A 57671-nucleotide genomic window follows, 5' to 3' on the forward strand; every position below is an offset into this window, starting at 1 on the left:
GTAATCGAAGCAAATCCCAGGGCATCACGTACGGTTCCTTTCATCGCAAAAGCTTATGATGTTCCATACATCAACATTGCTGCTAAAATAATGCTGGGCGTTGCCAAACTGAAAGACTTTACCATTGTGCGTAAACTTAAAGGTTATGCTATTAAAGAACCGGTTTTCTCTTACGAGAAATTCCCTGAGGTAACGAAAGAATTAGGTCCTGAAATGAAATCTACTGGTGAGGCCATCCGCTTTATCAAAGATCTGGAAGACCCTTACTTCCGCAAGCTTTACAAAGACAAATCGATGTATTTGAGTAAGTAAACCTTCACTAGATTCTAAATAAAAATGGCCAGCGATGATTTCACTGGCCATTTTTATTGCGGTTGCATTTGGCTGCTCGTCATGCTGAATTTATTTCAGCATCTTTCTGTTATTAAGACCCTGAAATAAATCCGATAGCTATCGGATCAGGGTGACGATCGCATTATTATTTATTGCTTCAACTTCGGGATCCTTGTTGGCGTATCTGTACCGTTTACAATGCTGGTTGCACTCTTGGCAATCGCTTTAATGGTAGAAAGGATGTTGTCTACATCTAAAGAACTATATTCGTCTTTCACGCTGTGGTATAATTTATCAATATCAATTTTATCTGTACTAATGGTGTGTGCCGGAACACCTAGAGCCGCTAAAGTTGCGTTATCACTTCTATAGAATAAGTTCTGCTCAGGATAGGGATCAGGATGGAAAGTAAACTCAGTTCCTGCTAAGTTTTTCTGCAAAATCTTTCCAAAATCAGATCTTTCATAACCCGTAATAAAGGCTGTATTTTTACCAAATTTCGAATCTTTGCCAATCATCTCGATATTAAACATGGCTACCACATCATCAGGATTTAGTTTTTCAGAGAAATATCTGGCACCATAACCGCCAATTTCTTCAGCAGTAAAAGCAACAAAGATTAAGGTACGCTCGTTATTTTTTTGTGCTTTATAATATTTCGCTAAAGCAATCATTGCTGTTGTGCCAGAAGCATCATCATCGGCACCGTTGGCTATACTATCGCCATCTACCGCTTTTAAGAAACCAAGGTGATCGTAATGACCAGAGAAGATGACCATTTCTTTCGCTTTCGATTTACCAGGAATTACCCCGGCCACATTAAACAAAGGCATTTTATCTACCTTACTTTTAATTGTTACCGAAAAATCTGTTGCAGCATCTTTACCCAAAACGAAAACCTGTACAGCGCCGTTGGTTGCTTTTACGTCTTTTTCATCAACAGTAGTTGGTTTGCTGAAATGATCTTTATAACGGTTAAAAAGGTCAGCAAACTTATTGTCGACTAAAACGATCTGGCTTTTATCACTATTTAGCATGGCCCTGAACTGCGCTACAAAAGGCTTTTCGGGGTCTAACTTAACAACAGTGGCGCTGGATTTATCAAGCGTAACACTTTCTGTGGTAACACCTGTAACCATTATGTTTGCAGGTGTAATTTCCTGTCCGTCAATTTTAACGCTTGTACTTAATGAGCTAACCTGATACTTATAAAAAGTTTGCCGGAAAGTTTTCTCACCAGCCAGGGGCTGTAAACCAATCTTTTTGAATTCAGATTCAATAAAAGTAGCTGCTTTATCAATACCAGGCGTAAAAGTTGCACGCCCCTGCATGTCATCAGCGCTTAAGGTTTTAATCAGGTGATCAGTATATTCGCGGGTGATGATTTTATCAATGTTTTGCGCTTTAAGCTGCAAACTTGTCATCCCTACAAGGGTAAAAAAGAGTATTTTTTTCATATTATATTTATAGCGGGGTGAATTTAGGATTTTTGACTGATAGTTGATTGGTTAATGGTTTAATAGTCTATGGTTGATGGTTACAACAGATTCCCTTTCCTATAACCCATCTTCCATAATCCGTCCTACACCATCCGTTTTACATCATCCATTTTACATCTTACATCATTAACCCTCATTGTCCCAATCGTATTTTTCGAGATCACGATAGGCTTTGCCTTTTATGATTTCCTTCTTTTTTGACGACTCAGAATCAACCCTCGTTTCATGAATATTATCGGCCACTTCCAAATGGAAATCCTTATCTTTTTTAGAATGGTAAATCGATACTTCATCCCCGTCTGCAATTGCATAGTCATAAGGGCCTCTGGCACTCATCAGCTTTACAAAAACAGGCAAACATTCAAAAAAGATAAACAACAGTCCAATAAAAGTAACCGCAATTGCGGTATTGTTATCCCGCGTACCATCCACATTAAATTTAAGCTGCCCTAATGCCCAGTTGCGATCGGCAAAACCGGCGATATCCGATAAACTATCCAACTGTTTTTTGGTGTACAGCTTTTCAGTAAACAATCCATCGAATTCTTTGCGTTTATCTACAAAACTTTCAGATTTATTGATGTTCGCTTTAAGCGAATCTAACTCTGCTGTACGTTGTGCAATCTCTGCTTCCTTTCGTTTGGCATATGGCCCATAACCCATTACACCCGATGTTTCTGTGGTTTTATTGCCGAAAATCTCGAAGTTAAGCTTTTGCCTGTCGGCTTTGATTCCTTTTTCAAGCGAGTCGCGGGTAGCTTTCTGCTGGTTTAACCGGCCAAATTCTACCTGATATTTTTTCTCAAATGCTTTGTTCAGCGTATCTATTTTAGCACGCTGACCATTTAAATAACTTACTTTTAGGCGTTCCTTAATTTCTTTATCAAAGATTTTAAGCTCTATCGGCCTCGAAATAACCATACCGATCATAATAGCCAACAGAATACGCGGCGTAGCCTGTAATATCTGCTTATTGGTGCTGGCACTTTTATTAATGCTTGCCACGATATACCGATCCATATTAAAGATGGCTGCTCCCCATAAAAAACCGAAAACAATGGCAAAAATTACGGCCAGATCATCACCTTTAAATACAAAATACATGGCATAACCTCCGGAAAGGGCAGCAAAAAGGCCGGTAAAAAAAATGGTGGCACCAATGCCTGTATATTTATTTTGTTCTGAAGGATATTTTTCCAGTGTCGGGATGTGAGCGCCAGAGCAAAACCAAAAGAAACGGTTCAGTTTGTCCATTTGTAACTATTTATAGTTAAACGCCTAAGGGTTCCGGTTGTTACACTTTTAAGCAAAATTTTATGGCATTTTTTTGATAGGGAGCGTAAATTTGATTTTCCTATATTTGCATAAATACATTTATAAAATGAAAGAAATATCGGTACAAGAACTAAAAGAGAAAATCGATAACAAAGAAGATTTTCAATTAATTGATGTTCGTGAAACATTCGAATATGAGGTTTCCAATCTTGAAGGCGAGAACATCCCTTTGGGCGGAATTTTAATTGAGGCCGATAAGGTTGCGAAAGATAAGCCGGTAATTATCCAGTGCCGCAGTGGAAAAAGAAGCGCTGCAGCGGTTATGCAGTTAGAGCAACAATATGGATTTGACAATCTTTATAACTTAAAAGGCGGCATTTTGGCCTGGCAAGCAGCTTTTGATCCGAATATGCCGGTTTATTAGCATAACCATTATTCAATAACCAATTATCAAGAAAACAATGACCAATAACCAACTCCAATGATCAATTGGAGAAGGGTTTTATAGCACAAACAAAGATCAATTTTCAAACTTAAACCTTACAGGAGCAAACCTTTTGAATATTTCAGCTCAGGATGGTGTTTGAAAATTGATTATTGCTAATTGGTACTTTGCAAGTAAATTCTCTTAAAACTAAAATCCTCTATCTATGGGTAAAAAATTTGCTTTAAACATTTTCTATAACCTGGCCATTATTCTTTCTATTTTCGGACTGGTTTGGTGTTATAATAACCACAAATATCTGCCAGCTGGTTTTTTGGTAGGTACAACGGCTTGTCTATTTTACTTTAAGTATCAACTTACCAAAGACATCAGAAAAAGTTTTAAAGAAAAAGACCAGAAGTAGCAATTTAATGACAGCATGAGGGAGTTTCGAATGAGTGAATATCAGGGATAGTGCCCAGCCAAAATTTACCTATCTCGTATCGCTTAGGATCTTCAATCATTCTATAATCCTGTCATTCATCATTTCTACTCTGCTTAAATAAAAAGATCAGGAGTAACACCTTCCAGCCCTAAACCCGGCAAATTATTGAGAATATACTTTCCATTTTCAAAGGCCGGATCTTCAAACGGATTGTTTTTGGTCAGCCAGGGCCCATCCAAATCCGCCCAGTTGCATAACGGAGCCAAAGCGGCGGCGGCCAAAGTAGCGCAACTGGTTTCGCTCATACAACCGATCAGCACTTTCATTCCGAACGAACGGGCTTTCAAAATCATCTGATGCCCTTCGTACATGCCACAACTCTTCATCAGTTTTACGTTGATTCCATGATAAGCCCCTTTTAAACTATCCATATCGGCTAAACGCTGTACAGCTTCATCCGCAAGTAAGGGAATAGGGCTTCGTTCGGTTAACCAGGCGTTCCCGTCCAGGTTGGTCTTATCCATAGGCTGCTCAATTAATACCACCCCCTGGTTATGTAGCCAGTAAATTAAATCAATGGCTTTAATCTTATCTGCCCAGCCCTGGTTAGCATCCACATATAAGGGTACATTGGTCATGCTCCTGATCGTTTCTATAATTTCTTGATCGTTATCTCTTCCCAGCTTAACCTTAATCACTTTAAATGCTTCGGCATCTTTCAGTTTTTCGCGGATGACGTCAGGCGTATCAATCCCAATGGTATAAGAAGTTACCGGCATTTTAGCAGGATCTGCACCATAAATTTCGTAACAAGGTTTATTTAACAGTTTCCCTTGAACATCGTTAAGCGCAATATCAATAGCAGCTTTGATTGCCGGCTGGCCAGGAGCCAGAATATCTAAATAAGGAATAATCTCCTTAAAATCGAATGGAAATTGGATTTTGTCCCAATCTACAAGGTTCAGAAAAGCTGTCGCACTTTCATAACTCTCACCCATATAAGGCACCATAGATGCCTCGCCATAACCGGTTACCCCTTCATATTCAATTTTCAACAACATTAAGGGCGTACTGGTACGGGTAAATTTCGAAATCGAAAAAGGATGTTTTAACGTTAATTCAAAAGGCCTGCAACTAATTTTCATTATCAATCGTCTACTTAATATATAAGGTTATTATTGTGTTAAAATTATCTTTATTTATTAACATAACGCCATCGCCATGAAAAATAGCTCAAAATTAAGGTACTTTATTTATTTATCCCTCATAATTGTTGGAGGATGTACCACAGGAAAAAATGCCCTTCAAAAAGGTGATTACGATTTATCTGTTCAAAAATCAGTAAGCAGGCTGCAAAATTCGCCAAAAAACAGCGAAGCCATGCAGGTATTGAAAATGGCTTACGAATTAGCTTTAAAAGATCATTTACGGAAAATTGAGGAAGCAAAAATATCTAACGATCTATTCAGGTGGGAATCGGTGATGTACGATTATCAGAAAATCAATCAACTGGCAGATGAAATCAATAGCTGTCCGGCATGTTTGGCAATTATTCCGAACCCTTCAAAATATAGTACTGAACTGGCTGATGCTAAATATAATGCTGCCGGCGCAAGGTATAATTCCGGTTTAAGCTATTTAAGAGAAGGTAGCCGCCAGGCCGCCAAAAAAGCATATTACGAATTTGAGAAAACGCTGAATCTTCAGCCAAACTATAAAGATGCCAAAGCAAAAATGGAAGACGCATATTGGTCTGCTGTAACCAGGGTTGTGGTACAACCGATTATCGTTAACAGCAGTCTGTATAAATTAAGCGCTGATTATTTTCAACAGCAGATTGATCAGTATATCGCAAAATATTCCAGAAACAAGTTTGTTATTTTTTACGGGGAAAGACAAGCTACCGAGCAAAAAATTGTTCCAGATCAGGTACTCAGCTTAAATTTTGATGATTTTGTGGTAGGCCAAACCTATGTAAAAGAAAGGGTAGAAAAGCTAAAACGTGATAGCGTAGTAATCGGCGAAACGCGTGATAAAAAGCCGGTTTATGGCACTGTAAAAGCTACGCTGAGTATTTTTGAAAAGAACATTTCTTCATCCGGTTTACTGGACATGAGCATTACTGATTGGAAAACAAGGAAACTGGTTCACCAACAGAAATTTCCCGGAACCTATGTTTGGAGAGATAGCTGGGCCAGTTATAAGGGAGACGACAGGGCCTTAACTAAACCGCAATTAGCCATTACCAAACGCAGGGAGCAGTTACCGCCACCGCCAAACGCGCTGTTTTTAGAATTTACCAAACCCATTTACAACCAGCTGGTGGATGATATCAGTTATTATTACAATAATTACTAGCTTAACCACCCCCGGCCCCTCCTTGAAAAGGAGGGGAGCTAAAAAACCTTAATTTGTTAATGGATGCAGCTTTGTAATATCTTAAGTTGGAATTGTATCATAAGGCGATTTTACCTCAGATGCTGTCATGTTGAGCCTGTTGAAACACCTTAATGTGTATGACGTAGGTCGTTAGGCAAGCTCAGGGGATTAACAAATCTATATTGATAATACAATATCTGCAGCGGTAATCATTAACGCAAACCCTTAAGTAAGGTTGTAATCCCTGCGTTAAAATAAAACATCGTTACTTAGCCCTAAAAATATAATGGCTAATATTGCAGCGATGAATACCGGCTTATACAATCCTTTCAAAAATTTCGATTTTTTATACAAAACCTGCTTTTTAAGCGGAAAAACATTTAATTCTCCTGTAATCCAGGTGCCTCTGCTTCCAAAATGGTTGTTGGAACAGGCAGGTTTAAGTGGCGAAGAGCAGATCCAGTTTTTGGATGAAAGTATCCGTTCATACAATACATTGGTTATTCCGGTGAATGCCGAGATCAATGAGCAGTTTTTAAATCCACTGGAAGATAAAATCGAAGCTGCATTTGCAAAAGGTTATGATGCTGTTTCCGCACTGCCAGAGCTGGATCTTTTTAACTGGATTGGCAAATTCCTTTATGGCTTTGTATATATTGAAATGCATTCGGCCTTACGTAAAGAAATGACTGCCGATGGTTTAAACATGTCGCAATCGCTGATGATGAAATTTGCCAACCTGAATTTCATGATGCAAAACCTGTACACCAGCCTGGAGTTTGAAGATTTCACGCCATGGTCTATCATTGTGGTAAAACTGGAAAACACAAAAACACCATTCAGCTTCCGTGATGAGATTAATACGTTAACCTTCTCGTTAAAAATGAAAGATTTTGGGATCATCGCCTGTTTACAGGATAATGGCACCAATAAACGCTACCATCAGGATATTATCAATGAGATAAAAGGAAAAGCTTTAACCGCCGAGCAATTTGAAGAATTGAGCGCCCGCTTTTATTATTCTGCTTACCTTTTTAACCGTTTACCCGAATATACCTTTATGCCTGTTGAAGGCACTACATACATCGAAGCAATGCCTCTTCGTGGCAACATGACCAAACCCCTTTTTGATGTCTGGCAGCATAAGATATATGCACAGGTGCTGGAAAACTTCTGGAAACCCTGGGGTTATGTCGTGTTTGAGATTATTAAAAATCCTGATGAGCCAATGAGTTTCTTTGAGAAACCTTATCTGCCTACGGCAGGGTAATAAATTCTAGTCGTCACACTGAACCCAGCCTTAGCGAGCTCACTGAAGGTAATTCATTTCAGGGTATATCCTGCATGAAAGATGCTGACCACGAAGTAGCTACAAGGCCATTGAAAAAATATTATTTCTACTTGTAAAGTAACGCAGAATCTATCGGATCAGCATGACGGCTGACTTAATGAATGTGTACTAAAAGGATTAACAGCGATGCATCCACACGATAAGTTTTCAGGAGAATGACGATTCTTTCTAATGAAAATTATCTACCACCCGTTAACATGGCAATAAAGTTCTGTAGAATACCTGGCACGAAAATGATTGTAAATATCAATCCGGTTAAGGCGCCAAAAAAGTGTGCATCATGATTGATGTGATCCCTTGAATTGCGGGAAGCGTAAGCACAATAAATTAAATATATAATTCCAAAAACTACAGCAGGAATCCCGATCGGGATAAACATGATATAGATTTTAGACATTGGGTTATACAATATATAACTAAAAAGCACCGCGCTGATTGCGCCTGAAGCGCCCAGACTATTGTAGTGAAAGTTATCTTTATGTTTGATTACCGTTGGCAGATCGCTCAATACCAGACCCAAAAAGTAAAGCAATCCAAACCGCCAGCTCCCCATCATACTCTCAAGCGCAAAGGCAAAAGCGTAAAAAGTAAACATGTTAAAAAAGAGGTGCATCCAATCTGCGTGCACAAGTCCGCTGGTAATTAATGTATATACATTCTGCCCTTTAGAAACACTAAAAGGATGTAGCATAAATTTTCCATAAATCGAATGATCGTAGAAAGCGTAAAGGCTGGTAATGATGGTAAAAACGAAAATTAAGGAGGCAACTGGTGCTATATTGAAGTATTCCATTTGGGCTTATTTTAAATCCAGTTTTACATCTGTAACCAAACGTGCAACCGGATATCTGTTGTGTGTTTTTTCGTAATAATCAGAATTTTTATACACAAAATCAAGTTGTGCGGCACCATTCTTTGCAAATTCAGGGTCAGCCAACTTTTTGGCGTCCAGTTTACTTTTTAAATCAGGGTTATTTTTTAGCAGTTCTGTAGCCGTATCTTCAAAAACATAGGCCGAATAATGCTCTTTCATATCTAGAATAGAATCGAAAAAATTCCAGTTGAAATAAGAATCTGTGGCCTGAGGTTCTAAGGTTTCTACAATATACCGGTTGCCTGGCTGGTTTACATAAACCACATAATCACCAGCATAGTATTGCAGCTTTTGTGGAACAGTATTTACAGTTACACCTGAGTGCAGGTAATGGCCTTCATATGGCTTGGTTCCGGTTTTAAAATCACCGATGTAATAACTGTCGACAACAATTTTCTGATCACTTTTTAATTCCCTTAATTTAACCTGATTCAGTTTAAGCAGCGTAATTACCCGATCCCATGCTTTTGGGATGATATAGGCGACAGGTTTTTGAACAGATAATGCGGGTTCATACTTGTTCCATTCTTTAATGGTTTTGAGGTAAGGCTTGCTACGATCGTAGTATAAACGTTCAGCGCCGCTTACCGTGCTGGGCTTTTCCCCTGCTTCAAATCCCTTAAATGGGATATCGTTAACATCGTTTTTGTTTAGTTTCCACGCTAAAGGATATTCTCTTTGTGCAGCAACAGCCTCATCGGCCTTTTTCTTATTTGCCCCAATGATTTTGGCATCCCGTTCGATCACCTGGATATAGGTTTTCAAAAGCTTGTAAGTAGCATCTACACGTAAATCGTACGATTTTAACATATGTGTTTCGGGCATAAACCCAATGGTATTGTGCAGCGTGGTATAACCAGTAGAGTAACGGGGCGATTCAATAAAACCGGTTATCCCGGTTTCCGGAGTTTCGCCTATCGAGTTTACATAAGGAATCATCGGATAACCCAGTTTTTCCATACCGGAATATAAATCAGGCACTAACGTTTTGGTTAAGTAATCAGAAAGTATAGGGTTTAGCTTATCTTTTTGTGTAGGGATAAGCGTCATCACATATTGATAATCGGCGCCATTACTGGTATGGGTATCTACAAATATCTCGGGCTGCCAGATATTAAAAATGAGTTGAAATGCTGCCGAATTTTTGGAATCTGTTTTAATAAAATCACGGTTCAGATCAAGGTTTTTGCTATTTCCTCTAAAACCGTAGGCAACCGGACCATTTTGGTTTGCCCTTGATGTTCCACTACGGTTAAAACTGCCGTCTATATTGTAAAGCGGAATGATGCAGATTACCACATCCTTTGGCAATTTACCTGCTTTGAGCAGATCACGAGCCAGCATCATCGATGCATCTATCCCTTCTGGTTCGCCTGGATGAATACCATTATTGATCAATAAAATTCTTTTATTTTGCTTCCTGATCTGCACCGGATCGAACACCAGGTCACGTGATAAAACCAATAAGTGTAAAGGTTTTCCAAAATCAGTAAGCCCATAGGTTAACAGTTTGGCTTGCCGGTACGTTTTAGCCAGGTTTTGATAATAGGATATGGCTTCAGTGTATGTTGTAGTTGCTGTTTTTCCACTTAATTCAAAAGGCGATTGCTGTGCCATTGAAGTTAATGAAAAGGAAAATGTAAAAACCAATAATAATATCCTCATGCTATTCATAAATAGAGTTTATAGCGTTTTATGGTACGAGCGAACGTTACCGAACATATACCTGAAGCCTACAGTAATGGAATTGTACATGTCCGGATAGGTATTATTAGCGCTCAGTCTCGACTCATTATAACCATCTAAGCCTTCGCCAAAAGTAAAGTTAGACTGTGCATTTAAATTAATTACATACCTCATGTAACCATAGGAATCTTTTATGTAATAATTAAAACCCAAATTTATCGGCAACAACAGGTTAGTACTTTTATCTTCTCCGCCATAGGGTTGTCTGTCAGAACCGGATGCCTGAGGTGGATACCTTGCAATGTTGGATATGTTGTTATTTATCGCTCCCAATCCGAAGCCGACATATATCCCCCTCATGTTATACAGTAATCCTCCCTGGCGATAATTAACAAGTTCCCCTAACATCAGTTTCAGGTTAGCTGTAAGTGCAGTATATTTATTGACAAACCAACGGCCAGATGGATCTTTAACAGCAATCCCCCCTTTAATCCTTCCGTATTGCCCTTCCAGTCCTATTGTCAAAAAAGGAGTGATGTGATAATCAAAAACACCGTAAACAATTTTCCCATAGTCTCCCTCATATACATCGGTATATGATTTATTCATGCCACCACCAAAACCATAAGACATTTTGAAATAGTTGGATTGAGCAAAGGAAAAACTTCCAATAAAAACAAACAGAAAGGTTATATAAGTCGCTCTCAATGAATAAAAAATCATATCTTTTTTACAAAAATAAGATGATTATCGGATATCTATAACTTTTACCTTTGAATTATGAGCACATACACCAACTTTAACAAATCGCTTGAACAGCGGTTCATAAAATATGCAAAAATTTATACCCAATCCGATCCAAATTCTCCTACCTGCCCTTCAACTTTAAAGCAAAAAAACTTAGCGGCGGTATTGGTTGAGGAATTGCAGGAAATTGGAATTTCTGATGCCGAAATGGACGATAACGGCTATGTTTATGGAACCATCCCATCAAATACAGATAAACAATTACCCGTAATTTTCTTTTGTTCGCACATGGATACCTCGCCTGATTGTAGCGGAGAAAATGTTAAACCGATTATTCATGAAAAATATCAGGGACAAGACCTGGTTCTGCCAGACGATAACCACATTGTAATCAAACTTGCTGAACACCAAGACCTGAAACAACAGATTGGCAATGATATTATTACCGCCAGCGGAACAACCTTATTGGGTGCAGATAATAAAGCAGGATTAGCAGAAATTATGGAAGCAGCGGCCTTTTTAATGAAAAACAAAGAGGTAAAACACGGAACCATAAAGCTTCTTTTTACCCCTGATGAAGAAATTGGCAGAGGCGTAGACAAAGTTGATTTGAAGAAGTTAGGTGCCGATTTTGGTTATACCATTGACGGGGAAACACTCGGATCAATCGAAGATGAGACTTTTTCTGCCGACGGAGCTACCCTTAAAATTTATGGTGTAAGTACACATCCGGGGTTTGCAAAAGGAAAGATGGAAAGTGCAATTAAGATTCTTGCCGAAATTTTAGATTCACTGCCAAAAGATGCCCTTACACCAGAGGCCACGCACCAGAAAGAAGGGTTTATTCATCCGGTAAGTATCAACGGACAGGTAGAAGAGGCAGAGGCACATTTCATCATCAGGGATTTTACCGATGAGAACTTAGTTTCACATGGCCGGTTTTTGGAAGAAACTGTAAAAAAAGTAATGACTAACTATCCAAAATCCAGCTACAAGCTTAATATTAAACCACAATACCGCAACATGAAACAGGTTTTGGATCAGCATCCTAAAATTGTACAATATGGTATTGAGGCGATTGAACGAGCTGGTGTAGTACCTAAACAACAAAGTATTCGTGGTGGGACTGATGGCTCACGACTTTCTTATATGGGTTTACCATGTCCCAATATTTTTGCCGGAGAACATGCTTTTCACAGCAAACAAGAATGGGTAAGCGTACAGGATATGGAAAAGGCTGTACAAACCATTGTTAACATTGCGTGTATCTGGGAAGAGAAAGGCTAGTCTGGAGTTGGGCGTTTGATGTTATAATTGCACCAAACGCCTAACGCTAAAATCCAATCTGATGGGATTGATTTTTAATAAAATGTATTTTCAAAGCACAAATTTTGCTAATTTTAACCTGTAATGATAACTCTCGAAAACGATTATATAAAAGTTAGCCTGGCGGCTAAAGGCGCAGAACTTCAAGGTTTATTTAGTAAAGAAACCAAACTTGAATATTTATGGAATGCCAACCCAAAATATTGGGCAAAACATAGCCCGGTACTATTTCCTATTGTTGGCTCATTAAAAAACAACAGCTTCGTTTACCAGGGTAAATACTACGAATTACCCCGTCATGGTTTTGCCAGGGACAATGTTTTTAATTTTGAAAAGATAAGTGGAAGCGAGGGCATTTTCACGTTAACCCAAAATGCTGACACCTTAAAAACATATCCGTTTTATTTTGAGCTTAAACTGAAGTATCAACTGATAGACAGAAAGTTAAAATTAACTTACGAGGTAAAGAATACTGGCACGAGCGAACTTTTATTCTCTATTGGCGCACATCCGGCATTTGCGGTACCCAACACGCCAGATACCGTTTACGAAGATTATTACCTCGCTTTTAATGCTGATGAGCAATTAACCTTCTGGAAACTGGAGGATGGACTGGTAACCAACGAAACCAAAAATATAGCGCTTAATGCGCATAAGCTGAAGCTTACACATGAGCTGTTCTATAACGATGCACTGGTTTTTAAAAACCTGCAAAGCAACAGCATTAGTTTACTGAACACCAAAAACGATAACGGCCTGCACTTCAATTTTGAGGAGTTTCCATTCTTTGGGATATGGGCGGCACCCGATGCACCATTTGTGTGTTTAGAACCCTGGTGCGGAGTTGCTGATGGCGTTAACCACAACCAGGAGCTATCCGGCAAAGAGGGGATCATAAAACTTGGGGCAGGCGAAACCTGGTCGCGGTTTTGGGAAGTAGTGTGTTTTTAAACTGGTTTTTCTGATTAGTTGCGCCAGAACTTTGAGTTTGATCTGATCAGCAGAGTCGTGCGATCATCTTCAATATGCTCCCCACTGTTCGTGCCTTTTCTTTGTAACCTTCGTGGTAAAAGCAGAACCAAACAGAACGCTGAAATTTAAAGCGATAATCGGCTTAAAGTTTCTCTGGTTACGCCAAGATAAGATGCAATAAGGGTTTTCGGAATCCTTTTTTGTAGAGAAGGGTATTGGTTACGCCATTGCTTGTAACGTTCGCCGGCATTGTTGCTCAATAAAGCCAATACCCTTTTTTGTAAGGCCATATTGCCTGTGGTATATTTTTTCCTGAAAAAATACTCCATCTTGCGAGAGGAGGCACAGAGTTTTTCCTTATTTTCAAATGAAATAGAAAGCGTTTCCGTATCTTCTATACAGTCTACATTTAAAGTAGCAGGCATACCTGTATTGAAAGCATTTGGATCGGAAAACCACCACTCTTCCATGGCTAACTGTAAAATGTATTCTTTTCCCTCGTGGTCGGTATAAGAAGATTTTACAATGCCCTTCACTACAAAATGTTCCTGACTGGCCACATCACCTGCCTGGATAATATACTGGTGTTTCTTGTATCTCCGCCTGGTAAAAAAAGATGTAGCATGATCAAATTCTTCATCTGTTAAACAAACGATCTGATGGATGTGTGTCCGTAAAAAATCTAATTCCATGTTTCTGATGCAAACAAATGTACTGTTTATTCAAGATTTTTAAACCTGATAAACTTATTTTAACCAAATGCTGGTGTGATAATCATCACGTTAAAATAGTGATGTATGTCCTTTAGCAAAATTTTTTCCTGCATTATGTTTGCATCACACCACATACAAAACACACAAATGAAACTTAAATCACTTGCCACAATTGCGGTACTATTTTCTTTAATGAGCGCCAAAACCTATGCCCAGAGTTTAGCCAAAATGAACTGGTTTAACGAACCCGAAAAATGGGAGATTAAAGATAAAAATACCTTCAGCATGTTCGTGCCCGCAAAAACCGATTATTGGCGCATTTCGCATTATGGTTTTACGGTTGATGATGCACCATTTTACTATGCTACTTATGGGGGCGAGTTTGAGGTGAAGGTAAAAATTACCGGAAATTATGTAACTACTTTTGATCAGATGGGATTGATGCTTCGCATTAATGAAGAAGAGTGGATAAAAGCGGGAGTAGAATTTGTTAACGGGAAACAAAATGTAAGTGCCGTTGTCACGCATAAAACGAGTGACTGGAGCGTGGTAGAACTGGAAAAAGCACCTGCATCAATCTGGATGAAAGCGGTTAGAAAACTGGATGCAGTTGAGATTTTCCACTCGCTGGATGATAAAAAATATACCATGTTGCGAACTTGTTATTTTAAAGATAACGCACCTGTAATGGTCGGGTTGGTAGCCGCCTGTCCGGATGGTAAAGGTTTTAACGCCACCTTCGAAAATTTTAAGGTTACAACTACACCTGATCAGAGAAGATTGGATTGGGCAAAAAAACAGCAGGATTGATATTTTTTATAAAGTAATCGTCGTTTCGACCTTGCGGAGAAATCTTTAACTTGATTATAAGATCTCTCCGTTTCGCTGCGCTCCAGTCGAGATGACGATTTTTCTATCGGAACGCATCAACCAACTCCTGAAAACCAGGCCTGTCTAAAGGCGCCGTAGCCAAACAGGCATCTCTGAGTTCACTGATCATTTTATAAACTTCCTCACTTACCTCTTCGTTTTTTAAAGAAAGTAAATCATCCAGCAGGTATCCATAAGCACTAACTTCTATTCTTTCAAATGCATCTGCAGTTTTAGCTGTTTTATCATAAAAGCTTGCTGCCCCAAAATCACCGAACAGCGTGCTGCCCTCATCATCAATCAAGATATTGTGTGCATATAAATCGCCATGCATAATGCCTGCTTCATGTAGTTGAGCTGCTAACGAAGCAATGGTTTTAGCGATACTGATAATCTGTTTTTCAGAAGGTTTTCGATCAGCAGGAAAAACATCCCTGGTGCAGCTTTCTAAACTTGGTGGATTGCCAAGATTATAAAAATGATGCGGAATCAGGTCCATTACCAGTCCTTTTTTATCTTCCGGATGTAAAGCAACCTGCCCGATCAGATTAACCAGGCCGGGGTGATAACCTGCAGCGATATAAGCTGTCATTTCGTCTTCCGGCAAACCATCGCTTGTTACATCGCCCTTAAATATTTTAACCGCTACTTCTTGCTTTTCATTGCCAACTGCCTGATAGGCCTTTGAAATCATGCCTGATGCCCCTTCGCCCAACAAATGGCTGATTTCCAAATCGTGCCAGTTGATCAATGAAAGTGTTTCAACAGCTGGTGTTTTACTAAAATTATTCCCAGAAAATGCAATCCATGATAGTTTTGGCAGTTGCATAATCCACTGCGGTAATTCGTGGAGTTTATTCGCCGCAATCCGCAATAATGCTAAATTCTGGCAATTGCTCAATTCTTCAGGCAGTGTAGATAAACGGTTGCCAGATAACATCAGCTTTTGCATCCTTTTGCAAAGGCCAATTTCTTTTGGTAGTTCAGCAATGTTGTTATTTGTTAAGATCAACCAGCGTAAATTCGGGTTGATCGACTTTGGCGGTACGACTTCAATCCGGTTGGATTTAAAACCCACAATATCCAGAGCAGGGCAATCGGACAGTACTTCTGGTAAAACCGAAAAAAGATTTTCAGAACAGAAAAAAATTCTCAGTTTTTTTAACCGGCCGAAATCTGTTGGCAACGAATTTAATTGATTAGATGATAAATCCAGTACTTCCAATGTATCAGCCAAATCGAATATTTCTATAGGGAATTCAGTTAAGTTTTCAGAAAGTTTTAACGAAACCGCTCCTTTAAGTTTTCCGTTTTTTAATGCTGACAGGCTTTGCATAGGTGTACTGGGTTAATAATTTCAGACGAAGATAAGGCTATATATTTATTTTAAAGATGTATGGTATATTCTACCTGTACCTGGTCAAGAAAATATTCATCGTGCGATATAACGAGAAGTGTTCCCTGGTAGTCATTAATGGCTGTCGTTAAAATTTCTATATTCTGGATATCAAGGTTATTGGTGGGCTCATCCAATACAATCAGATCGGGCGACTGGTTGCTGATGGTTAACGAACAAAGCATTAACCGCATTTTTTCGCCGCCACTCAAGGCAGAGCAGGGTTTATCCCAATCGGCTTTACCAAATAAAAATCGGTTTAAACGGATTTTGATTTCATGTTCCTGCAATGCGCCCGAGTTGTATTGCTGGGCCTGTTCGTAAACGGTGAGCTGATTGTTGATCAGGGAATAATCCTGATCAATATACATGAAGCTAATACCCGCGCGATTTAAACTGCCTGTTGAGGGCTGCAGCTGCCCCAAAATAAGCTTAATCAATGTGGTTTTTCCCGATCCGTTTCTACCTTTGATGACATAACGCTCACCACTAAAAACCTGAAAGCTAATCGGCTCCTTCCAAAGTAACTGATCTCGAAAAGCAAAATTGAGCTCCTTAGCCTCCACAATACTTTTTCCTTTGTGCAGTGTAGCCTGGTCGAAAACGATTTTCATTTTATCTGCATCAGGCAGTACAGACCTGAGCTGGCTTAATTCAGAAGAAATATGGTCAAGCTTTTCGGCATGTACACCTTTCAACTTTGCCGTGCTTTTTTCTGCGTTGTTTTTTAACGTATTCATCGAAATAGTCGGCAATCCCGCTTTTTCTTGTTTTTTCTTGCCTCTGGCATCAAGCTTCAGTTGCCGCTCAAGTGATTCCTTTTCTACTTCTCTAGCCTTACGGAGTGCTTTTTCCTTCGCTTTTAGATCATGATTCAACGCCTCATTTTCAATTTTCTTTTGGGCAGCATAGAAATCGTAATTTCCACCGTAAAGGGTTATTCCATGCGAACTTAATTCGCAAACTTTCTCAATTTGGTTCAATAAAGTACGGTCATGACTCACTACTACTAAAGTAGTCCGGGTTGATCGGATATAATCGTATAACCTGCTTCTGCCTTCCAGATCCAAATGATTGGTCGGTTCATCCAGTAAAACAATATCCGGGCGGTGGATAGCGATGCCGGCTAAAAATATGCTGGTTTTTTGTCCGCCGCTTAAACTTTCCATCTTCTGGTCTAAGTCTAAATCTTCCAACCGCCAATAGCTTAAAGCTTCTGCACAGCGTTCCTCAATGGCCCAGTCATCATTAAGTATAAACATGTTTTCCTCGGTCACTTCTCCGTTGAGAATTTCGTTCAGTGCTTTTAGTTTATCTTCAATCCGGAGTGCCTGTGCGACGGTGAAATCATTAAACTGACCAAAAAGCTGTGGTACATAATAAGGCATCGATTCTGCCTTAACATGTCCGCCAGTTGGCAAAAGTTTACCTGCTAAAATTTTTAAAAGTGTTGATTTTCCTGCGCCATTATGGCCAATGAGTGCAATTTTTTCGTGTTTGTTGATGGTGAGATTTAAATCTGAAAACAGCAAATTTCCATTAGCATGGATATAGCCAGCCCCTTGTAGATTAAGCATAAATTTCTTTTTATTGGTAAATAATTGCAGCAACGGAACCGCTCTGCCTGTTATCTATTTTTGGAAAAGAAATGAATCTTACATGGATTGGGTGATTTGGTGATGGTGCAAAGGTAAGGAATTTTTGCTTTTTGCGAAAAGCGGTTGGCCAGTCCATAGTCTTTAGTCCGAAGTCGGCAGTCTGGTAAGCCAAAAATTGGGCGCTCACTCGCTCCAATTTGTCATTCTGAGGGATAATTTATGATATAAAAATCAATATGATTGACGTTTTTTCCTTCGCACAATTCTTGCCTCGGCTCACCGCCGCCGAAGGGCTCTTACTTTTTGGCATCAAAAAGTAACAAAAAATGCCGGCTGAAAATTTTTCTTTCAAAGCCAGTGTTATGGCTAGAACAGTGCAGTCCGAAAAATTTATTAGGCCGGTTTTAAGTAGAACGGCGATACGGTGCTATGGCCTAGCTATACGGAAATGCATGATGCCGCATTCTGCTCATTAATAGGTAATTACAAAATAACGTCAATGTAGTATAACGAAGGATTTTTATTTAATGATTTTTGCATTAATCATTTAAAGATTCTTCACTGCGTTCAGAATGACAATGATATTACCAATAGCAATCAATAGATTTTATCTATATCATTTTTTGCTTGCATTAAAAATTTAATCACCTATATTTACAAAAAAACTTTAGGGGTGCCTACGTGCTGAGAAATACCCTTTGAACCTGATGCAGTTAGTACTGCCGAAGGGAAAAGTGAAAGCAATTATAATTGCTGTCTTTTCGACCTCCATTCTGGGGCAATCTCTATAGTTTTTCCAATTTTTTAAAATATGGAAGTAACTATAAACAATCAAAACTACCAACTTAACGAATCGTGTTCTATCGAACAGATGCTTACTGCTGTTATTTCAACGGAGACAAATGGCATTGCTATAGCCGTTAACCAAACCATCATTTCCAAATCGGTTTGGGACACCTATCTGTTAAACCCAGGCGATCAGGTCATAGTCATCAAAGCCACTCAGGGGGGGTGATATAAGGATTGGATGAAAGAATTTTGAATGACAGAACCGGGACACTTACATTCAAGAAATCACTCATTCTTTCATTTTCCTTCACTCATCAGTCATTCAATAATCACTCACTATCTTCTTCTCTCCTTCAAACATTCAACATGAAACAAGAAAAAACACCAGATCAGGAAGTCATCAGCCGCAGTCCATTTCCGGCTTCACGCAAAATATTTGTACCAGGAAAAATCCATAATATCCAGGTGGCCATGCGCGAAATCAGCTTAACGGAAACCAAAATCCACAATGGATTTGGTTTAACCGAACCGAATCCACCGGTAACGGTTTACGATACCAGCGGCCCTTACACTGATCCAAATGCCGTTATTGATGTACGGAAAGGGCTTCCACGCTTAAGGGAACAATGGATTAAGGACAGGAAGGATGTTACGCAGCTCGATCGATTATCTTCTGCTTACGGGCAACAACGCCTTGCAGATGATAAACTTGATGCTTTGCGTTTTAATTATACCACTAAACCTTATAAAGCGCTGCCTGGAGCCAATGTATCGCAGATGCATTATGCCAAAAAAGGCATCATAACAGCCGAAATGGAATACATTGCCATTAGGGAAAATCAACAGATTGAATTATTGAATGCACAATTGGGCAATCAGCACGAGATCATGAACCACCAGCACCAGGGTAACAGTTTTGGTGCCAATACCCCAAAAGGATACATCACGCCGGAATTTGTGCGTGATGAAGTGGCTGCCGGACGTGCCGTAATCCCCTGCAACATTAACCACCCGGAGTTGGAGCCGATGATTATCGGCCGTAATTTCCTCGTAAAAATCAATGCCAATATTGGCAATTCAGCGGTTACTTCTACCATAGAAGAAGAAGTAGAAAAAGCCGTTTGGGCCTGTCGTTGGGGTGCCGATACCATTATGGATCTTTCTACAGGAAAAAATATCCACGAAACCCGTGAGTGGATTATCCGAAATTCGCCGGTACCGATCGGTACTGTCCCCATTTACCAGGCCCTGGAAAAAGTAAACGGAAAAGCGGAAGACCTTACCTGGGAAATTTTCCGCGATACCTTAATCGAGCAGGCCGAGCAGGGGGTTGATTATTTTACCATCCATGCTGGTGTACTGCTCCGCTACGTACCCTTAACGGCTAAAAGGATTACGGGAATTGTTTCGCGTGGCGGATCGATCATGGCCAAATGGTGCCTGGCGCATCACAAGGAAAACTTCCTGTACACGCATTTTGAAGAAATCTGTGAGATCATGAAAGCTTACGATGTAGCTTTCTCTCTAGGTGATGGTTTAAGGCCGGGCTGTATTGCAGATGCAAATGATGCCGCGCAGTTTTCGGAGCTCGAAACCCTTGGCGAACTGACCAAAATTGCCTGGAAACATGACGTACAGACCATTATTGAAGGTCCCGGACATGTACCCATGCACCTGATTAAAGCCAATATGGAAAAACAGCTTGAGCATTGTGCTGAAGCGCCATTTTATACCTTAGGACCACTAACGACCGATATTGCACCAGGTTATGACCATATTACATCTGCTATTGGTGCTGCCATGATTGGCTGGTACGGAACGGCCATGCTTTGTTACGTTACGCCTAAAGAACATTTAGGCCTGCCCAACAAAAAAGATGTTAAAGATGGTGTAATTACCTATAAAATTGCTGCCCATGCTGCCGATCTGGCCAAAGGACATCCCGGAGCGCAATACCGTGATAATGCTTTAAGCAAAGCCAGGTTCGAATTCAGGTGGGAGGATCAGTTTAATTTATCACTCGATCCGGACACGGCAAAAGAATTCCATGATGAAACCTTGCCCGCAGAAGGCGCCAAGATTGCGCATTTCTGCTCAATGTGCGGACCAAACTTCTGTTCGATGAAAATTACACAGGATGTGCGCGAATATGCTGCAAAACAAGGCGTAGCCGCAGATGAAGCTTTGGCCAAAGGCATGGAGGAAAAATCGAAAGAGTTTACCGAAAAAGGAAGCGAAATTTATTACTAGCCTATGATGGAACTTATTGTAATCTCTAAACCGACCCTTTTTAAAGAAGAAAGTAGCCTGATTAACCAGCTTTTCGAAGCCGGTTTACAGGTTTTTCACCTACGTAAAGAAAATGTTGACGAAGCAGCTTACCGGAAGATTATTAAAGGGATTTCACCTGAATATCATTCACGGATTGCTTTGCATCATTTTCATTCACTTGCTGGCGATTACCATATCCAACGGATTCACCACACCGAAAGTTTCAGGAAGGAAAGGCATAGTGGAGAATTGCCGGAAAATAAAATCTTCAGCACTTCTATCCATCACCTGGCTGATAGGAATCAGATCGGGCAATATAATTATAGTTTCTTTGGTCCGGTGTTTAACAGCCTTTCCAAGCCGGGTTATAAAAGTATGATTCCGTCTCACTTCCGATTGGAAAAACATCAGGCCGCACCTAAAATCATTGCCCTTGGCGGCATCGGTTTAACTGAAATTGATCAGGTTAAAGAAATGAATTTCGATGGCATTGCACTTTTGGGCAGCATCTGGAATGACCCTTCACAAGCCATAACCACCTTTAAAAAAGCCTTGGTGAAATGCGAGGCTTAATCAAAAATTTAACCATACCCATATGATAGCGTCCCTACAGTATATATCGCAAGCCCCTAAAACAGGTACCCATATCGATGCCATTGAGCAGGTGCTCCAGGCAGGAGGCAAGTGGATCCAGCTCCGCATTAAAAATCAAACGGAGGCAGAAATTCTACCTTTTGCAAAAGCCGCGCAGGCTTTATGTGAAAACTATGGCGCCAAACTGATCATCAATGATTATCCTCACCTCGCAAAGGCCGTAAATAGTTATGGCGTGCACTTAGGTTTGCAGGATATGCCTGTTCCCGAAGCCAGAAAAATTATAGGCAAACACCAGATCATCGGAGGTACGGCAAATACTTTCGAACACATCCGGCAAAGGGTAGCGGAGGGAGCAGACTACATTGGCCTGGGCCCCTTCAGGTTTACGAGAACAAAGGAGAACTTAAGCCCTATTGTAGGTTTGGAAGGTTACCAGAAGCTGATGGATAAAGTAAGTAAAGCCGGAATAAGTACGCCTATTATTGCCATTGGTGGCATTGAAGCAGCAGATATTCCGGCTATACTCGAAACCGGAATTTACGGAATTGCCATCTCGGCAGCACTCACCAATCAAGTCCAAACTTCAACTGCTTTAGCAGAAATCATCAGTAAAATTCACCATGCATCCGCTTTAAACCCCTAAATATGTTAACCATAGCAGATCAAACCTTCAGCTCACGCCTCTTCACCGGTACCGGAAAATTTTCTTCGGCCAAAGAAATGGAAAATGCTTTAATCGCCTCTGCCTCCGAACTCGTTACGGTAGCGCTTAAACGCGTTGATTTAAAAGGCAAAGACGACGATATCCTCCAGCACCTTAAATATCCGCACATTAATTTATTACCCAATACTTCTGGTGTGCGCAATGCAAAAGAAGCCATTTTTGCTGCTCAACTGGCACGCGAAGCTTTAGAGACCAACTGGATCAAGCTGGAAATCCACCCAGATCCTAAGTACCTCATGCCCGATCCTATTGAAACGCTCAAAGCGACGGAAGAACTGGTTAAACTCGGTTTTGTGGTGCTGCCATACATCCATGCCGATCCCGTTTTATGCAAACGGTTAGAAGATGTGGGAACCGCAGCGGTGATGCCACTAGGATCGCCAATCGGCAGCAACAAGGGCTTGAGAACAATCGATTTTTTAGAAATGATCATCAGCCAGAGCCGGGTACCGGTAATTGTAGATGCCGGTATTGGTGCACCATCTGATGCCGCAAAAGCGATGGAAATAGGGGCGGATGCCGTTTTGGTGAATACCGCGATTGCCATTGCCAAAAACCCGGCCGATATGGCGACGGCATTTAAACTGGCTGTTGAAGCCGGTAGAATGGCCTTTAAATCTAAACTGGGCAGCCAGCAACATGAAGCTGCAGCAAGCAGTCCATTAACCGCATTTTTAGATGAAGAGTTTTAACGAAGTATTTGAGCACTACAACTGGGACGATACCAAAGCCAGTATTTACGACAAAACGGCGACAGATGTAGAAAACGCCCTAAACAACCAGCAACGGACGCTGGAAGATTTTAAAGCATTGATTTCCCCTGCAGCATTGCCCTATATCGAAGATATGGCGCAGATCAGCCAGCGTTTAACATTAGACCGCTTTGGCCGGGTAATTCAGATGTATATTCCACTTTATCTCTCCAACGAGTGTAATAATATCTGTACCTATTGTGGTTTCAGTTATGATAATAAGGTAAGAAGGAGAACGCTTAACTCCATGGAAATTATGCAGGAAGTGGCCGTGATTAAGGGCATGGGCTACGACCATGTATTGCTGGTAACAGGTGAAGCCAACCAAACCGTGCATACCGATTATTTTAAAAAAGTACTGGATCTGATCAGCCCGCATTTTGCCCATATTTCGATGGAGGTACAGCCTTTGGATGTGGAAGATTATGAAATACTTATTCCCCATGGCTTAAATACAGTGTTGGTTTACCAGGAAACCTACCATCAGGACGATTACCGCAAACACCACCCGAAAGGAAAAAAAGCGAACTTTTTATACCGCCTGGAAACCCCCGACCGTTTGGGGCAGGCGGGCATCCATAAGATGGGGCTCGGCGTGCTCATTGGCCTCGAAGACTGGAGAACAGATTCATTTTTTACGGCCCTACATCTATCTTACCTTGAAAAACAGTATTGGCAGAGTAAATTCAGTATCTCCTTTCCAAGGTTGCGGCCATTTAGTGGCGGTTTGGAGCCTAAAGTGGTGATGAATGATAAGGAACTGGTACAGCTGATCTGTGCCTATCGTTTATTTAACAGTGAAGTGGAACTGTCTATCTCTACGCGCGAAACAGAAAATTTCAGAAACCATATTATTAAACTGGGGATCACGGCCATTAGTGCGGGCTCTAAAACCAATCCGGGTGGTTACGAAGTAGCGCCACAATCATTGGAGCAGTTCGAAATATCTGATGAACGTTCGGCGCAGGAAATTGCCGCCATGATCAGAAAACAAGGTTACGAACCCATCTGGAAAGATTGGGATAGGAGTTTAATCCATAAATCATGTTAGCTAAAACAGAATTAGAGCGTTACAACCGGCAAATGATCTTGCCCGAACTGGGCTTGGAGGGACAAGAACGGCTAAAAGTGGCCAAAGTACTGATTATCGGTGCGGGTGGACTGGGCTGTCCGGTATTACAATACCTCACCGCAGCAGGCGTGGGCAAAATAGGTATTGCAGATGATGATGTAGTGGAGCTAAGCAACCTGCACCGGCAGATTCTGTATAACCATACTGATATTGGCCAGCCAAAAGCAGAGATAGCCAGTGCGAAACTTGCAGTGCTCAATCCCCACGTCAGCTTTACAGCTTATCACGAGCGTTTTACTTCCGATAATGCAATATCAATCTGTCAGGAATATGACCTGGTAATGGATTGTTCTGATAACTTTAATACGCGTTACCTCGTAAACGATACCTGTGTAACCTTGGGCAAAACCCTGATATTCGGCTCCATCCTGGCTTTTGAAGGACAGGTTGCCGTATTTAATCACCAGGGAAGTGCAAATTACAGAGATCTTTACCCAACACCGCCAGCCGAAAGCATGAATTGCGGAGAAGGTGGCGTGATTGGGGTTTTGCCTGGAATAATCGGTTTGTATATGGCCAACGAAGCGATTAAATTAATTTGCGGCATCGGCGAAACGTTAGCCGGTAAATTAATGACCATCAATGCATTGAACAATACGGTACTCGTATTTAAAATCGCACAGGAAAAACAAACCGAAATAGTTAAAGCTGAAACTCCAGTGAGCAGCCCAAAAGAAATCGATAAAGCCACTTTAGATCAATGGCTTTCTGAATCTCCTGATGAAGTTTTCCTGATCGATGTACGCGAAGATTATGAGTATGAGGAAAATAATATGGGTGGGGTAAATATTTCCTTATATGAATTGACATCATCCCTGAAAAGTATCCCAAAGAACAAAAAAGTAGTGTGTTATTGCCAAACCGGGCAAAGGAGTAAAATGGCGGTGCGGTTACTGAAAGAAGATTACAAGGGAGAAGTATATGGATTGAAAGGTGGATTTACTGGTTAATTGGATTGCTGACTGTTTAATTGCAAACCGCTAACTGAACCCGGCCTATGGTAATACAAAACTAAGGCTATAATGTGCGGTTTTATTAGTTTTTTCTATATCAGAAACGGGCCTTTGATCTACCAGAACGGATGCCTGCTGTTTATCTTTCGAATCGACAGTAAACTGAACTTTTTGTCCGGATTTTATTTCAATGCTTTTTTCCCATTCACCAGATATATTTTCTAAAGTTCTTTGGTTTCCACTTTCATCGGTAAACGTTACCGTAGCACTGCTACTGGCCAATACTTTGTAGGTTACTTTGTAACTGGCTTTAGCTGCAATATTAAGTGGGCCTTTGTTCATTTCGTATGTACCATAAGAGCAAGCACTTAAAAATGCTATGCTCAAGATGTAAACAATATATCTATGCATAATATTAAATTTTGGATATGTTTGAATTAATTATTTAGTGTAACTGAAATAGTTAAAAATACTTAATATTTTGATATCTTCTTTAAAGAAATAAAAGAGGATTGAAACTATGATTATTGTTAGCATAATGCCAGAACCAAAACGTATAACACCCTTAGGTTTTTTGTTAAGTATATGCTTAATATCAGCACTCATTTTATCCTGAATTTCCATATTATTTTATTTTTTCGAGTTGATTATTGATTAAATTGAAATAAGGCCCTTTATTGTTCATTAAAGTATCATGGTTTCCTGATTCCAATATCTTGCCGTACTCCATTACAAAAATCTGATCGGCATTTTTGATGGTACTTAACCGGTGCGCCACTATAACAACCGTGCGGTTGTCAAAAAAATCCCTGAGGTTATTCATAATAGTCTGCTCGTTGTTCGAATCAAGTGCATTTGTCGCTTCATCAAAAAGTAACAATTCAGGGTTTTTATAAACTGCCCGTGCAATTAACAAACGCTGCCTTTGGCCTTGCGATATGCCATTTGCACCAATACCAATTTCAGTTTCTATACCTTTTGGCAAATTGTAAACAAAATCACCTATGTTTGCCATTTTGATTGCATCATGCAACCGTTCTTCATTTATCTCTTCAAAACCCAGTGCGATATTTTTTGCAATAGTATCTGAGAAGATAAAACCATCCTGTAAAACAGTGCCACATAGGTTTCGCCACTGTCCAACATCTAAATCATTTAGTTTCTCTTTTCCGATGTGAATGATCCCACCGGTTGGATCATATAGTTTGAGTAAAAGCTTTAATAACGTGGTTTTGCCACTTCCACTTAGTCCAACTATAGCCGTTATTTTTCCTTTAGGTATCACCAGGCTCAAACCATTGAAAACGGCCTTATTTTCAAATCCAGGATAGCTGAACTGTAGATTCTGGATTGAAATATCACCAATCAGCTGATCTATTTTTACCTTTGTAGCCGTTTCAGGTTGTTCATCCTGGATATCGTGGATTTCATTTAACCGTTCTAAACTCATTTTTGTATCCTGATATGATTGCAAAAAGAAAATCAGCGATTCTATTGGTGCAATAAGCTGGCCTACTATAAACTGGATGGCGAAAAGGCTTCCCAAACTAATTTCACCCCTGAGGGTCATAAATGCGGCTACAAAAGTAATCCCGATGTTTCGCATTTCAGTAATGATCAGCGAGCCTGCCTGTTGATATTGGTTATAGGTGAGTCCTTTAACCCTAACCTTAAACTCTTTCACAATGAGCGATTCCCATTCCCATCTTTTCTGATCAGCAGAGTTGCTGATTTTAATATCCTGAAAGCCTTCGATAAGCTGTACAATTTTGCTCTGTACCGAAGAATTTACCTCAAATCTTTTCTGATCGATCTGCCTTCGCTTATTGAAGAATAAAAATACCCAGCCTACATATAAAATGCTGCTTCCTGCAAAAATAAGGAACAGGAGGCTACTAAAGTGAAACAGGATAATACTCAATACACAGATGTTGAAACAAGAGAATACGGTTGTTAAGGTATTGCTTGTCAAAAAGTTTTCTATCCGGGTATGGTCGTTAACGCGCTGCATTACATCACCTTGTTTACGTGTTTCGAAAAAAGACAGAGGCAGGTTTAACAGTTTGATAAAAAAGCTGACCAAAATATTTAGGTTTACCCTCACGCTCACAAACAATAAAATCCATGAGCGTACAAATTCGATAAAAGATTTGGACGCAAACACCACCACCTGACCAATGAGTACCAGGTAAATAACATTTACTTCCTTGAGTTTTATACCCTTATCAATAAGCAATTTGCTTAGAAAGGGCAAACTTAATTCCAATATCGAGCTGGCTACTAAACCGATCAATAACTGTAAAATCAACGATTTGTGCTTTTTCAAATATCCTAAGAGCTTCCAGAAACTTACATTTGTTTGCGCTTCCTGCTCTTCTTGATTCAATTGTTCCAGATCAGCATCAGGTTCTAAAATAAGGGCATATCCTTTTTCCTCTACAGCATTCCAATGCTCCAGAAATTCAGATCTGCTTATTTTAACTTTTCCCTGTGCCGGATCAATAATCACAGCCTCGTCGTTGGTCAGTTTTTTAAGCACCACAAAGTGGTTGGTTTTCCAATGGATAATGGCGGGCCAGATATCGGCATTGAATAGGTCGTTATAATGCAGTTTTACACATATTGCATTCATGCCGAATTTTTCTGCCGCTACCTTAAGCCCTAGAAAGGTACTTCCATCACGGTTAACCCTGCAAGCCTGTCTGATGGTATTTAAAGTATAAGACTTACCGTAGTAGCTTAATACCATGCGCAAACAAGTTGGTCCGCAATCTTTTGTTTCCAACTGGCGGTATATAGGAATCGATGGTCTGTAGTTTAGTTTAAACATGGTTAGATTTTTAAATTAGGCTACTAATTGTTGTCTATTTTTCATACCGAATACTTCGCTCATCCAGGCCATGCTTTCTCTTCGGTAATCTGGGTCGCGGGCAATGTCGAAAAATATAACCTCATCTGCATCATACATCTCCGCATAGGCCGACATTTTATCGAACAGTTCCTGTGGTTCGCAGCAAAGTCTTGTTTTAGGTTCTACAAAGTCAAATTCCGCTTCGGAAAGCGCTATTACTTCCTCCCTTTTGCTTTTATTCGGACTGGTAAAACCTGCAAGGGCAATATTCACTTCAGGTAAACGGCCAAATTGTTTGTAGAAATCTTCCCGATAGGCTTTAAGATTGTCGAGGCCCAATTCGAGGTTTACCCCTTTGTGAAAAAGGGTTCTGGAGCAGTTGAGCTGGTTGCTTAAGCTGGCCTGATAACTGTGAGGCGAACCGCCGAGGTTCCACAGTGAAGGAACTGAGCCTCTATAGGGAGCCAGAATAACACCATTTTTAACATGCTCGTCCTCATCATGCAACAGGCTGCTGATCGCTGCTATCTGACTCTGGATATGCTGCATCCCTTCTTCGTGACTGGCAATTTTAGGCTGACTAAAAAAAGGTAAAAAATTCCCCCCTGGTGTACCTTTGGCAAAACCCAAATCAATACGGTTATTAAACAGGTTATTAAGCATTTTATAGCTCGAAGCGGTTCTGATTGGTGAGGTATATCCTGCCAGTACACCTGCAATGCCTACACGGATCGTATTGGTATTTCCGCAAATAAGGGGCAGTAGCATATCGGGGCTAAACCATGGCGAGTTGGCCGAAGTAATAAAATGTTCTCCATACCACAGGCGGTGAAAACCCAGTTTTTCGGCCAGAGCCGCATCTTCGATAACACTTTCGATGATCGAAAGGCTATCTATCTTTTTGGATCTTGTACCAAAATCCATTAATCCAATTTTGTTGATACTCATAATCTTTAAAATTTAAGATAAAAGAAACATATCGGTCCAGTTTGCTGCAATATCTTCATGTTCGGCAGCTGTCAATACAAACATGGCCCCACTTATACCCTCCAACAGGCCAAATGCACCTTCCCTGTTCATAAACTCAGGTTTGCTAAGGTCGTTTTCCAGGTGATCCAGGGTGCTTTCCATCCAGATCTGTGCAGCTTCCTTATAAACCGGAAGGCCCGAGAAATGGTAAAGACGGTTTAAAAAGAGGGCAATTCCCGAGGTACCATGACAGAAATGTGAGTTGATCTTAATACCTGATTGTGGTACGTTGATCATGCTTTGCGCCATTGCCTTGCCTACCTCATCGGCAAGATCGCGGTAGCCAACCTCGTCAAACGCAATGCTGCTTTGGTACAATAGCCAGGTTACCGCCAAATCTCCATAACACCAACTGTAGTTTTCGGCATAAAACTCGCCATCAAGCAGTTCCTGTGTGTTCATGGCTTCGTTAACTAAGAGCGGGAAGGCCGAAAAGTTAGCCGAGCTACGTGGATGGTGGTAGTGGATAAAGTAATCCAGTCCCTGTTTAATCGCTTTTTCTAGTTTTTCCTTTGCAATGCCTCCATTGAAAATATTCAACAGCACCAATAAAATGCCGGCATTCCCATGTGAAAGGCTCATATTGATATTATCCGTATTCTGAAATTCTTTTACTGTGCTATTTGGAAAACGCATTCCTTTTTCGTCAATGATGGCAAATTTAAGGAGCTCATCCACAAGAATATTGAGATATGTTTCGCGGTTAGGATCGTTTTTGCAGTTTAAAAGATATAGCATCTGTCCGCTTGCACCGTGAAGAAAATCGGTGTTTTCGTCTTTGAGCAAACGCTGGGTATCTTCAAAAATAAGTTCATTGATAGGCAACACATCTTCTAGGAACAGTTCATCAAGATATTCCTGTTCGACCAGTTTTTGGATCAGGAAATAAAAGCCAGATAAGCCACTGCAGAAAGTCATGTATTTACTGGCCATATTTTCCTGCGAGTTGTATGATTCGATCAGCTTTTCGAGCGCCATGTAAGCGTTGGTTTCGCCTTCAGGGAAAACTTTCAACAGACTGAAATAATAATAAACGATCCCTGCGTAGCCATTAAATAAGTTACCGTTGGTAATAAAATCGGCCTGATTTTCCTGATGGTGCAGTAGGTGTTTAATCTGCTCATATACCACTCTTATACGGGTATTGATGGTGGTTTCTACTTCTAAAGTGTTCATATTCCGGTTTTTTGACGATGAAAAGTTGATTTATAATACATTAAAAGAAAATCGTATACCACCAGCTCATGTACACGGTGCTTGGTTTTGAACAGGCGGTTCATATTCATGTGGATGTAGCTGATCAACAAGCTATTTAAATCCTGGTTGATAGATCCATCCGCTATTTTCTCCCTAATGGTCCGTGCCAGTGGAATGATTTCGAAACTGCGGTACTGTAAGAGGTCTGAGCCTGAAAAGTCGTTGCCTGCATCGAGGTGTTTGGCGATCAGTTCTTTGCTGAACCTATATTTTTGCGATAGCTGTTTGATTAGCAAAGCATCCGAATTAAATTCCTGATGAAAAGAAGCGGAAAGTATTTCCATCACTTTTAGCTTATCGGCAAGCGAAAACTCAAAATCGTTAAGCAGGCTGTCGATTGATCGGATGCCCCATAGCCAGCGCAACTGCTCAAAGCTCTCTACCATATCGCGTCGGGATAGAAAGCTTGATACGGCTAAACTATCATAATAGAATAACTGTTCGCTCAAAGCAATTCCACCAGCAGTATAACGTTCTATTTCGCGTTCGTAGGTATCAAACTGCATTTTCCATATCAAACCAGTTTCAGATAGTTTCTCAAAAGCTCTATTGATCTCGCGCATTACGGTTCCTAATCCATCCAGCGTGGTTACATGCACCCTGAACCTTAAATGTGGCTCGGGATCTGCATACCTGATGAAGAACCATTGGTCTATCAATCCGGTATTTACCAATTGCTTTGCCAGATCAAGCAATTCATTGCCAATCAGTTGATCGGCCGTTTTTATGCCGCTGTAAATTTTGACGTAAAGCCACTCCTCTCCCGGAAAATACTGTCTTTTCACTTCTTGATCATTCTGGTGGTTTGCATTAAATACGGGCTTTGGTCTTTTTTTATCATCTTTTCTGGTTAACAGGGCAACAAACTGATTATTAACCGCCTTTGCATCTGCATCTTTTAACAAGGTGTTGCTCACCGGCAGATATTCTTTTAAGACGATTTGGCTTCGCTTTTTGCAGGCTGATAGCCAGGCCAGCACTTCTATACGATTTTCCTGGTGAACCAAAAGCTCATTATCCTCATCAGCAAAGATGAAAACCCGGGGCAGTTCCCATTTCTCAAAGAATTGTTTAACCTTTTTATCATGATCAGGAGCATTTACAGTTAAAATCTCTTTAATATCTTCTGCCTGAAGGTACCAGGAGGCTAACGAGAGGATCACTTCCTTGTATTTGATCCTTGGGATTTTACAAATACCCAATTTTGGCAACACCTCTAAGTTTAATCCCAGCCAGTATTTATGGTCGTCACCTTGTAAATCTCCAAGGAAATGATACACAGGCAAGGCATTCATGCCGTAATTATGGGCATTGCTCAAACGTGGTATCACGGCTTTGTTGAGCCGTTTGCTTCTTAAATAAAGCTGTCCGTTGCGCACTGAAACCATGAGATCGTTAAGACTGATCTCGCTTTCATCCGATCCACTTCCGGCCAGCACAGGGATCTGATAATTCCTGAATTTTGGTCTTGAGGCAATATTACCGTGGCGGTCTTCGGGCAGATGTGCCACTTCGGCCACTACTGCGCCTTCGTAATAAGCATTTTCTACGGTATTGATATCCTGCAGGATCTGTTCAAATTTCTGATCGCCATAGCCAAACCTTCCGATCATACAGGCACCGGTTGGCCAGCCGCAATGCTCCAGATAAATCTGGTCTTCTTCGCCCCCGTTAAGCCTGAAAATGATAGAGAAGCTTGGAGGCAAATCACTAGGGTTGATATTGAGGTTACCCAGATCATGCTGATCAAGACAGATTTCTTTACTTAAAGGGTTGCTGGTTAAATAACCGATCAACCATTTGCTAAATTCGGTGTATTGGGTCTCCCTGATCTCACTGGTGGTGCCTGATGAGAAAACCATGCGGTGTACCAATGGCGCCTCGCCCGCCAGGTGTGTATTGGCTGCGTAGCCCAGGCCCGATTCGGGATCCAGAGCCTGTAAAAGAGGGATTTCCTGTTCATCATAACGGTCGGCAAAACGGTTTTTAAAGGCTTGCAAGTCTTTATTGTTATGTTTTGGCGTAAGCTGGCTCAGAAATTGGACGGCCTCAATCAATTTATCAGCATAGCTATTACTTAACGTTTGTTCCGAACCGTCTTTGTAAAGATCAACCTGAAACATACTTTCGCTATTAAACTCAATGTTCAGCTGATGTAGTATGCCCGATATTTCTTCCTTTTTGTGTATAATACTTCCTGTATCCGCCAAAACTGACTTAATTTTTTTGAAGGCCAAAAGATAGGTTAGGGCATCATCGTGATCTGGATCTGCTGTTAATACATCCGCCAGACTTTCAATAATCTGGTCGAGAAAATCAGGACCGCTAACCCTCGGTTCCAGATCGCTCCATAAAACCTGCCCATCAATCAGTTCATCCAAAAATAAACCGGCTTCTTCAACCTCTACCTCAAAGGCTTCTGCAATAAAGGCAGCAATGGCAGGGTAGGGTTTTGTTTGTTTACAGAAATTAATAATTCCCTCCAGATATTCAGATCCGCTAACAGACGATACAGTATATTTCCGGTAGCCCAGGGTTTTATAATCAACCATCCTATAGTTTCCATCGATATCATAAAGGGTTTTGTTTACGCTGTAACTCAAAGATTTTTTGATGCGCTCATTCTTAAGCAGATAACGGAAAATGGTGCAGAGTACCCCCATATCCAGGCGGGTGTGTTTATTGATGGCCCCCAGTTCCAACTTCGTATCTGTTGCCCAGGTTACGGGTGCGCATCCGGCAAACAGGCCAAAAGGTGTTGCCCGGTTTTTGGTACGGTTGATATATTTGGATAAGGCTACTTCGATCTTTTCGAGTTTTTTCGGATCGGTGATCGTATCAATACGAAGTACTGCCTCATACAGATCCCTAGAGGCGATCCACAAGGCTTCCATAAAGAAATCATCCTTGATAAATTCCCTGATCATTTCTTTGGTTATCTCGCCCTCGCTGTGGTAAGATGGAAACCTAAGCATCAGGTTAGGCAAGAACTGGTATTGTTGGTTAAGCGCGTCCCTTTTCATCGTCTGTTATTTAAAAACCAATAGGATTAGTGCTTCCTTCTTTGGTATCGTTATCTTTAATATTGCTTTTGCTCTTTTTATTTACTTTATCATTACCAAACTGGTAGCTAAAACCGAAAGTTAGCCCCCTGCCATAAACGCTTTGGATATTTTGGTTAGTAAGGCCGCCGTTGATGTTCAGCATATCGTACTCTATTTTATTGTTCAATGGGTTGATTACCCCTACACTCAGGTTGATCTTATCTTTCATAAAAGATTTGTTAAAGCTTACCGCCGAGGTATTGGGTTGTGCTACCCTGCTTTGGAAAAAATAGTTTTTCGAGTAGAGGTAATACTCGGCTTGCAGGTTATAACCACCTTTAAAATTGTAAGTACCGATAAAACTGGCGTTAAAGTTTAATTTCTCATTGTAGGTGGCATTAAAGGCCGCATCGTTGGTTGAGATGAGATTTAAGGTACCGCCAACATTTAAACCAAGTGCCTTGGTAATGCTCAGGTTCAAGTTTGCAGAAGTACCAAACTGCCTGTATGAACCAATGTTTTTATAGGTAATCTGGTTCACATTGTTAACAAACTGATTTACACGCAAAATATAATCCGACCAGAAATCGGCACTTGCATCAACATAGAGATAAACTTTGCCCGCATTATGCGAAAAGGCAAGGTTTAGGCCATTTTTATGTTCTGCCTGTAGATCGGGATTACCCTGCGATACGGTATTGGCATTTACAAAATTCTGGAAGGGGTTAAGGTATGAAATGCCCGGCCTCGAGATCTTATAGCTGTAAGTAAGGCTGATCATGCCGTTTTTTAGGTTTCTCCCGATGACATAAGTAGGCAAAAAGCTATTAAATCCCTGGTTTACGCTACTATGGTTAGATATAAACCTGGCATCGTTCTGCGTCCTTTCGTAACGCATACCACCGATCATGGTCCACTTTTTGGGCAACATCAACTGCAACTGGCCAAATGCGGCATAAACCCCCTGATTGTAAGCATATTCGTCGGAAATGGATGGCTCCGCATTTAGCTGGTTGCTCATCGCATTTTGATACTGCGAATCGAAATGCCTGTTAGTAATCTTGATACCCGCCTGCAGCTTATGTTTACCTAAAGGAAGTTTATAATCAGTCTGTAGGATAAGTGTCCGGATATTGCTGTTATTGATGCTTAACTCTCTTAAAAAAGGTATATCATTACCTGAAACATAATTGTTGGTGCTGTTATTCAGGTTGTCCTGTTTACCTGCAGTGAACAAAGCACCAACGTTAAATTCTTTTCCGGGTTTATTAAATTTTAATTTATAATCAAGATTGGCTGATAAGCTTTTGGCTTTAACCGAATTGTCGGAAAAACGATTAAATATGTTTACTGTTCCCTGATTATTGATATTGGTTTGAAGGCTCTGGTTAAAAGTGTATGGCGAATTTGAAGCTGTAAAACCTGCATTAAGCGATTGGTTTCTGCTGATTTCGTAAAACAGTCCTCCATTTAAGTAAATAGGATTGCCTTCGTAACCTAAATTTCCCTGTTGTGTTTGTAAGAAATTACTTCTCGAATAAAGCTGGCTGCTAAAACCCAGTGTTTTAAAATTGGTATAACTTCCGTTGAGAGAAAAGTTTACCTTGCCCACGCCATACGTAAAATTTAAGGTAGGTTTGGTGGTATAACTTTTACCAATGGTTGATTCTACGCCCACGGTAAGATTTCCGCCTAAAGAAAGGGTATTTTTGGTTATAATGTTGATGATACCGGCCAGACTCTCGCCATCGCTGCTTGCTCCGGGGCTGGTAATCACTTCTACGCTTTCTACATTAGCCGTTGGAATCATTTTAAGGGCCTGGTCAACCGGAATGGCATAGTCGGTAACTGAGCGCCCGTTAACCTGAACCTGCACTTTTTCACTGCCCTTTAAAGAAGGAACGCCTTTAAAATCGACGGTAACCAACGGAACTTTTTTGATCACTTCGCTGAGCGACCTGTTTTTTGCCATCGGATCACGGTCTACATGATAAACAATTTTATCGGCAGTGTTTTCAATTACTTTGCGCCTGGCATATACAGAAACCTCTTTCAACAGTTCGGTGTTTATTTTTACGTTAAAAACCTTACTTAATGCATGCGTTGGATTATCAGCAGCCACGAGGTTAAAAATTTGGTTTTCGCTACCCATATAAAATATTTTAACCCTATAGGTGCCTGGCTTTATCTTTGCTTCGAACCTGCCCAAAGTATCTGTAAGTACCTGTGCTATTATTTTAGGGCCATCATTAATTACTACCTGTGCGTAAATGAGCGGTTCTTTAGAAGCAGAATCGATTACCTTACCGGTAAATTTTAAGTTCACACTGTCTGCAACAATGCTTTCTGCTTTCGCATGGCTGGCAAAGACAGCTGTACTTAAAAAAACGAGTATGAATATGATATATGTTTTCATGGCTTTTAGTATTGTGCAGCATACTCAGATCTGCTGCGGCGTAAAACATTGCCGGCACTTACCGGCAATGTATCTTGATTTAGCAACTACATTTACATGTACTTGTAGCCGGACAGGTTTTTGAAGCAATAATGGATTGCTTACCGCAGCTTCCGCCTTCAGCCTCTGCAGCAGAAAGAATCGGAATATCAATTACAACTGTAGAACCTTCAGCAGCAGCCTGACCGCCGGCTACCAGTTCCATTTGTTCTTCGTTCAATTTTGCAACAGTTTCTTTGTTCAGCGCAAGTTTGGTTTTTAATTGCTTTTTCATTTTTCTGAGGTTTTTATAATTAATGATTAATTATTTACAACTACACCCACAGGTACTGGTTACAGGGCAGGTTTTTGAAGCAATAATGGATTGCTTACCGCAGCTTCCGCCTTCAGCCTCTGCAGCAGAAAGAATCGGGATATCAATTACAACTGTAGAACCTGCAGCAGCAGCCTGACCGCCGGCTACCAGTTCCATTTGTTCTTCGTTCAATTTTGCAACAGTTTCTTTGTTCAGCGCAAGTTTGGTTTTTAATTGCTTTTTCATTTTTTCTGAGGTTTTTATAGTTAATGATTATTTACAGCTACACCCACAGGTACTGGTTACAGGGCAGGTTTTTGAAGCAATAATGGATTGCCTGCCGCAGCTATCACCCTCTACTGCTGCTGCTTCAGCCCTTAGCTCAATACCGATTACCACCGTAGAGCCAGCAGCAGCAGCCTGGCCGCCAGCTACCAGTTCCATCTGCTCTTCATTGAGTTTTGCAACAGTTTCCTTGTTCAGGGAAAGTTTTGTTTTTAATTGTTTTTTCATTTTTTCCAAGGTTTTGTTTATAAATTGATGAATTGTTTTTAGCAGCTACATTTACAGGTACTGGTTGCCGGACATGTCTTTGAGGCAATGATGGATTGCTTACCACAGCTGCCACCGTCATCAGCTACCGAAGCTTCAGCTTCAAAGCCAATAACCACCGTTGATCTCTCAGCAGCGGCCTGGCCGCCACCAATCAGCTCCATTTGTTCCTCATTTAATTTGGCTACAGTTTCTTTGTTTAGAGAAAGTTTGGTTTTTAATTGCTTTTTCATATCATGATGTTTTGATGATTAATTATTTACAGCTACACTCGCAGGTACTGGTTGCAGGACAGGTTTTTGAAGCAATAATTGATTTCTGACCACAGCTGCCGCCGTCGGCAGCTTCGGCTTCCAAACTCAGGCCCACTACGAAAGTGGAGCCATCAGCAGCAGCCTGACCACCGGCAATTAGTTCCATCTGTTCTTCATTGAGTTTGGCAACGGTTTCCTTGTTAAGGGATAGTTTGGTTTTGAGTTGTTTTTTCATAAGATTTGATTTTTTATGGTGATTGATTAAGTTATTTTGCTTTTTATTAGCATCACTGACAGCCGATTCATTTGAAAGCAGTTTTTTGAAAACCGTTACTGTCTGTTTACCACCGACTTTGCTCCTTGAGAATGTTTCTGAAAGAACATCCGGTACAATTTGTTGCATCAGTGTCCAGGCATGTCAACCAGCTATCAGCTTCATTTGCTCTTAATTTAGTTTTGCGAGGTTTCTGTACTCAATAAGCCCTTTTTAGTCTGTCTTTTTTTCTAGTGATTTAGTGCAGGTATTTATTAAATCGCGCAGCAACAAGTACTGGTAGGTGGACAGGTTTTGGAATGAATGGGACATGAAGGACCTGTGCTACCGCCGCATTTACCTGTATCAGTATCAAGCCCAATGTCTATCACTACTGTTGCATTGGCCCCGGCAGCCTGACCTCCTGCTACCAGTTCCATCTGCTCTTCGTTAAGCTTTGCTACTGTTTCTTTATTCAATGTAAGTTTTGTTTTTAGCTGTTTTTTCATGGTGATGTAGGGTTAGATATTTGCATTATTCGCACACGCACAGGCAGGAAGTTGTGGCCGGACATGTTTTGGAAACCTGAACGGTTTGCGGCCCACAGTTGCCAACGTCTCCTAAGGCATCTACTTCTGTTTTTGCAGTAACGGGGCCATTTAATGGCAATCCCTGTCCACCGGCAATGAGTTCCATTTGTTCCTCATTCAGTTTAGCAATGGTTTCTTTTGCTAAGGAAAGTTTGACTTTGGGCTGCTTTTTCATTTTGTATATTTTTTATATCACTAAGTTAATCGCAGGTACAAGCACATGAACCGGTTGCCGGGCAGGTTCTTGATTTCATAAATGTTGGATTGCAACTTCCTCCTTGTTCAGTTGAAGAACTGAGTCCTTCTTCCATAATCACCGTAACTAACTTGCTGCAAACCGAATGTCCTCCGGAAATCAGTTCCATTTGTTCCTCATTCAGTTTAGCAATGGTTTCCTTAGCTAAAGAAAGTTTGATTTTAGGCTGTTTTTTCATGTTCAATAGTTTAAAATTGAGATTAATGATTAAAGCCAGGTGGAGATGGAAATGCCTTGGAGGACAGTAGATGGCTATCCTCCATAAGCACTTTCAACAGAGCCATTCCGAGCGTTTTTCATAGGTAGATTGCTTTTCAGGCATGTAGTATATCCTTGTTCAACACTGTATTTTTTTACTGTCATATTGCTATTGATCAGCATTTACAGTTTTATATCAGGCTGTCTTCCTGGCTTACCCGCTTATGGTACTGGTTACGCTGGGCAACATGCATTAAGGCGTAGCCCGATAACTTTGCTTCGAAAGGAAGGTTGAGGCTTAAGCGAATATCATCTTCTGACTGACCACCGCCGATCATGTCGCTTAATTCATCAGATAACACAGTTGCCGAATTTTCCAGGCCAAGCTTTTTCAGTAGTGTTGCTTTCATAATTAAATACCAGTTAATGTTGTTACCAGTGTTTCTGTTGGAAAATAACTTCCGCGCTGATTTAAAACCATTGTTTTTGCAGACGTACTGCGGTTAAGAATCTGAATTTGTTTAACTTCGATTTGCGGTAGTGAAACTTTAATTTGATTTTTCATAGCTTTATGGTTTGTTATTGATATAAATTTGGAGTTTGTTAGAAAGGCTTCAAAATAATTTGTACCAATGAGCGGTTTTGGATGACGAATGAGTGGCTATAAAAGGACAAGTGAAATTTCATTCCTAAGGCAGACAAACTAAATTAAATGGATAGAAAAAACATCGGCATCCATATCATCGTATGGGCGGCATATATTCTTTACGAAGTTCTGATCAGTTATTTTGCCGGGCTTGATCTCCGTCCGCTATTTACCGTATTATCATTTGCCATTAACATTGCTGTATTTTATGCCACATGGCTGGGCTTTATGTTTATAAAAGAACAGAAGCGTTCACTGATGGCAAAGGTTTTAGGCATCACATTAATTACCCTGTTTACACTTGCGGTATCTGCCGTGATGAAGATTTCGGTAGAGGTTTTTCTATATGATAAAAACCTGGAGATTTACCTCACCCGTTACCAGATTACAGCGCTGGTGATGCGTTGGCTTTATTTTTACATTATCGCCATGGGTTTCAGTTTTGCACAGCTTGCCGCCAAACGTGATAAGGAGGTTTACCGTTATAACCTGGAAAGGATGAATATGTTGCAGGAACAGGAACGTTTGAAAAAAAATGCGCTCCAGGCCGAACTTAACCTCATCAAATCGCAGATCAATCCACATTTTGTATTCAATACTTTGGGCTTTTTACATTCTAAAACCTATAAAGCAATGCCCGATGTAGGTAAATCAATACTGATGCTCTCCAATATCATGCGACATGCCTTAACCGGTAGCGAAGGGGGCTATAGTACACTGGAAAGCGAACTGAATTATATCCACGATTTTATCAGGATCCATGATGAAAGAAATGAATCACTTTCGATGGAGTACAGGCTTGAGCCAAATACGAAAGATAAAAAGGTAATTTCACTTATCCTCATTACATTGGTGGAAAATATCTTTAAACATGGCATAATCAAAGATCCTGCAAAGACAGCCATTTTAAGTATTGAAGTAATTGATAACGAGCTTCTTTTTTATTCTTTTAACTATAAAAACAATAATAAAAAGGTACATTCAAACAAAATAGGTATCGAATATGTGAAACAAAAACTAAATGAATTATACCCTGATAACCATTCGCTTACCATTTCCGAAACCGAACATACCTACGAATGTAAATTAAAATTTCCGCTAAAAAGCTATGAAACAACTTAACTGCATTATTATAGATGATGAACCTTATGCACACAATATTTTAAAAGATTTTGTAAATAAGGTTCCATTCCTCAATTTGGCAGGTGTGTTCACCAATCCAATAGAGGCATTGGTTGAAATAAGGGGAAACCATGTTGATCTGGTCTTTTTGGATATCAATATGCCAGAACTTTCAGGCATTGACCTGATCAAAATGCTGCCGCCTGGTATCGAAGTAATCATTACTTCGGCCTATAGTGAATTTGCTGTTGCCGGTTTCGAAAACAATGTTTTGGATTATCTTTTAAAGCCGTATTCTTTTGATCGTTTTTTAAGTGCCACTCAAAAGGTACTGGATAAAATGATGCTGCATTCTTTAAAAAAAGACCAGGATAATAAGCAGCTTAGCACCAAAACGGAAGCTTTTTATTTAAAAACCGACCGCGGCAAAATTGTGAGGATCAATTTTGAGGACATTGTTTATATCGAAGGCTTAAAAAATTATTGCTCGGTGTTTACTGATACACAACGCCATGTATCGCTGGTGAGCATGAAATCGCTATCGGATGGCTTGCCTGAGGGAGAATTTATCAGAACCCATAAATCATATATCATAGCGATCAAAAAAATCAAATCAATTGACGGGAATATGATCCTGTTTGATAACATTACTGAGAAAGTGCCTATCGGGGTTACCTACCGCGATAGTTTTTTCTACATGCTGAATAAAACACTATACAAATAATCAATGGCTGGCCCTGGCCAAACCAGATTTTAGTTGTTTAACCATTATTCCGTATAAAAGACACTCATGCAGCCTTTGCTGGTTTACAAAGTAGCGGTTTATAAGCATGTGGATCACACCTGCTAAAAAACTATCGTTCCAATCCACATGTTTCCCCTCCAGCAGCACTTCTATTTCTTCGCGCCTGTTGTTCAATAATGCTTCGTACTCCTCTACCAGCTTAGGTAAGATGGCACCATATTTTCTAAATAGCTGATCTATCTGTATTTTAATCAGCTTACTATCCATTTCCTTTAAAAAAAAAGCCAGTTGAGTTTCAGCAAACTTTAATTGTATAGCCGCATCTTCGCTTTTGCGTGATAGGTATTCTTTCATCACCCAAAAAATAACCAGCCAGCCCTGCTCAGTATAGTTGTTATTCTCGAACAGTAAAAAAATATAGGAACAGAACCTGCTGTCCACATCAAAAAGGCTTTCAGCCAACTCAATCTGTTCGGCCCCATAGCGTTCAATTTCACGTTCATATGTATCCAGCTGGATATTGCTGATCTGCTGATGCAGGATGAAGGGATCAAGTACCTTTTTAACCAGAAAATAGGTCTGCTGAAAATCATCGGCACTATGCAGCAATATCCGTAAACGTATATGGTGGCCAAATTCGTAATAGCGGATGAAAAACCATTTTTTATAATCAATTATACCTTTGTTTTTATCGAGAAGCTTATATAGGGCAATTAAAACCTGCTGAGCAGTATTTTCGTTTAAGAATATCTTAACATAAAGCCATTCGCTCCCCGGAAAATAATGTCGGGTTATTGTACTTTGGTTTAACGGATAGCTGGCCTTTTTTGCCTCCGTGATGGCGAAGAGGGGTGCAACAAACTGGTGCGCATAGCGTTGGCCTGACTGGTTCTGCAATACAGGTTCCATCTGGCTGTGCAAACACTCTTTAAGCACCAGATGATCAACAGTTTTTGCAGCTTCCTTCAGCAAAACATCAACTGATAATGCATTTTCTACATCAATTAATAATTCATTGTCGCCATTTACCACAAAAAATTTGTCCGGTATCTTCCATTCCAACCTGAACTGTTTAAAAGCTTCCGATCGGCTGCCTTCGTTATTTGTTTTTTTGGTAATGGCTTTAAGATCAGCTGCAGAAAATTTCCAGGTAGCCCGGTGTAAAATGACACCGAAAGTAGTTTCTATGCGCGGAAAAAAAACAAAATCTCCGGCCAAACGCCCCCAATTAAAACTCAGGCCATTTGGACCATTTTGGTGCTGAATATCACATAAAAAAGTATATATGGGATGTTGTGAGCGGTTGTAGTTGTAAGCACTGCTCAACTTTGGGATAATTTCCTTTTTTTTCTTTTTAGAGAAGAGTTTAAAGAGGCCGTTCTGCAGTTTTACCTCAATTTCGTCAAGGCTGATTACCTGCTTTCCTCCTGCCTGGTTAATATAGGCTAACTCGTGCGACCAAAATTGTGGATGCGACATTACATTAGCAGAACGTTCTTCGGGCAGGTGAATAATTTCTGCATAAATGGCATCAGGATTAGTAAGGCTTTCTTTCGCAGCCATGGCTACAGCCAATTGTTTAATGTCATCATCGGCGTCAGCAAACCTTGCCAAAAGGCCCAGGCTGCCAGTACCTGCAACCATTTCAAGAAAAAGTTGCTCCTGATCAAAAAGCTGGAAAACAGCTGCCAAATTTTGCGGCAGATTGTTTAAAGGCTTTTCAGGCACAAAATCTTCCGGCAGGGTAAAGGTATAATCGCCACCTACATTGGCCGAGGTTAGCACCTTGAGCAGTTTTAAATTATTTTCGGTATAGGGCATCTGCTCTACCGGCCTGATTAAACCAGCATTTAAACCTTCGGTAAATAAGGTTTCCTTATTGTGCCACTGGCCATATTCCAGTCCGCTGTCTGGATCGAAGGCTTCCAGCAACGATACACTACGGCCCTGGTATCGCTGCAGAAACTGTGTCTGAAATTGTTTGAGCCTTTTCTGTGGGGCAAAATCAGTTAAATTATGAAGAAGTTTTATCCCTCGTAAAAGTTTACTCTGTAAGCTGTTCTGAACAGTAGCCTTCTGTAAATAATTTACTTTAGTTACATGGATACAGTTGGCCGGGGTTTCACCCAATAGCTTTTTAAGACTAATCTCAATCTCCTGATAGTCCTTAATCATAGTTTCGCTTACACCATATCGATCAGCCGTTCTTTCCAATATGGTTGTTATTAAATGTAATTCAGGCTGTAGGGCTTTTGGCCAGGGCTGTGGCAGATAATCCGGGAAACGCAATCCGATACTTGGCTTGCCGGTATAGGTTAAAAATTGAATCTGGATAAGCTGGTTGATAAAAGCCATGGATTCATCGGGATCAAAATCGCCAAGTAATGCGCTCATCTCCTTACAGGTATAAGCATTTCCCTGCATACGGTTAACCAAACGGGCAATAACCTCATTATAGGCCAGGCCAACAATTTCATATAAACGTTCTCCGTCAACCAACTGACATACAATAAATTTATATTGTTTGCCCTGTAGGTAAATTGTGTTGTTCAGCACATAAGCGGCTGCAGGATCATGTATTTCGCCAAGTTCTGCCAACTGTTCGTTAACAGCGGCATCCAGGGTTATACTTCTTTTAAAGCCTTCACTTAACACCATTTGCAATGATGTACCCCATTGCAATGCCGAGCAACCGGCAAACAAGCCAAAAGGAGTAGCACGGTTGCTCATACGCGCAAGATATTTATAAAAACTTCTGATCAGGTTTTCTTTCTTTAAGCCGTCGATTTTTTCGGTAGCACTGAAAAGGTTATCCAAGTCGTTATAAAGGGATTTACTGGCCAGATAGATGCTCTCCCGTATAAAAGGATTTTTCCACATTTGTATAAGAGCTTCTGGCTGTAAACTGGTAGCTATTGGCAAAGCGGCCGACCTCACTATTAAATGTTGGTAGAAAGAGTATTTCACAAGATGGCGTAATAAGAGTTTAAAAAACAGGAATATTTCGGCTGTATTGCGTTAACAATCAAACACTAATATAACAAAAAACGCGAATCGGAAAAACCTCCTGCACTGCTCTTTAACAGCATCCAAACAGGATGGCAGGTGGTATGCTTTGGCAAAGAAATGCCACAGCATTCTATTGCTAAAATGAGTAGCATAATTTACACGCTAAATTCATGTTGTATATGTTTAATTGATTTCGAAAAGATTAGGAGCACGTGGAATTTAATATCGGCGGGGTAATATTTCCTGATATAAATTCACATCACCGCTGAAAAGCACTCCGCATGAAAAAAATAGTTTGTTATTGCCAAACCATGCAACGAAGTAAAATGGCGGTGCAGTGTTAGCTGGCATTCATCCCGTAGAGGGGCCTGGTTTTAAAGAATGGGATTGTTTAGTATGCTCAGCCAGTTAATGGTCTAAATCAGTTAAAAACGGCTAACCCACTCCAAGCCCAAAAACGGCTCAATCTTTGCTACTACCGAAGCTTAAATTTAGTAAGGAAACCATTTAGATCATGAACAAATTACCAGCACTATCCCTAAAGCCATTGGCCGCAATTTTAATCCTGTTTAGCCTTTTCTGCACGGCCTGCTCCGAAACTCCTGAACGTTTCTTCGACATCGCCATCCTTAACACCAATATGATCAACGATTTTGCCAGTGCCAATCTGGCCCGGCATATTGAAGATGAAACGAAAGAATATCCCGATATCCCGTCCAGTAAAAAGAAAGGCAATGAAGCAGCAGTTAGCCTCAATAACAAAATATTATACCTCGAACAATCGCTGGAGAAAGTGAAAAAACTTTCAGCCTCCGGAGAAGAAGAAAAACAAATTAAAGCCCTCTCCCAGCAATTATACGAACTGGTTATCCCTGTTTATAAAAATGAATACCTGGCTTACGCAAAACTCTGCGACAGTAAAGGCAGTCGGGCAGCCAAAGATGAAATGATTAAAAATATCGCTGAAAAATATGGGGCACGTTTTGAGCAAACCTTTAATGCCTTAATGGAAAAAGGCAAAACCTATGCCCATGAACACAACATCCAGGTAAACTGGGGAAAATAAAATTCATATATGGTTTAATTCAGGTTTGAATATCTGAATTAAACCATTATCAACTTCCAACACCTGCCGGCCATCATCTGCTCACGCTACGCACCAGTAGCCTGCAACTCATTGCCAAGAAGCGCCGTTGTTTCTTCTTCCTCAGTATCTGATTCTTTCACAGCGGGTTTCACTTCTTTCTCCAGCTTGCTCATTCCATAACCACACAGGCTTATAAAAAAAGCAGCACATATAAACCATACCAGTCGGGTAAGTATATACCTGTAATTAGACGTGTACCTGGTTAAAATCGTACTGGTAAGTGGTTTTAAAACCCGTTGTAAATCCTGAGGATAAGGACCGCTGGCGGTAAAAAACTCATGATCCTTTCCATGGCCTTTATACCACACTTTACCAATTGAATAACTGGTCAAGGTATCAGGTAAAGTGATTTTCTGTTGCTGTGTTAGCGTTTTCTCATTTAAAGGAATTATTGGCGCACCAACATTTTGTTTCCCATCCTTAATGGGCTCATAGTGATCTTCATCCCAGTACATAAATTTTTCATCTGATGCTGGCATCCTGATTTTGGTCCTATGTTCCCAATAAGCAAAAGAAATGGTGCCAATTAGCAACAAAATGATACAGGAAATGGTGATGTAGGGCTGAGAGAATTTCGGCACATAAACTGGTTCCTCAGGTTGTTTAGGGCCGGGTTGTTTGGCATCACCATCAGGCGGTCTTGTTGGAGCAGGAAAAAGATCATCTATAGGTATCCCCCCAATTTTAATTGTTTTTTCAGTACTTGAATAATAGTAAGAACTTCTAGGTCTGGGTTCCAAATCTATTAACCAAGCTAAAAGATTACTATTTCTCTCATCTGTTGTCTCTGTTTCACCTTTGATGTGCTTCCAAAGAGCTCGGTAGTCGTCAGGCTCGGAATCATTTATAACTTTTCGAAAGTCATCGCATTTCATTTTATCCACCTTGAAGAACGTCGAAAGTATATCGATATCATTTGGATTATTTCTGCTGTCATAAACCTTTAAACAAGCCTTTCTTAATTTGGTAGTAGTTTCTTCAGGCAAAATTGCATGCAGCTTCCCATTATCTCTCATCTTTTTATAGGCAGCCAATACTATGTCTTGATAATCTTCAGGCATTTTTCAAAAATTTAGGCGTAAAAATAGAAATGGAATTTTTGGAATCTTTACGGGTTTCCGGAATTCCTTGGAATTTAAAAAGAATTCTTTAGAATCTTTGGAATTATCTAAAAACTAGCAGTTTGAAGCTTGGATATTTGTCTCAACAATTAATTCAAGCGACGATTCAAACAATAATCCAGCAAAGAACTAAATGTTAAAAACGAGTAGAAATCGCGGTTGTGAATAGCCGGTTTGGGAAGCAGTTATTGGCTCCCGCGACAGACACTCAATACTTCCCAAAAATTTCAGAAGGCCTTCTGATGAACATTCGCAGCATCCCCCACGCACGGGGCGTGGGGAACTGCCAGTACATCAACTTTTAAATTTTTGATAAGATGTTTTTACCTCTTTTTATTGCCATATTACTTGGCCTGGCAACGCCTACAAATACAAATAACAATTGCGACCACAACGGTGGTACAGTAGTAAATGCTAATAATACCGACCCTAATAACCCTGGTGATCCGGGGACGGATCCTGGAAATGGTGATCCAGGTGATGACACTGGTGGTGAGGGAAGTCATACCCCACCCAAAAACCCTTAGTTTCAAGCAAATGGCGGTTTTAAACCGCCATTTGCTTATATTTGAAGTAAATTTCAAATTTCGTGAAGAATTATCTAATAATCATTCTCTCAATTTTCATATCAACCTGTAATAAGGAAAGAAAAAACGAACACAGCAATAGGCAAGATGTTTATTTCTTAAAGGCTGAATCGCTTTATAATAAAAATAGTGATTCTGCTTTTTACTATTTCTATCGATTTACTACACTGAATAGGGATAGTTTACTTACTGGGCAGGCATTTTCTTACATGGCCCTTATACAATCAAATGCTGGAGACAACTACGGAGCTCAGGAGAGCTTAATACATTCACTTAAATATTTAAATAAAAATATAAAGGACCATTGGCTATCCATTGCAACTAATTACAATGAGCTTGGATTAACAAGTATGAATCTTAAAGATTATAAAACCGCTTTAGGCTATTTTAATAATGCCTTACCTTTTTATACTAACCTAAATTACCTATGTAGCGCTCTTAATAACAAGGCTTGGGCTTATAGAGAATTAGGGCAATATAATAAAGCAATTAAAATTTATAAATACATTCTAAACCAAAAAGTAGATACTACAGAATATGCCAGATTTCTTTCTAATTTTGAAAAAACAAAATGGCTACAAAATTCAAATTATAATGCTGGTCCTCAATTTCTAAAAGCACTACAGATTCGTAGCATTGAAAACGATCACTGGGGTCAAAATGCCAGTTATGCCCATCTTGCAGATTTTTATGAGAAGAAGATGCCAGACTCGGCACTAATATACGCTCAAAAAATGTATTTAACTGCAACGAAACTTAATAGTCCTGATGATCAACTTGAAGCCCTACAAAAACTTATAAAACTAAGTCCTGCTAAAGAGACCAAATATTTTTTCAGCGTTTATGAAAAATTAAATGACAGTCTGCAAACCGCGCGTAGCGCTGCCAAAAACCAATTTGCCCTGATCCGCTACGAAACCGAAAAAAGCAAAGCCGACAACCTTGTTTTGCAAAAAGACAATGATGGTAAACGATATCAAATCATCATTCTGGCATTCGGTATTGTTTTAATATCTGTTACCGGCACCGTTCTTTATAAAAAAAGAAAACAACGGATAGAGCTTCAGGCTCAAAACACCATCCGCGAAAATAAACTCAAAACCTCCCAAAAAGTGCATGATGTAGTGGCCAACGGACTGTATAAGATCATGAGCAAACTTGATAACCAGGAAACCCTAAAAAATAATCCGGTTATTAACGAGATAGAAGAACTTTACGAACAATCGCGCGACCTCTCCTACGAGAAACCTAGACCTAAAAATCCTCATTTTCACGAAAAAATATTCGATCTTTTAAAATCCTTCGCTTCCGAAAATACCAGGGTAATACTGGTAGGCAATTCCATTCAACTGTGGGAACAAGTTTCAGAACAGGCCAAAGAAGAAATACAACATATCCTTCAGGAACTGATGGTGAATATGAGCAAACATAGTCAGGCCAGTGATGTGGTGATCAGGTTTGAGCAGGCACAACAAAAAATAAACATTTCTTATACGGATAATGGTATAGGCATTAGGGGTGGGGTGCAACCCAACAACGGACTTACCAATACGGGAACCCGTATTGAAGCAATTGGCGGTACCATTACCTTTGATACCAAAGTTGAAAAGGGGCTTAAAATCCAAATCTCTTTTCCGGTTTCCTAATTGTATTAAATATGTTTAAAAGAATACTCATTGCCGAAGATCAAGAAACACAGAATATTTCGCTGCAAAAAACATTGGCCGAACTGGGCGCAGCAAAACCCGAATATGTTTATTATTGCGATGACGCCCTCACCTGGATAAAAAATGCGGTTAAAACAGAACAGCCCTATGATCTGCTGATTACCGATCTTTACTTTGAAGAAGACCATAATCGTCAAAAAATTACAGGAGGCACCGAACTCATCAAAGCGGCGAAAGAAGTACAGCCTGATTTAAAAATACTGGTATTTTCTGGCGAAAGTAAAACGGCGGTTATCGACATGTTATTCAAGGAAATGAATATTGACGGCTATGTGCGCAAAGCCCGCCATGATGGTCAATACCTCAAGCTGGCCATTAATGCCATCCATAACCATAAGAAATACCTTTCACCCGATTTAAAACTCGCACGAAAAGAAAATAATTCTCACGATTTTACAGATTTAGATATTGCCATTATTTCCCAACTCGTGGAAGGAACACCTCAAAAAAATATTCCTTATTACCTGCAGGAGAACAACATTAAACCATCTGGACTGAGCAGCATTGAAAAACGTCTTAACTTAATGAAAGAGGTATTGGGTTTCTCTAAAAACGAACAGCTGATCGCTTATTGTAAAGACGTAGGGATTATTTAGGATTTTGCCGGGCGGTAAGCGTTTGCGGTCAATTGATCAAAAAGCGCTGAGTCCATAGTCCCGGGCCAGCTATAGCGTAGCGGATTCGAATAGCCGCTTAATACTCAAGGGGGACTAAAACCCCGATATCGTCACCCTGAACTCGTTTCAGGGTCTTTCATGACGATCCTTAGCCGAAAATCTGTGACTAAGAAGAATGCGATCACCATCAATTCACCGCATTCAACAATTAACCTGTTAAACCAATCGAAACCTGTAACAAACTCTGCTACGGTTTCCCGTAAGAATAATATCTTCAGTCGCTTTACTTTTGATCAACAAACCAAAAGCCAAGCTTAAATGGATCTTAAATTAAAGTTAGAACAACTCCACCAGCGGGTGGTAGGATTAAAAGATCAGATTAATACCGAAGAGGCTACGAAAAATGCATTTGTGATGCCATTTATTCAAATCCTGGGTTACGATATTTTTAATCCGACAGAAGTTATACCCGAACACATCTGCGATATCGGCACCAAGAAAGGCGAAAAAGTAGATTACGTCATCCGAAAAAATAACGAACCTATCCTCATTTTCGAATGCAAACATTGGAAAGAAAATGCCGATGCCCACAACTCCCAGTTGCACCGCTACTACCATGTTTCTAAAGCACGCTTTGGCGTGTTAACCAATGGCACAATTTATAATTTTTACGCCGATCTGGAAAAGCCGAATATCATGGATGAAAAACCATTCTTAACCATCGATATTGAAGACCTGAAAGATAATGCCATTAAAATCCTGGAAAGTTTTACCAAGAACGAATACAACTTAGAGAACATCCTCGATTCGGCCGAAGGTTTAAAATACATCAAAGCCATTAGAAAGGAGTTTGAAAAGGAAACAGACAGCCCTTCTGATGAAATGGTAAAACTATTGGTGAACCGGTTTTTTAACAAACCATTAACTGCCAACCGGATGATTGTCTTTAAAGAATATACTAAAAAAGCCCTCACCATTTCCATTAATGAATCCATCAGCGACCGTTTAAAATCGGCACTAAACATTAATGAGAAAATAGAAAAAAAGGAAGACGATAAAGCGGTACCTGGTATAGAAGATGCCGATACTTCCAAAATTGTAACTACCGAAGAAGAACTGGAAGCTTTCCAGATTGTGAAAGCCATATTACGCGAAAAAATTCCTGCAGGCCGCATTGCAGCGCGTGATACTCAATCCTATTTTGGGGTATTGTTGGATGATAATAACCGCAAACCGATCTGCAGGTTCCACTTTAATACGGCCAATAAATACCTCGAAACTTTCCAGAACGGCAAGGATGCCGGTGACAAAAAACAGTTGTTTAATCTCGACGAACTTTACGATTACCGGGCTCAATTGCATCAAACTTTAGAAAATTATTAATTAGCTATCTCTCTCTCACAAAATGCTGGGGTTGCTCCATGGCCTGTATTGGGAGCAGGCGGAGCAGCCTCTCATTTTAATTATGCAAACGCTCAGCTTGATTTTCATCCCGGGGGGATAACCATTTCATAAAATCAATGTAAATAACACGATTTTAAAAAGTGCATAATGTCGTGATATCGCCATCCCGACCGCAGCGGAGCGATCTTTTAATTTTGATTTCAAAAACCTAATCTTCACGCCAGTAAGGGCAGCACTTTGCATGGGTCCGGTCGAGGGTGACCATTCCATTGCAGTTTATCAGTGCTAGCGGACTGGTATCCAATTTTTTATACATGAAATAATAGTTTTTATCGTTACGGTTTCCCGTAAGGTTACGGGATTGAACATGTATACTTTTGAATTATAAACTTAAAACAAAACTTGTTATGGAATACAAAGTAGTGCCATTTACCGCAACATTGAATCAAAAAAATGAAACTACAACTGCGGTTGCCAGTCAATTAGAAAACCTGATCAAACAATTTACTAATCAAGGCTGGGAATACATCAGACTGGAAAGTGTTTCAACCTATGTACAGCCTGATCCAGGGTGTTTTGGCTTAGGCGCAAAACCTGGCTATCTGGCTTCTTATCAAATGGTTGTCTTTATCAAAGGAGTAATATGAAGATAATCTTACTTCTGGCTATTAAGATTTACTGGGCAATATTCCCTAAAGATAAAAGACGGAAATGCATTTTCAGATTAAGTTGCTCTAAGCATGTTTATCAGGTTACAAACCAAGCAGGCCTGCTCGAAGGACTTAAAGCATTAAAGTATCGATATAAAAATTGCAGAAACGGGTTCCATATTTTCGAAAATCATATCAATGGTAGTAAAATGATGATTTTACCTAATGGTCAATTGCTTGGAGAAAATGAAATTGCAAGTAGGTTTTCTTCTGAAGCTTAGCTCTAGTCTCCAAAAATTAATTGAATTCCTATACTTTTTCATCAATGAAATCATTCCTGATCATTTGCTCAATCTGCTGCTTCGTGGCAATATTAAAGTTGCCCATTGAATATTATATCTTTTTAAGAACAATGGTTTCGTTGGGTGCCGTACTGCTCATTTACCACTGGATCAAGCAAAAAAATTATGCTTTGGCAATTGTCTTTGCGCTGATACTCTTTCTTTTTAATCCCGTTGCTCCCTTTTACCTGCATCGAAAAAGCATTTGGATCCCATTGGATATCATCACCGGATTATTGTTTTTAATTATTGCCTTTTATAAGAAAAGTGAATCTGCAAAACCAGAAGAAAAACCAACTGAAATTTTACCTGCTCAAAAAACATACTCCAGAGACCGTATCGTTTCGGAAAAAAGAAATACCATAATCACATCATAAATCAAACTAAACATTACTGTTATGATTGCTCAAATAGAAGAATTGTTTCGTTCAAAAACGGATAGTCAGCCTCAAAATAACCAGATTCAAAATCCAAGTATTGATGATGGGGATGATGTAAGAAAAAGAACTTACCACGAGGCCGGTTTCAGAGATGGATCGAGAAATAGTGGAAGCCCACTTGCCCTATCCATTTGCTTAAATGCCATTTATGCCAGGTTTCAAAATGAAGAAAAAGAGCTAATAGAAAAACAACAGCTGGCTAAAGAGCCCTATATTAACGAGCAGAAAACTAAAGAAACTGAAATAAAGACGCTGGCCATCAGCAAAGAAAATAAAGAACAACAAATCAACAAGTTAGAATCCGATATCAGAACAGTAAAGGATAATATCGAAGAGCTAAAATTCGAAATCAACGACCTGCCCCGGAATCCGGAAAAATATCATATTAGTGCTTCAAAAGGTGCGTCAAGTAAATTCTGGATTGGGTTGATCATCCTGATTCCTTTAAGCCTGTATTTATTTACTTTTTATATCTCCACTTCTTATTCTGCTTTTTTTAAACCCTTTGATGCCAATAGTACCATCATTATGAATGTGCTTGATTCGAAAGCTTTTGAAAAGGCCTGGCATGATGGCTCCCTCGAAGGTGCTTTTGTAACTTTTATTCCTTTTGTGTTTTTGGGGCTTGGATATTTGATCCATATGTTTGGAGAAGTTAAAAGTATAGGTAATTACATTAAGATAGCAGCGCTTTTACTCACAACCTTTGTTTTTGATGCCATTTTAGCTTATCAGATTGAGGAAAAGATTTATGAGCTAACCAAAACTTTTAATACGCCAGATTTTAATCTCCCCATTGCCTTTGGGAGGATCCAGTTCTGGGGAATCATCTTTGCCGGTTTCGTTGTGTACCTTATTTGGGGCGTGGTGTTCGATTTTATCATGAAAGAACATCGCGAGAAAGACAAAATTAAACATGAGCAGCTCCGCAGAAAAAAAGACATACAGATCCATCAGGATAGGATAAGCGATATTGAAATTCAAAAAGCGAAATTGACAGAAGAACTCAATAAATTCAAGACAGATTCAATTGCAGCTCAGGAACGTGTTAAAGCACTTCAAAATATTATTGATGCGGTAATTATTCCCACGAAGGAGTATGTGCTTTATGCTTCAGAATACATGAAAGGTTGGATTACGTTTGTTAGTGAAAAACTCCATATTTCAATGCATGAAAAAATAGTTCTTCAAACTGAGTGCATTACCTGCTACCATGAGAACCTCAAAAGCGTAGGAGCTAGCGAAGATTCGCAGAATTCTGTTTACGTCACTACTTTATAAATCCGCTAACATGAAAAGAAAATTACAAAGCCTATTGCTGATCTTTTTGATCACCAATATCTTCTCTAAAGATGTTAAAGCACAAAACCTCAACATTAGCTTTTTATTGGATCTATCAGACCGGATCGACCCTAAAAAAAATCCGGGTATTTACCAACGTGATCTGCAATATATCAAATCAGTACAAAAAGCATTCACTAACCATGTAAAGGGAAAAAAGATGCGGCTACTAAAAGACCAGATGCAGGTTTTTTTTAACCCTTTACCTAATATTGAAAATATAAATCGGCTCAGTGAAGAATTAAAGGTTGGTTTTTGCCCGCAAAGCAATAAAAATGATTTCCTGAAAATAGATAAACTGTATACCGAAAACCTTACAAAAATTTATCAGAGGGCTATTAAAGACCATAATTATGTTGGCTCCGATATATGGAAGTTTTTTAAAAACAACGTACAGTTATATTGTATCAAACCTGAACATCGGAACATTCTGGTGATACTTACGGACGGTTATATGTACCACAAAGCCAGCATAATGCAGGTAGAAGGAAAAAGTTCTTACATCACGCCGCAATATCTAGCTTCGAAAAAGCTTACCTCGGCTGGTTACGCCACCATCATGAGGAAAAACAAGTTTGGTTTTATTACTTTCCCTTATAACTTAAAAGATCTCGAAATCCTGGTACTGGGCATTAATCCATCCCCAGGTAACCCTTATGAGGAAGACGTCATTAAACAATACTGGGGTGATTGGTTTAAGACGATGAAAGTAAAGAAATTTGATTTACTCACGACAGATCTGCCGGCTGCATTGGAACCAGTAATCAATAATTTCATTCAGGGAAAGCTATAGTGATTAACTATCCCTATATTCATAAGCCATTTACAAACAAACAACTAACCTCGACAGCATGAAAACCCTCTCCCTAATCATCTTCTTCTTCGTAAACATTACCTGCAAGGAAAGCACAACGGTGTACATCTGCAACAGCCCTGGTGCTAAAAAATACCACAATAGCTCAAATTGTCGTGGTTTAAGTAATTGTACTTACAAAATTGTAAAAGTGGATATTGAACAAGCTAAAAAAGACGGCAAAACATTATGCGCCTGGGAAAAGTAGGCCTGTTGCTGTTGTTGCTCACGCTTCAATCCTGCTTCATCCAGCCCTCTGGAAATAAAGGCCTCAATTATAGCAATCTGGTTTTTACCGCCAAAGTCATCCGCATTATGGATGGCGACACCATGGAGGTTTTATACCAGAACCATCCTGTTAAAATCCGTTTGGCGCATATTGATTGCCCCGAGAAACGTGGCCACCAGCCTTTTGGAACCAAAGCCAGACAAGCGCTTTCGGATTTGTGTTTCGGCCAAATGGTAATGATACAGGGTCAAAATTACGACCGATATAAAAGATTGATCGCCTTAGTGATCAATAATAAAAAACAGGTAGTCAACCAGGAAATGGTTAAATTGGGTATGGCCTGGCATTTTAAAAAATATTCAAGCGACCCGCTATATGCGCAGCTTGAAATTACCGCAAGGAAGCATAAAGTAGGTTTATGGCAGGATAGCACTGCAATTGCTCCATGGGAATGGAGAGCGATGAAGCATGTTTTGGTGAAGTAACCGCTTGCATGTTTCATGTTTTAAGCCTTATATAATGGAGACTATGAAACGCTAGTGCAGATTTTGCACAATATTGATCTCCTGCTGAATAAAGAAACCGACCTCTACCATCTCTTTGGCAGCCCCACCTAATAGCTCACACGCCAGCAGACTAAAGATTACCTTAACATAAGCGAAAGCACCTACGTAAGGTAAAAGACGACATTTTAAAACCCTTAAACCTGCCGGGGGGACCGTTTTTACCTGAAAAACCTATCGGTTTCTTATTAAAGGGCCTGATAAAGAATGCATTTTTTTACCCATTCTTTACCTGTTGTTCGAGACAGGTTAACCCCATGTTTACCCTTTCGTTACCTATTCTTTACCTTTTCTCTACCTATTCTTTACCTTTTGTTTACCCCGGCGTTACCCTTTAGGTAAACAAAAGGTAATGCCGGAGGTCTTTTTATGCCGGAAATAGGGTGGTGCCCGGCGCCAGCTGTCTGCCAGCATGTGCGCAGATTGCTCATCAATTGAGTTTAAAGGTTCATTTTGGTTCAGGTAGATTTATAACCGTTTAGGTAGGTTAAGTCCGGAATAATGCGTTACGAAAGTCCGTAGTTGTACCTGGGATGGATTTAGCGGTTAAACGAGAAATAATATGCTATAAAACAGCCGAATAGCTGGATAATGTTACCATAGGCTTAACCACTAAACCCTGCCCTAACTGGTGATTATATCCGGTTGGAGCAGGGTTTATTAAATTTTGTTTTTTTTCTACACTTTTCTTACTGCCGTTTTTAATACCGAGAGGAGGAAAAGGATCAGAAATACGATGATAAAAGGCGCAAAAACTTCTAACCAGCCTATGCGACCGAAAATGATTTTGATGATAAAGAGGATGCCGCTAAAAAGCACCCCCAATAGGATTAGGATTTCTTTAAAACCTCTTTTCTTTGTTTTTCTGGTTCTTCTTTTTGCCACAATATTTTTTTAACTGATTACTTAACGTGCGTTTTAGGTCTTAATTTCGTCATTGCGAACTGGAGAAAGGGCTTTGCGTTGGCGTGAAGCAATCTTTTTGACAATAAATACATGGTACATTGCTTCGGCTAGCACATATTCAGTTCGCATCCAAGCTATCGGATCATTTATAGCAATGTAATCTCAACGCGCCTGTTCTTTTTTCTTCCACTGGCGGTATGGTTTGAGGCAACCGGGTTTTCAATGCCTTTTCCTGTGGTGCTTATCCGGCTTGCATCAATATTTAATGCACTTAAGTGATTTTTGAAGGCATCGGCCCTTGCCTGCGATACCTGCTGGTTTAGGGCTAGCGGACCATCACTGCTGGCATAACCATCAATATGGACAGATGCCGCAGGGTTTTTGATCAAATAAGTCACAATGCGCCTGATCAAAGTTTCATTTACGCTTGCAAAAGATGATGAACCCTGTACAAATGTTACCGGTATCGTATGGTTTAAACCCCTGATCGCTTTGGCTGGTAATTCAGCAGGAGCTGTATTCTGGCGGGTTATACTGATCGAATCTTCTTTTACTGCCGGTGATTTTACCTGGGTAACAGCCGTGGTATCCATACCGCCAGCTTTCTCTTTGGCTGGTGTTTCAGGAGCAAGAACTGAAGCCGTATTTGAAGAAACGTCGGGTATAGATGCTTTTGCTGCAGGATCTGTTTTTCCTGTTGCAAAATACCAGATGCCGCCACCAACAACCAGTACGCCGAACAAACCGATCAACCAGCGCTGCGATCTGCCAGCAGGTTTTTCGATCTCTCCCTTTGAAAGATCAAACTTGGATGGCGCTGTTTCAGCACCATCGTTTTTATTTAAATCGAATGCCATAATTTTCTATTTTTAGGTGTACATATCAACCAAAGTTTGCAAACTGCCCGTATGCGCCCTGCCCATCGCTTCAAACTCCCAGCTTTCGCCAACACGGAATAAACGCCCAAATTCAACGGCATCTTCATTGGTATACTGATCTTTAAGGTCGTAACGCAATATTTCCAAACCATTGCTTTCATCCACAATCCTGATGTAGCAGTCGTTTACTTTTCCAAAATTGAGATCCAATGTTCTCCGGTCTTTCTTATTGTCGTTCGGGTATTTACAGATGGTACAGCAGATAATAATCTGCTCCACCTTAGGGCTAACTTTTGATAAATCGATAAACATATCTTCATCATCGTCGCCGTCACTCCTGCTCCCGTCGGGATCATCAATAGCGCCGATAATGGCACCGTCTTCCGTAAACGGCCTGAAGAGGCCTTTCTCAACTTTATCCTCAATTTTATTCCCCATTCGGATCTGCCCGTAAAACGTAAAGTACGAATCGGAAGGGATCTTGAAATCGCCTCCGATCGAAAATGCCGAAACATCGAGATCGAACTCCGGACCGCCCGGTTCTTCGTTAGGGTTCCAGCCCATTCCGATTTTTACAATGGTGAGTCCGGGTGCTGCCTTGGATAGTGCGAACCTGTCGCCCTTATTTAAATTAAAACTGCTCATTTATTGATATAATGCTATTAGTGTATTTAAACCGCCGGAAAAGGCCTGGCCAAGGCCCTCTACATTCCATGCTCCACCGTTTCTGGAAAGAGAAGCAATCATGATGGAATCTTCATTTGTAAATTTATCTTTAAGCAGGTACTGGCATAAAACCGACTGATCAGCACGGTTCCTGATATTGATGTAAGAGTTTTGAACGTGGCCAAAATGGTGTCCTCTTTCCTCACTCTGATCAATGGTTACGGCGAAATAAAGGAATTCTACTTTCGGATTTATTCTGGATAAATCGATGTGGATTACCTCATCGTCTCCATCGCCTTCGCCGCCCCTGCTGTCGCCCGGGTAATGGGTAGAGCCATCGGGACTGGTACTGTTATTATAAAAAACAAAGTATTCATCAGCAAGGAGTTTGCCGTTTTCACCTAACATGAATACGGAGAGGTCAAGGTCTACCGGGTGTCCGTTTATGATAGCGGTGTCCCAGCCCAGGCCTGCAATAATGTGTTTTAAGCCAGGTTCTTCCCCGATCAGGGAAACAGGCTTTCTTTTTTCTATTTGTA

General features: G+C 40.2%; 60 protein-coding genes and 1 riboswitch (2 of these 61 running past the window's edge). Of the genes, 29 read left to right on the forward strand and 31 right to left on the reverse strand.

The genetic code is table 11. The features are described 5' to 3' along the window. On the forward strand, positions 1–312 hold the 3' portion of the coding sequence (gene carB, locus BM107_RS05480) for a carbamoyl-phosphate synthase large subunit (RefSeq protein WP_090981080.1). Its footprint begins 2526 nt before the window's first position; 312 of the gene's 2838 nt are visible here — the last part of the coding sequence; the start codon falls outside the window, past its left edge; the stop codon is at positions 310–312. A gap of 170 nt (positions 313–482) precedes the next feature. Here carB and BM107_RS05485 read toward each other — a convergent pair whose 3' ends face one another. Together BM107_RS05485 and BM107_RS05490 are read right to left on the reverse strand one after the other, a co-directional pair. Further along, the gene (locus BM107_RS05485; protein WP_090981082.1) at positions 483–1790 is read right to left on the reverse strand and encodes a M20/M25/M40 family metallo-hydrolase; all 1308 of its coding nucleotides are present in this window, start codon (positions 1788–1790) and stop codon (positions 483–485) included. 168 nt (positions 1791–1958) lie between these two features. After that, positions 1959–3086 carry a DUF4407 domain-containing protein gene (locus BM107_RS05490; protein ID WP_090981084.1) on the reverse strand — a complete coding sequence of 376 codons (1128 nt, stop codon included), beginning with the start codon at positions 3084–3086 and terminating at the stop codon, positions 1959–1961. Positions 3087–3213: 127 nt separating this feature from the next. Here BM107_RS05490 and BM107_RS05495 point away from each other — a divergent pair, with 127 nt between their 5' ends. After that, positions 3214–3531, forward strand: a complete 318-nt coding sequence (locus BM107_RS05495; RefSeq protein WP_090981086.1) for a rhodanese-like domain-containing protein — start codon at positions 3214–3216, stop codon at positions 3529–3531. Between the two features lie 226 nt (positions 3532–3757). Beyond that, complete coding sequence (locus BM107_RS05500) at positions 3758–3955, forward strand: DUF6358 family protein (protein WP_090981088.1); 198 nt, start codon at positions 3758–3760, stop codon at positions 3953–3955. A 134-nt stretch (positions 3956–4089) separates the two neighbouring features. On the opposite strand, the gene BM107_RS05505 is transcribed toward BM107_RS05500, so the two are convergent. Further along, positions 4090–5121, reverse strand: coding sequence for a dipeptide epimerase (locus BM107_RS05505; RefSeq protein WP_090981090.1), 1032 nt, complete (start codon positions 5119–5121; stop codon positions 4090–4092). Between the two features lie 76 nt (positions 5122–5197). Between BM107_RS05505 and BM107_RS05510 the strand changes: the two genes are divergently transcribed. Beyond that, positions 5198–6334, forward strand: coding sequence for a hypothetical protein (locus BM107_RS05510; protein ID WP_090981092.1), 1137 nt, complete (start codon positions 5198–5200; stop codon positions 6332–6334). Between the two features lie 307 nt (positions 6335–6641). After that, positions 6642–7625 (forward strand): hypothetical protein, encoded by a 984-nt coding sequence (locus tag BM107_RS05515; protein WP_090981094.1) that lies wholly within the window; start codon positions 6642–6644, stop codon positions 7623–7625. Positions 7626–7884: 259 nt separating this feature from the next. On the opposite strand, the gene BM107_RS05520 is transcribed toward BM107_RS05515, so the two are convergent. Genes BM107_RS05520 through BM107_RS05530 form a run of 3 tightly spaced genes read right to left on the reverse strand, consistent with a single transcriptional unit; the run spans position 7885 to position 10989 of the window. Continuing rightward, complete coding sequence (locus tag BM107_RS05520; protein ID WP_090981096.1) at positions 7885–8499, reverse strand: rhomboid family intramembrane serine protease; 615 nt, start codon at positions 8497–8499, stop codon at positions 7885–7887. A gap of 6 nt (positions 8500–8505) precedes the next feature. After that, positions 8506–10245, reverse strand: coding sequence for a M14 family metallopeptidase (locus BM107_RS05525; protein ID WP_244278739.1), 1740 nt, complete (start codon positions 10243–10245; stop codon positions 8506–8508). An 18-nt stretch (positions 10246–10263) separates the two neighbouring features. Next, positions 10264–10989, reverse strand: a complete 726-nt coding sequence (locus BM107_RS05530; RefSeq protein ID WP_159435200.1) for a hypothetical protein — start codon at positions 10987–10989, stop codon at positions 10264–10266. A 57-nt stretch (positions 10990–11046) separates the two neighbouring features. On the opposite strand from BM107_RS05530, the gene pepT reads away from it, so the two are divergent. Continuing rightward, positions 11047–12300: a peptidase T gene (gene pepT / locus BM107_RS05535; RefSeq protein WP_090981102.1), complete on the forward strand. Its 1254-nt coding sequence runs from the start codon at positions 11047–11049 to the stop codon at positions 12298–12300. Positions 12301–12423: 123 nt separating this feature from the next. Beyond that, positions 12424–13290: an aldose 1-epimerase family protein gene (locus BM107_RS05540; RefSeq protein WP_090981104.1), complete on the forward strand. Its 867-nt coding sequence runs from the start codon at positions 12424–12426 to the stop codon at positions 13288–13290. Positions 13291–13436: 146 nt separating this feature from the next. Here the strand turns inward: BM107_RS05540 and BM107_RS05545 are convergent, their stop codons facing one another. Then, positions 13437–14003, reverse strand: a complete 567-nt coding sequence (locus tag BM107_RS05545; RefSeq protein WP_090981106.1) for a Crp/Fnr family transcriptional regulator — start codon at positions 14001–14003, stop codon at positions 13437–13439. 168 nt (positions 14004–14171) lie between these two features. Between BM107_RS05545 and BM107_RS05550 the strand changes: the two genes are divergently transcribed. Further along, positions 14172–14834, forward strand: coding sequence for a DUF1349 domain-containing protein (locus BM107_RS05550; RefSeq protein ID WP_167543439.1), 663 nt, complete (start codon positions 14172–14174; stop codon positions 14832–14834). Positions 14835–14937: 103 nt separating this feature from the next. Here the strand turns inward: BM107_RS05550 and BM107_RS05555 are convergent, their stop codons facing one another. Together BM107_RS05555 and abc-f are read right to left on the reverse strand one after the other, a co-directional pair. Further along, the gene (locus BM107_RS05555) at positions 14938–16230 is read right to left on the reverse strand and encodes a leucine-rich repeat-containing protein kinase family protein (protein ID WP_090981107.1); all 1293 of its coding nucleotides are present in this window, start codon (positions 16228–16230) and stop codon (positions 14938–14940) included. 50 nt (positions 16231–16280) lie between these two features. Beyond that, complete coding sequence (gene abc-f / locus BM107_RS05560) at positions 16281–17867, reverse strand: ribosomal protection-like ABC-F family protein (RefSeq protein ID WP_090981429.1); 1587 nt, start codon at positions 17865–17867, stop codon at positions 16281–16283. Positions 17868–18547: 680 nt separating this feature from the next. Further along, positions 18548–18636, forward strand: a riboswitch (TPP riboswitch). A 63-nt stretch (positions 18637–18699) separates the two neighbouring features. Between abc-f and thiS the strand changes: the two genes are divergently transcribed. The 7 genes from thiS (at position 18700) to moeB (ending at position 25103) form a co-directional block, all read left to right on the forward strand. Beyond that, positions 18700–18903, forward strand: coding sequence for a sulfur carrier protein ThiS (gene thiS / locus BM107_RS05565; RefSeq protein ID WP_090981109.1), 204 nt, complete (start codon positions 18700–18702; stop codon positions 18901–18903). A gap of 140 nt (positions 18904–19043) precedes the next feature. Further along, positions 19044–20927, forward strand: a complete 1884-nt coding sequence (gene thiC / locus BM107_RS05570) for a phosphomethylpyrimidine synthase ThiC (protein ID WP_090981111.1) — start codon at positions 19044–19046, stop codon at positions 20925–20927. 3 nt (positions 20928–20930) lie between these two features. Then, complete coding sequence (locus tag BM107_RS05575; protein WP_244278740.1) at positions 20931–21521, forward strand: thiamine phosphate synthase; 591 nt, start codon at positions 20931–20933, stop codon at positions 21519–21521. 22 nt (positions 21522–21543) lie between these two features. Beyond that, complete coding sequence (locus tag BM107_RS05580) at positions 21544–22188, forward strand: thiamine phosphate synthase (RefSeq protein WP_090981115.1); 645 nt, start codon at positions 21544–21546, stop codon at positions 22186–22188. A gap of 2 nt (positions 22189–22190) precedes the next feature. Beyond that, the gene (locus tag BM107_RS05585) at positions 22191–22961 is read left to right on the forward strand and encodes a thiazole synthase (protein WP_090981117.1); all 771 of its coding nucleotides are present in this window, start codon (positions 22191–22193) and stop codon (positions 22959–22961) included. Continuing rightward, positions 22948–24072 carry a 2-iminoacetate synthase ThiH gene (gene thiH, locus BM107_RS05590; RefSeq protein WP_090981119.1) on the forward strand — a complete coding sequence of 375 codons (1125 nt, stop codon included), beginning with the start codon at positions 22948–22950 and terminating at the stop codon, positions 24070–24072. Before BM107_RS05585 ends, thiH begins: the two co-directional genes overlap by 14 nt. Then, complete coding sequence (gene moeB, locus BM107_RS05595; RefSeq protein WP_090981121.1) at positions 24066–25103, forward strand: HesA/MoeB/ThiF family protein; 1038 nt, start codon at positions 24066–24068, stop codon at positions 25101–25103. The genes thiH and moeB overlap by 7 nt, the downstream gene beginning before the upstream one ends. A 45-nt stretch (positions 25104–25148) precedes the next feature. Here moeB and BM107_RS05600 read toward each other — a convergent pair whose 3' ends face one another. From BM107_RS05600 to BM107_RS24615, 16 genes are all read right to left on the reverse strand, one after another. After that, entirely contained in the window at positions 25149–25517 is a 369-nt protein-coding gene (locus BM107_RS05600; protein WP_134204484.1) for a hypothetical protein, read from the reverse strand. A gap of 214 nt (positions 25518–25731) precedes the next feature. After that, entirely contained in the window at positions 25732–27936 is a 2205-nt protein-coding gene (locus BM107_RS05610) for a peptidase domain-containing ABC transporter (protein ID WP_090981127.1), read from the reverse strand. A gap of 15 nt (positions 27937–27951) precedes the next feature. Then, a complete protein-coding gene (locus BM107_RS05615) occupies positions 27952–28905 on the reverse strand; it encodes an LLM class flavin-dependent oxidoreductase (protein ID WP_090981130.1) in 954 nt (317 codons plus the stop codon). 12 nt (positions 28906–28917) lie between these two features. Continuing rightward, a complete protein-coding gene (locus BM107_RS05620) occupies positions 28918–30162 on the reverse strand; it encodes a lanthionine synthetase LanC family protein (protein WP_090981132.1) in 1245 nt (414 codons plus the stop codon). Then, positions 30159–33266: a lantibiotic dehydratase gene (locus BM107_RS05625; RefSeq protein WP_090981134.1), complete on the reverse strand. Its 3108-nt coding sequence runs from the start codon at positions 33264–33266 to the stop codon at positions 30159–30161. Before BM107_RS05625 ends, BM107_RS05620 begins: the two co-directional genes overlap by 4 nt. A 10-nt stretch (positions 33267–33276) precedes the next feature. Continuing rightward, entirely contained in the window at positions 33277–35703 is a 2427-nt protein-coding gene (locus BM107_RS05630) for a TonB-dependent receptor domain-containing protein (protein WP_090981136.1), read from the reverse strand. Positions 35704–35782: 79 nt separating this feature from the next. Then, a complete protein-coding gene (locus tag BM107_RS05635; protein WP_090981138.1) occupies positions 35783–36016 on the reverse strand; it encodes a class I lanthipeptide in 234 nt (77 codons plus the stop codon). Positions 36017–36046: 30 nt separating this feature from the next. Further along, positions 36047–36283, reverse strand: coding sequence for a class I lanthipeptide (locus tag BM107_RS05640; RefSeq protein ID WP_090981140.1), 237 nt, complete (start codon positions 36281–36283; stop codon positions 36047–36049). A 27-nt stretch (positions 36284–36310) separates the two neighbouring features. Then, entirely contained in the window at positions 36311–36550 is a 240-nt protein-coding gene (locus tag BM107_RS05645; RefSeq protein WP_090981141.1) for a class I lanthipeptide, read from the reverse strand. Between the two features lie 38 nt (positions 36551–36588). After that, complete coding sequence (locus BM107_RS05650; RefSeq protein ID WP_090981143.1) at positions 36589–36822, reverse strand: class I lanthipeptide; 234 nt, start codon at positions 36820–36822, stop codon at positions 36589–36591. 22 nt (positions 36823–36844) lie between these two features. Beyond that, positions 36845–37078, reverse strand: coding sequence for a class I lanthipeptide (locus BM107_RS24475; protein WP_134204482.1), 234 nt, complete (start codon positions 37076–37078; stop codon positions 36845–36847). Between the two features lie 293 nt (positions 37079–37371). Further along, positions 37372–37605 carry a class I lanthipeptide gene (locus BM107_RS05660; RefSeq protein WP_090981146.1) on the reverse strand — a complete coding sequence of 78 codons (234 nt, stop codon included), beginning with the start codon at positions 37603–37605 and terminating at the stop codon, positions 37372–37374. A 25-nt stretch (positions 37606–37630) separates the two neighbouring features. After that, entirely contained in the window at positions 37631–37861 is a 231-nt protein-coding gene (locus tag BM107_RS05665) for a class I lanthipeptide (protein WP_090981148.1), read from the reverse strand. Positions 37862–37886: 25 nt separating this feature from the next. Then, complete coding sequence (locus BM107_RS05670; protein WP_090981149.1) at positions 37887–38120, reverse strand: class I lanthipeptide; 234 nt, start codon at positions 38118–38120, stop codon at positions 37887–37889. A 211-nt stretch (positions 38121–38331) separates the two neighbouring features. Further along, on the reverse strand, positions 38332–38550 hold the full coding sequence (locus tag BM107_RS05675; protein WP_090981152.1) for a hypothetical protein: 219 nt from the start codon (positions 38548–38550) through the stop codon (positions 38332–38334). 2 nt (positions 38551–38552) lie between these two features. Further along, the gene (locus BM107_RS24615; RefSeq protein ID WP_159435201.1) at positions 38553–38705 is read right to left on the reverse strand and encodes a hypothetical protein; all 153 of its coding nucleotides are present in this window, start codon (positions 38703–38705) and stop codon (positions 38553–38555) included. A gap of 147 nt (positions 38706–38852) precedes the next feature. Here BM107_RS24615 and BM107_RS05680 point away from each other — a divergent pair, with 147 nt between their 5' ends. Together BM107_RS05680 and BM107_RS05685 are read left to right on the forward strand one after the other, a co-directional pair. After that, entirely contained in the window at positions 38853–39908 is a 1056-nt protein-coding gene (locus BM107_RS05680; protein WP_090981154.1) for a sensor histidine kinase, read from the forward strand. Beyond that, positions 39895–40632: a LytR/AlgR family response regulator transcription factor gene (locus tag BM107_RS05685; protein WP_090981156.1), complete on the forward strand. Its 738-nt coding sequence runs from the start codon at positions 39895–39897 to the stop codon at positions 40630–40632. Before BM107_RS05680 ends, BM107_RS05685 begins: the two co-directional genes overlap by 14 nt. Here the strand turns inward: BM107_RS05685 and BM107_RS05690 are convergent, their stop codons facing one another. Next, positions 40633–43533, reverse strand: coding sequence for a lantibiotic dehydratase (locus BM107_RS05690; RefSeq protein WP_090981157.1), 2901 nt, complete (start codon positions 43531–43533; stop codon positions 40633–40635). Between the two features lie 643 nt (positions 43534–44176). Here BM107_RS05690 and BM107_RS05695 point away from each other — a divergent pair. Next, on the forward strand, positions 44177–44728 hold the full coding sequence (locus tag BM107_RS05695; protein WP_090981159.1) for a hypothetical protein: 552 nt from the start codon (positions 44177–44179) through the stop codon (positions 44726–44728). 86 nt (positions 44729–44814) lie between these two features. On the opposite strand, the gene BM107_RS05700 is transcribed toward BM107_RS05695, so the two are convergent. Beyond that, on the reverse strand, positions 44815–45870 hold the full coding sequence (locus BM107_RS05700; protein ID WP_090981162.1) for a hypothetical protein: 1056 nt from the start codon (positions 45868–45870) through the stop codon (positions 44815–44817). A gap of 377 nt (positions 45871–46247) precedes the next feature. On the opposite strand from BM107_RS05700, the gene BM107_RS05705 reads away from it, so the two are divergent. The 11 genes from BM107_RS05705 to BM107_RS05755 all read left to right on the forward strand — a co-directional run bounded on the left by BM107_RS05705 (position 46248) and on the right by BM107_RS05755 (position 54604). Next, complete coding sequence (locus BM107_RS05705) at positions 46248–46457, forward strand: hypothetical protein (RefSeq protein WP_090981164.1); 210 nt, start codon at positions 46248–46250, stop codon at positions 46455–46457. Positions 46458–46726: 269 nt separating this feature from the next. Next, a complete protein-coding gene (locus BM107_RS05710; protein WP_134204478.1) occupies positions 46727–48163 on the forward strand; it encodes a tetratricopeptide repeat-containing sensor histidine kinase in 1437 nt (478 codons plus the stop codon). An 11-nt stretch (positions 48164–48174) separates the two neighbouring features. Continuing rightward, positions 48175–48840 (forward strand): DNA-binding transcriptional response regulator, encoded by a 666-nt coding sequence (locus BM107_RS05715; protein WP_090981168.1) that lies wholly within the window; start codon positions 48175–48177, stop codon positions 48838–48840. Between the two features lie 339 nt (positions 48841–49179). Further along, positions 49180–50244 (forward strand): type I restriction endonuclease, encoded by a 1065-nt coding sequence (locus tag BM107_RS05720; RefSeq protein WP_090981169.1) that lies wholly within the window; start codon positions 49180–49182, stop codon positions 50242–50244. Between the two features lie 428 nt (positions 50245–50672). Then, the gene (locus tag BM107_RS05725) at positions 50673–50912 is read left to right on the forward strand and encodes a hypothetical protein (protein ID WP_090981171.1); all 240 of its coding nucleotides are present in this window, start codon (positions 50673–50675) and stop codon (positions 50910–50912) included. Then, a complete protein-coding gene (yidD, locus tag BM107_RS05730) occupies positions 50909–51196 on the forward strand; it encodes a membrane protein insertion efficiency factor YidD (RefSeq protein ID WP_090981172.1) in 288 nt (95 codons plus the stop codon). Before BM107_RS05725 ends, yidD begins: the two co-directional genes overlap by 4 nt. 44 nt (positions 51197–51240) lie before the next feature. After that, positions 51241–51633, forward strand: a complete 393-nt coding sequence (locus BM107_RS05735; protein ID WP_090981174.1) for a DUF6804 family protein — start codon at positions 51241–51243, stop codon at positions 51631–51633. A gap of 21 nt (positions 51634–51654) precedes the next feature. Beyond that, positions 51655–52977 (forward strand): beta-carotene 15,15'-monooxygenase, encoded by a 1323-nt coding sequence (locus BM107_RS05740; RefSeq protein ID WP_090981176.1) that lies wholly within the window; start codon positions 51655–51657, stop codon positions 52975–52977. Between the two features lie 10 nt (positions 52978–52987). After that, positions 52988–53830 (forward strand): hypothetical protein, encoded by an 843-nt coding sequence (locus tag BM107_RS05745; protein WP_090981178.1) that lies wholly within the window; start codon positions 52988–52990, stop codon positions 53828–53830. Positions 53831–53888: 58 nt separating this feature from the next. Continuing rightward, positions 53889–54098 carry a hypothetical protein gene (locus BM107_RS05750; RefSeq protein ID WP_090981181.1) on the forward strand — a complete coding sequence of 70 codons (210 nt, stop codon included), beginning with the start codon at positions 53889–53891 and terminating at the stop codon, positions 54096–54098. Beyond that, the gene (locus BM107_RS05755; RefSeq protein ID WP_090981183.1) at positions 54080–54604 is read left to right on the forward strand and encodes a thermonuclease family protein; all 525 of its coding nucleotides are present in this window, start codon (positions 54080–54082) and stop codon (positions 54602–54604) included. Before BM107_RS05750 ends, BM107_RS05755 begins: the two co-directional genes overlap by 19 nt. A gap of 756 nt (positions 54605–55360) precedes the next feature. Here BM107_RS05755 and BM107_RS05760 read toward each other — a convergent pair. From BM107_RS05760 to BM107_RS05775, 4 genes are all read right to left on the reverse strand, one after another. After that, positions 55361–55567, reverse strand: coding sequence for a hypothetical protein (locus BM107_RS05760; protein ID WP_090981185.1), 207 nt, complete (start codon positions 55565–55567; stop codon positions 55361–55363). A 167-nt stretch (positions 55568–55734) separates the two neighbouring features. Next, on the reverse strand, positions 55735–56445 hold the full coding sequence (locus BM107_RS05765) for an OmpA family protein (protein ID WP_090981187.1): 711 nt from the start codon (positions 56443–56445) through the stop codon (positions 55735–55737). A gap of 12 nt (positions 56446–56457) precedes the next feature. Continuing rightward, positions 56458–57111, reverse strand: a complete 654-nt coding sequence (locus tag BM107_RS05770; protein WP_090981189.1) for a TerD family protein — start codon at positions 57109–57111, stop codon at positions 56458–56460. Then, positions 57112–57671, reverse strand: the 3' portion of a protein-coding gene (locus tag BM107_RS05775) for a TerD family protein (RefSeq protein ID WP_090981191.1). 7 nt of this gene lie beyond the right edge of the window; only the last 560 of its 567 coding nucleotides appear in the window; its start codon lies off the right edge, out of view; it ends in the stop codon at positions 57112–57114. It lies immediately after the preceding gene.

It is taken from the genome of Pedobacter suwonensis (assembly GCF_900111825.1).
GTDB classification, from domain to species: Bacteria; Bacteroidota; Bacteroidia; order Sphingobacteriales; family Sphingobacteriaceae; genus Pedobacter; species Pedobacter suwonensis.

Bases quoted from the DNA above. Each gene is read 5' to 3' on its own strand.
- BM107_RS05485 (WP_090981082.1), bottom strand. From the start codon at position 1,790: ATGAAAAAAATACTCTTTTTTACCCTTGTAGGGATGACAAGTTTGCAG.
- BM107_RS05490 (WP_090981084.1), bottom strand. From the start codon at position 3,086: ATGGACAAACTGAACCGTTTCTTTTGGTTTTGCTCTGGCGCTCACATC.
- BM107_RS05495 (WP_090981086.1), top strand. From the start codon at position 3,214: ATGAAAGAAATATCGGTACAAGAACTAAAAGAGAAAATCGATAACAAA.
- BM107_RS05500 (WP_090981088.1), top strand. From the start codon at position 3,758: ATGGGTAAAAAATTTGCTTTAAACATTTTCTATAACCTGGCCATTATT.
- BM107_RS05505 (WP_090981090.1), bottom strand. From the start codon at position 5,121: ATGAAAATTAGTTGCAGGCCTTTTGAATTAACGTTAAAACATCCTTTT.
- BM107_RS05510 (WP_090981092.1), top strand. From the start codon at position 5,198: ATGAAAAATAGCTCAAAATTAAGGTACTTTATTTATTTATCCCTCATA.
- BM107_RS05515 (WP_090981094.1), top strand. From the start codon at position 6,642: ATGGCTAATATTGCAGCGATGAATACCGGCTTATACAATCCTTTCAAA.
- BM107_RS05520 (WP_090981096.1), bottom strand. From the start codon at position 8,499: ATGGAATACTTCAATATAGCACCAGTTGCCTCCTTAATTTTCGTTTTT.
- BM107_RS05525 (WP_244278739.1), bottom strand. From the start codon at position 10,245: ATGAGGATATTATTATTGGTTTTTACATTTTCCTTTTCATTAACTTCA.
- BM107_RS05530 (WP_159435200.1), bottom strand. From the start codon at position 10,989: ATGATTTTTTATTCATTGAGAGCGACTTATATAACCTTTCTGTTTGTT.
- pepT (WP_090981102.1), top strand. From the start codon at position 11,047: ATGAGCACATACACCAACTTTAACAAATCGCTTGAACAGCGGTTCATA.
- BM107_RS05540 (WP_090981104.1), top strand. From the start codon at position 12,424: ATGATAACTCTCGAAAACGATTATATAAAAGTTAGCCTGGCGGCTAAA.
- BM107_RS05545 (WP_090981106.1), bottom strand. From the start codon at position 14,003: ATGGAATTAGATTTTTTACGGACACACATCCATCAGATCGTTTGTTTA.
- BM107_RS05550 (WP_167543439.1), top strand. From the start codon at position 14,172: ATGAAACTTAAATCACTTGCCACAATTGCGGTACTATTTTCTTTAATG.
- BM107_RS05555 (WP_090981107.1), bottom strand. From the start codon at position 16,230: ATGCAAAGCCTGTCAGCATTAAAAAACGGAAAACTTAAAGGAGCGGTT.
- abc-f (WP_090981429.1), bottom strand. From the start codon at position 17,867: ATGCTTAATCTACAAGGGGCTGGCTATATCCATGCTAATGGAAATTTG.
- thiS (WP_090981109.1), top strand. From the start codon at position 18,700: ATGGAAGTAACTATAAACAATCAAAACTACCAACTTAACGAATCGTGT.
- thiC (WP_090981111.1), top strand. From the start codon at position 19,044: ATGAAACAAGAAAAAACACCAGATCAGGAAGTCATCAGCCGCAGTCCA.
- BM107_RS05575 (WP_244278740.1), top strand. From the start codon at position 20,931: ATGATGGAACTTATTGTAATCTCTAAACCGACCCTTTTTAAAGAAGAA.
- BM107_RS05580 (WP_090981115.1), top strand. From the start codon at position 21,544: ATGATAGCGTCCCTACAGTATATATCGCAAGCCCCTAAAACAGGTACC.
- BM107_RS05585 (WP_090981117.1), top strand. From the start codon at position 22,191: ATGTTAACCATAGCAGATCAAACCTTCAGCTCACGCCTCTTCACCGGT.
- thiH (WP_090981119.1), top strand. From the start codon at position 22,948: ATGAAGAGTTTTAACGAAGTATTTGAGCACTACAACTGGGACGATACC.
- moeB (WP_090981121.1), top strand. From the start codon at position 24,066: ATGTTAGCTAAAACAGAATTAGAGCGTTACAACCGGCAAATGATCTTG.
- BM107_RS05600 (WP_134204484.1), bottom strand. From the start codon at position 25,517: ATGCATAGATATATTGTTTACATCTTGAGCATAGCATTTTTAAGTGCT.
- BM107_RS05610 (WP_090981127.1), bottom strand. From the start codon at position 27,936: ATGTTTAAACTAAACTACAGACCATCGATTCCTATATACCGCCAGTTG.
- BM107_RS05615 (WP_090981130.1), bottom strand. From the start codon at position 28,905: ATGAGTATCAACAAAATTGGATTAATGGATTTTGGTACAAGATCCAAA.
- BM107_RS05620 (WP_090981132.1), bottom strand. From the start codon at position 30,162: ATGAACACTTTAGAAGTAGAAACCACCATCAATACCCGTATAAGAGTG.
- BM107_RS05625 (WP_090981134.1), bottom strand. From the start codon at position 33,266: ATGAAAAGGGACGCGCTTAACCAACAATACCAGTTCTTGCCTAACCTG.
- BM107_RS05630 (WP_090981136.1), bottom strand. From the start codon at position 35,703: ATGAAAACATATATCATATTCATACTCGTTTTTTTAAGTACAGCTGTC.
- BM107_RS05635 (WP_090981138.1), bottom strand. From the start codon at position 36,016: ATGAAAAAGCAATTAAAAACCAAACTTGCGCTGAACAAAGAAACTGTT.
- BM107_RS05640 (WP_090981140.1), bottom strand. From the start codon at position 36,283: ATGAAAAAGCAATTAAAAACCAAACTTGCGCTGAACAAAGAAACTGTT.
- BM107_RS05645 (WP_090981141.1), bottom strand. From the start codon at position 36,550: ATGAAAAAACAATTAAAAACAAAACTTTCCCTGAACAAGGAAACTGTT.
- BM107_RS05650 (WP_090981143.1), bottom strand. From the start codon at position 36,822: ATGAAAAAGCAATTAAAAACCAAACTTTCTCTAAACAAAGAAACTGTA.
- BM107_RS24475 (WP_134204482.1), bottom strand. From the start codon at position 37,078: ATGAAAAAACAACTCAAAACCAAACTATCCCTTAACAAGGAAACCGTT.
- BM107_RS05660 (WP_090981146.1), bottom strand. From the start codon at position 37,605: ATGAAAAAACAGCTAAAAACAAAACTTACATTGAATAAAGAAACAGTA.
- BM107_RS05665 (WP_090981148.1), bottom strand. From the start codon at position 37,861: ATGAAAAAGCAGCCCAAAGTCAAACTTTCCTTAGCAAAAGAAACCATT.
- BM107_RS05670 (WP_090981149.1), bottom strand. From the start codon at position 38,120: ATGAAAAAACAGCCTAAAATCAAACTTTCTTTAGCTAAGGAAACCATT.
- BM107_RS05675 (WP_090981152.1), bottom strand. From the start codon at position 38,550: ATGAAAGCAACACTACTGAAAAAGCTTGGCCTGGAAAATTCGGCAACT.
- BM107_RS24615 (WP_159435201.1), bottom strand. From the start codon at position 38,705: ATGAAAAATCAAATTAAAGTTTCACTACCGCAAATCGAAGTTAAACAA.
- BM107_RS05680 (WP_090981154.1), top strand. From the start codon at position 38,853: ATGGATAGAAAAAACATCGGCATCCATATCATCGTATGGGCGGCATAT.
- BM107_RS05685 (WP_090981156.1), top strand. From the start codon at position 39,895: ATGAAACAACTTAACTGCATTATTATAGATGATGAACCTTATGCACAC.
- BM107_RS05690 (WP_090981157.1), bottom strand. From the start codon at position 43,533: ATGTGGAAAAATCCTTTTATACGGGAGAGCATCTATCTGGCCAGTAAA.
- BM107_RS05695 (WP_090981159.1), top strand. From the start codon at position 44,177: ATGAACAAATTACCAGCACTATCCCTAAAGCCATTGGCCGCAATTTTA.
- BM107_RS05700 (WP_090981162.1), bottom strand. From the start codon at position 45,870: ATGCCTGAAGATTATCAAGACATAGTATTGGCTGCCTATAAAAAGATG.
- BM107_RS05705 (WP_090981164.1), top strand. From the start codon at position 46,248: ATGTTTTTACCTCTTTTTATTGCCATATTACTTGGCCTGGCAACGCCT.
- BM107_RS05710 (WP_134204478.1), top strand. From the start codon at position 46,727: ATGGCCCTTATACAATCAAATGCTGGAGACAACTACGGAGCTCAGGAG.
- BM107_RS05715 (WP_090981168.1), top strand. From the start codon at position 48,175: ATGTTTAAAAGAATACTCATTGCCGAAGATCAAGAAACACAGAATATT.
- BM107_RS05720 (WP_090981169.1), top strand. From the start codon at position 49,180: ATGGATCTTAAATTAAAGTTAGAACAACTCCACCAGCGGGTGGTAGGA.
- BM107_RS05725 (WP_090981171.1), top strand. From the start codon at position 50,673: ATGGAATACAAAGTAGTGCCATTTACCGCAACATTGAATCAAAAAAAT.
- yidD (WP_090981172.1), top strand. From the start codon at position 50,909: ATGAAGATAATCTTACTTCTGGCTATTAAGATTTACTGGGCAATATTC.
- BM107_RS05735 (WP_090981174.1), top strand. From the start codon at position 51,241: ATGAAATCATTCCTGATCATTTGCTCAATCTGCTGCTTCGTGGCAATA.
- BM107_RS05740 (WP_090981176.1), top strand. From the start codon at position 51,655: ATGATTGCTCAAATAGAAGAATTGTTTCGTTCAAAAACGGATAGTCAG.
- BM107_RS05745 (WP_090981178.1), top strand. From the start codon at position 52,988: ATGAAAAGAAAATTACAAAGCCTATTGCTGATCTTTTTGATCACCAAT.
- BM107_RS05750 (WP_090981181.1), top strand. From the start codon at position 53,889: ATGAAAACCCTCTCCCTAATCATCTTCTTCTTCGTAAACATTACCTGC.
- BM107_RS05755 (WP_090981183.1), top strand. From the start codon at position 54,080: ATGCGCCTGGGAAAAGTAGGCCTGTTGCTGTTGTTGCTCACGCTTCAA.
- BM107_RS05765 (WP_090981187.1), bottom strand. From the start codon at position 56,445: ATGGCATTCGATTTAAATAAAAACGATGGTGCTGAAACAGCGCCATCC.
- BM107_RS05770 (WP_090981189.1), bottom strand. From the start codon at position 57,111: ATGAGCAGTTTTAATTTAAATAAGGGCGACAGGTTCGCACTATCCAAG.